This is a genomic window from Nocardia sp. bgisy118 (assembly GCF_057708605.1).
The window spans coordinates 1-55,779 of record NZ_JBYISM010000013.1; the positions used below are offsets into that span (position 1 = coordinate 1).

The window sequence follows — 55,779 nt, forward strand, 5'->3', positions numbered from 1 at the left end:
TTGCGGCGCGCTCACGACCGATACTCCGCCACGTACGGCGTGTCGACCCCGAGCTCCCCGATCTTCGCGGCGCTGCCGGGAGAGCCGAGCGCGGCGTCGTGGCCGGGCAGCGGCTGGTCGAAGAACCGGGCGTTCTCGGCCACGAAAGCCCGTTGCCCCTCCGGGATGTCGGCGTCGAGATAGATTGCCTCGACCGGGCAGACCGGCTCGCACGCACCACAATCCACGCATTCGGTGGGATGGATGTAGGCCATCCGCCCTCCGGTGTAGATGCAATCCACGGGGCATTCCTCCACGCACGCCCGGTCCATGACGTCGACACAGGCGGCGCCGATCACGAAGGTCATGACGCGCTCCTCACTTCGATCGCCGCGTCGGCGGTCTCGCCGAGCGCGGCCAGGATTTCGTAACGCCTGCGGGCGAATTCGGGTTCGAACCGGGCGCCGGGCGCCCTCGGGTGTTCGATCTCGATGACGCGCTGGATGCGGGCGGGCCGCGGCGTCAGCAAGACGACGCGGTCGGCGAGCAGCAGCGCCTCGTCCACATCGTGGGTGACGAACAGGACGGTGGTCTTGTGCCGCTGCCACACCGAGATCAGCAACCGCTGCATGTCCGCGCGCGTCTGGGCGTCCAGTGCGCCGAACGGCTCGTCCATCAGCAGCACCCGCGGCTGCGCGGCCAATGTGCGGGCCAGCTGCACCCGCTGACGCATGCCGCCGGACAGCGCGCCGGGCAGGTGGTCGCCGTAACCCGCGAGACCGACCTGGTCCAACAGGTCGAGCGCTTCGGCACGGCGTCGCCCGCGCGGCACGCCCCGCAATTTCAGCGCGAATTCGACGTTCTTGCGTGCCGAGCGCCAGGGCAGCAACGCATCCTCCTGGAACACCATGGCGCACTGGTCGGCCGCCGCACCGACGGTGGCGCCGTCCACCGAGACGGTGCCGCCGATCGGCGGGAGCAGTCCCGCCATGGCTCGCAGGATGGTGGACTTGCCGCAGCCCGACGGCCCGAGCAACACCACGATCTCTCCCGGATCGACCGCGAGATCGACTTCCGCGGCGAGGCTTTCGCCGTAGGCGATGCGCAGACCGGTCAGGCGCACGGCCGCTCCGGCGCTCATCGGACGGCCCTCGGCAGCCAGCGGTTGACCCGGCGGCCGACCAGTTCGACAAGGAAGGCGGTGGCCCAGCCGAGCACGCCGATGGAGAGCATGCCGACCACCACGCTCGGATAGTCGAGCAGACCGCAGGACTGCCAGGTGAAGTAACCGATGCCGAACTGGCCGGAGATCATCTCGGCGCTGATGACGCAGATCCACGCGACGCCCATGGCGACCGAGAGCCCGGAGAAGATGCCGGGCAACGCACCGGGCAGCGCGATCTGGAACAGGATGGTCCCGCGGCGTGCTCCGAGCGTGCGGGCCGCTTCCTCCCACACCTTGGGCAGGGCGTGCATGGCGTGGATGGTGCTGACCGTCACCGGGAAGAACGCGGCGAAGAACGTGATGAACACGATGCCCTGCTCGCCGGTGGGGAACAGCAGGATGGCGAGCGGTACCAGCGCGATCGCGGGAATCGGGCGGAACACCTCGACGACCGGTCGTACCAGCGCGCTGACCAGCGCCGACCGGCCGATGGCCATGCCGATCAGCACGCCCGCGACGGTGGCGAGGCCGAAGCCGACCAGGATGCGCCGGGTGCTGGCGAGGATGTTGCTGTAGTACGACCCGGTGCCCAGCTGCGCGCGGAAGGACTCGAACACCGCGCCGGGTGTCGGGACCTTGTCGAAGCGCAGCCAGAACACCACCTGGTTGGTGGTCAGCAGGTACCAGAGCAGCACGAGCGCGGCCAGCGGCACCGCGGTGAGCAGTGCGGCACGAAGCTTGGGCGGCACGGGGTTTCGGAGGGATTGCCCGCTGCGCGGGCGGGTCGTGGTCACGGTTTCGGTGGACGCGGCGGGTGCGGCGGAAATCGGCTCCGCGGATACCGTCATGGTTGACCTCCTCGATCTCGAAAAGTGGTGCGGATCAGCGCGCCTGGAGTGCGGCGCGGTAGTCCAGGACCGTGCTGCCCGGATGGGCGCCCGCGTAGCGCTCGGCATCGGCCGCGACGGCGAACGGCCGGAGCCGCTGCTCGGGCGCGCCCGCCGGATCGCTGACCCAGGTGGCGGTGGCGGCGAAGATCCGGATGCCGGTCGCGGCGTCGGGCACATAGGCGGCGCGGACCTCGCCGCCGCGCTCGGCGATCTGGCGCAGCAGACAGCTCGGCGTCCTCGCGACCGAGGTGCTGTCCTGTCCGGCGAACCACACCTCCGAGGCGGTGGCCGGATCGTCCAACGTCCCTCCGCAGACCGGGTCGACGCCGGTCAACGGGCTGGGCGGGGCGATGTCGGCGCGCTCGGCGTCGTAGTCGGCGCCGTAGAGCGCGCGCAGATACTTGTCCTCGACGAACTCGTCCAAGTTCAGATCGGCCAGCGCGCCAAGGCTTTTCAGGAACGGCAGGAGCCTGCCCAGCCCGTCGACGAGCGGCTGCTTGATGGTCGGGTCGAAGCTGACCAGACCGTGCGGCCCGTTGTACAGGTAGACGACCTCGGCCGGTATGCCTGTGATCTCGGCGACGCGCTGCGCCGCGGCCAGCGGGTTGCGATTGAGATAGTCGGTCGTTTCACGCTGCGCGGCCAGGAACGCCTCGACGACCTCCGGGTGCTCGACGCCGAATCGCTTGGTGGACACCACGGCGTGGAACGTCGGGATGTTCGCGCTGCCGCCGTCGTAGAGCAGCCGGGCCTTGCCGTCGAACACCAGCTTCTGTGGCCACGGCACGAACTGCGCCAGCGCGGCGACCTGATCGCCTTGCAGCGCCGAGGCGCCGACGGGCGGATCCTGGCCGAGCAGTTTCACGTCGTCGAGGCTCATCCCCGCGGCGGACAGGCCGGTGGCGAGCATGCCGTGCGCGGCCGAGCCGACGCTGGTCGAGACCACTTTGCCGCGCAGGTCGGCGAGCGTGGCGGCTGGCGAATTCACCGGAACCACCACCTGATTCAGCGAACCGCGCAGATTGTAGCCGGTGACCGCGATCAGCTCCGAGGCGACGTCGGGATGGTCGCGGGTCTTGGAGCCGTTCACCAGGATCGGGGCATCGCCCATCGAGCCGATGTCCACCTGACCGGCGAGCATCTGCGCGGTCAGCGGCGGGCCGGAGGCGAAGTCCTTCCACTCCACGCGGTAGCGCACGCCCTTGGCCTTGCCGAGTTCGGCCAGCTTGGCCTCGAAGGCGCCGCGGTCGCGCAGCAACGTGCCCGCCGTGACGGTGTTGATGGTCTTGGATTGGTAGCCGATGTCGACGGTGATCGTGTTGTCGTCGCCGCCGGAGCCGCAGCCCGTGAGCAGTGTGGTCGCGGTGACGGCGCCGAGCAGCAGGGCCGTGAGCCGGGTGGATGGTGTCCTCATCGTGTGTTCCTCCGCCCGGATTCAGCGCAGCAGATAGGGGATGTTCACGGTGACCGCCCCGACCGGGCAGCGCGCGGCGCACGGTCCGCAGTACCAGCACTCGTCGACGTGCATGTACGCCTTGCCGGTGTCGGGGTGGATCGCGAGCGAGTCGAGCGGGCACATGTCGACGCAGAGTGTGCAGCCGTCGATGCACTTGGCCTCGTCGACGGTGACTGGGACGTCGATACGGGTGTTGACCTGGGCCATCAGAGTTCCTTTCCGGAGTTGGCTATGCCGATGCGTGCGAAGGCGCGGACATCGGCGTCCGGGTCCTCGAGTGCGGTGCGGAGGGCGGCGGTGACCTCCGGTCGTTCGGCGATCCGCTCGGCCAGACCGCGCACGGCGGCTTTGCGGACGTCGAGATTGCCGTCGGTGACGGCCGAGATCAGCCGCGGCGCGGCGAGATCGGGGTCGGCGACGGCCAGTGCGATCGCCGCGCCTTGGCGCACCTGCCAGGCGGGATCGTCCAGGGCGGCCGCCGCGACGGCCGCGGCGTCGTCGCCGCAGCCGGTCCGGGCGAGCGCGGTCAGCGCGGCGGCCCGAACCAACGGGTCCTGGTCGCCCGCCAGCCGGATCAGGGTCGCCGCGCCGCGCGGATCGCCCACCGCAGCAACGCCTTTCGCGACCGCGATGCGGACGTTCGGCGCCGGGTCGGCGGCCGCGGCATCGAGTTCGACGAGCGCGTCCACCGAGGTGAAACCGGCCACCACGGTGCGGCGCACCTCGGCGTTGGCGTCGGCGAACCAGCTGGACAGTTCCGCGGCGTCGGTGCGGCGGTGCCGCCACAGCGCCTCGATCGCGGCGGCGCGCACCGCGGGTTCCTGCGCCGTCACCGCGACATGCAGGGCCGCGTCGAATTCCGTTCCCGCGACTAGGACTTCGAGCAACTCGGTGAGCAGACCGATGGCGGCGTGGCGCACGGACACATCCGGATCGGACAGGCCCGCCGCGACCAGCGGCGAGGATTCCGCCCACTCTTCGGTGGTCTCGCTGAGCACCGAGAGCGCGGTGCGGCGCACCTCCGGATCGGCGTCGGTCAGGAACGGCCTCAGCTCGGACAGCTGCGGACACTCGTCGGCGAGGTCCATCAGCTCGAGCAGCCGGGCGCTCATCGGGCGCTCCACGCGCCGACCAGCTCCGGCGCCGCGACGTCGGGAACGCCGTCGGGCCGCGTGAAGCCGGGCACCGGAACGATGTAGGGCGCCACCGGACGGGTCAGGAACCGCATGTCGCCGGACTCGCCGCGATAGAGGTTGAGGTGGCAGAACCATTCCGCGTCGTCGCGCGCGGGCCAGTCGGAGCGCTGATGGTAGAGCCCCCATCGACTTTCGGTGCGCCGCAACGACGCCCGCGCCGCCATCTCCGCGCAGTCACGGATGAATGTCACCTCGGCGCACCGCATCAGCTCGTGCGGGGTGTGCCCGCTCATCTGGGAGATGTCGGCGTGCATCCGCTCGAACGCCGCCAGGCCGAGGGTGAGGTAGCTCTGTGTCTTCGGGGGTTGCAGGTAGTCGTTGACGAAGCGGCGCAGTTTGTATTCGACCTGCTGCTGCGGCGGACCGTCCGGATTGCCCAGCGGACGGTAGATCAGCGCGTGCGCCGCCTCGATCTGATCCTCCGGCAGCCCGGGTCGCGCCGCGCCGCGAGCGTATTCGCTCGCGCTCTCCCCCGCGATGTCACCGTAGACGAAGGCGCCGATCATGTAGTTGTGCGGCACCAAGGCCATGTCCCCCGCCGCGTACAGACCCGGCACGGTGGTGGCCGCGTGCTCGTCGACCCACACGCCGGACGCGGAATGTCCGCTGCACAAACCGATCTCGGAGATGTGCATCTCGATGTCGCTGGTGCGGTAGTCGGTGCCGCGACCCGCGTGGAAGGTCCCGCGGGTCGGGCGCTCGGTGGTGTGCAGAATGCCCTCGATCTCTTGGATCGTCGCGTCGGGCAAGTGGCTCAGCTTGAGGTAGATCGGGCCGCGCGCGCTGTCGAGTTCCCGCTTGACCTCGGCCATCATCTGCCCGGACCAGTAGTCGCAGTCGACGAACCGGTTGCCCTCGGCGTTGACCTGGTAGCCGCCGAACGGATTCGCGACGTAGGCGCAGGCGGGACCGTTGTAATCCTTGATGAGCGGGTTGATCTGGAAGCACTCGATGCCGGAGAGCTCCGCGCCCGCATGATAGGCCATCGCGTAGCCGTCGCCCGCGTTGGTCGGGTTCTCGTAGGTGCCGTACAGATAGCCGCTGGCGGGCAGTCCGAGGCGACCGCACGCGCCGGTCGCCAGGATCACCGCGCCCGCCGAAATGGTGACGAATTCGCCTGTCCGCGTATCGAATCCGACGGCGCCGACGGCCCGGCCGTCCACCGTGAGCACCCGTACCGGCATCACCCGGTTGCTGATGGTCACCTTGGCGCGGACGTCGCGGGCGCGCAGGGTGCGATACAGCACCTTCTTCACGTCGCGGCCCTCCGGCATCGGCAGCACGTAGCTGCCGGATCGGTGCACCTTGCGCACCGCGTACTCGCCGTGCTCGTCCTTCTCGAACTTGACGCCGTAGCCCTCCAGCCGCTGCACCATCTCGAAGCCGCGGGTGGCGGTCTGATAGACGGTGCGCTGGTTGACGATGCCGTCGTTGGCGACGGTGATGTCGGCGACGTAGTCCTCCGGGCTCGCCTTGCCGGGCACGACGGCGTTGTTGACGCCGTCCATGCCCATCGCCAGCGCCCCGGAGTGGCGCACGTGCGCCTTCTCCAGCAGCAGCACGTCGGCGCCGTGCCTGGCCGCGGTCAGCGCGGCCATGGTGCCCGCGGTGCCGCCGCCGACGACGAGCACGTCGCAGCTCAGTTCTCGGCGTCCCGCGACAGGTGGAATGTCCATCGACATCCGGATCAGCCCCTTTCCTTCGGTTCGGCCGCACCGCGATTCGGTGTGACCGGGATGCGGTGCAGCCGGCCGGACAGCGAGAACCGGTCGCCGCGATAGCGCACGTACTCGAGGTCGATGGGCCGGCCGGAATCGGTGTAGGTGAGTCGTTCCAGGAACAGCAGCGGCGAGCCGGGCCGCACCGCGAGCAGACCGGCCACCGTCGGGTCGGCCGCGACGGCCTCGATGGACACCGCCGCCGAGCCGAGCGGCAGACCGAGTTCCGCCTCCAGCAGGCCGAAGACGTCGCAGCCGGTGAGATCGCACTCCAGCAGTGGCGCGCCGACGTCGGCGGTGAGGTAGCTGGCATCCAACGACAGCGGCGCGCCGTCGAGATGGCGGACACGTTCGAGCGCCACCACCGGCGTGCCGGGTTCCAGCTCGAGTCGCTCGGCGACGATCGGGGTGGCGGGTACGAGCTCGGCCAGCAGGACCGTGTTGACCACGCGGTCGCTGCCCGTCTCGAAGGTCTCGGCCAAGCCGCGCAGGCGGTCCAGGCCCTGCACGGCCTTGTCGGCCACCACGAACGTGCCCGCGCCGGGAACCCGGTCGACGAGTCCCTCGTCGCGCAGCAGGGCCAGCGCGTCGCGCACGATATTGCGGCTGGTGTCGAAGTCGGCCGCGAGTTGGCTCTCCGAAGGCAACGGCCGGTTGCCGTAGACACCGCTGCGAATGCGCGCCCGCAGAATGTCCCTCACCCGCCGAGCGGGCGCCGAGCGACGTCCGGTGCCGGGATACGTTCTGGCTGTCATGCGGCAAATGCTGGAAACGGATCGTTACGCGCGACGTTTCCGGCGATTACCGGATGGTTACGCCAGTTCCGGATCCCGGCGCAGGTCTTCCACCTGCGAAAACACCCGAGCCCTCCCGAGTATCACCAGTTGACTCAGCTGTCCGATTCGTTGCGCGCGGCGATCTCGGCCAGCAACTTCGCCGGACCGGCGGGCGGGAAACGCGACCGCCAGACCGCGCGGAACTGCCGGGTCAGCGCGGTGGCATCGGTCAGCGGCACCTGGACGAGCGTCCCGCGCTCGAGTTCGGGCGCGGCGATCAGTCTGCTGACCACCGCGGGCGCCACCGCCGCGCGGGCGGCGGCGAGGATCGTGGCCGCCGAGCCCAGTTCCGAGGCAGGTCTTGCGGGCTCGCCGTGGACGCCGAGCACCTCCCAGACCGCATCGCGGGTCCCCGATCCCGGCTCTCGCCAGAGCAGTGGCGTGGCGGTCAGTTCCCGCAGCGACAATGGCCTGCGGCGGCGCGCCCACGGATGGGCGGGCGCGACCACGACGACGAGTTCGTCGGTGCCGAGCACCCGGCTGCCGAGATCCGCGGGCGGATGCGGTCCCTCGACGAACCCGATATCGGCGGCCTCGCTACGGACCAGGTCCATGACCTGGCTGCTGTTGGCCACCTCCAGCGCGACCGTCACCTCCGGGTGGATGCCGCGCAGTGCCTGCAACCACTGCGGAATCCGATGGTCGGCAATGGTTTTGGAGGCCGCCACGCGCAATCGCGGGACGCTGCCCGCGCGCAGGGCGGCAACCGCCACGCCGAAGGAGCGGGCGGCCTCGAGCACCGGGCGCGCGTGATCGACCACCGCGCGGCCCGCCTCGGTCAGCGCCGAACCGGTCGGCCCACGGTCCAGCAGCCGCAGGTGCAACCTGCGTTCCAGCGCGCTGATGCGCATGCTGGCGGCGGGCTGGCTGATGCCATGGCGGCGCGCGGCCGCGCCGAGGCTGCCGAGTTCGGCGACGGAGACGAGCAGATCGAGAACATCCAGATCGGGCGTTCCCGGCGGCAGCGTCATGGGCACCGATTATGGGCCCGGCGGCGGCCCGGAGCGTGGTGGACGGACATAAGCAGATCTTATGAGGTCCTCCGAAAGCGCTCTCTACCTGGGTGACATGCGCGGCGCGAGGGTGAAAGCGTGTGCTGCTTTCCTCGCCTTCTGCCCGGGCTGGCGCTGGTCGCCGGGCTCGCCACCGCCGCGACGCTGATCGGCCGGGCCGCGCCCGTGATCGGAGCGCCGGTGTTCGCGCTCGCTGCCGGGGCGCTGGTCGGGCTCGCGCGTAGGCGGTCGGTGGACGAGGACGGCGTGTTCGGGCCGGGGCTCGCGGTGACCAGGCAGCGAGTGCTCGGGCTCGCCATCGTGCTGCTCGGCCTGGGGCTGCCGTTCGGCGCGGTGCTGAGCGTGGGGCGGCAGACGGCGGTGGTGCTGGTCGGGACCGTCGTGGCGGGCGCGGTCGCCGCGGTCGTGGTCGGCAGGATGCTGGCGCTGGATCGGGAGTCGGCGACGCTGGTCGCGGTGGGGACGACGATCTGCGGCGCGTCGGCGATCGCGGCGGCGACCGCGGTGATCAAGCCGGACCGGGAGCGGGTCGCCTACGCGCTCGGCACCATCTTCGTCTTCAACGTCCTTGCGGTGCTGGCCTTTCCGCCGCTCGGCCGACTGCTCGGCATGTCCGAGGAGGCGTTCGGGCTGTGGGCGGGCACCGCGATCAACGACACCTCGTCGGTGCTGGCGGCGGGCGCGATCTTCGGGCCCGCGGCGGCGCAGTTCGCGGTGATCGTGAAACTGGTGCGCAGTCTGCTGATCGTGCCGATGTGCGTGGGGTTGCACCTGGGGCAGCGCGACACCGGGAATTCCGGCGGTGGGCGACGCGGCGCCAGGCAACACGACGCCGGCCAACCTGACGCTGGGCGACGCAGCGCCGGGCAAGCCGAGGCCGAGACCGACCACCGCCGCGCGGCATGGCAAGTGGTGCCGCTGTTCGTGGTGCTCTTCGTGGCGGCCTCGGTGATCGCCGGGTTCGGGTTGGTGCCCGAAGCGTGGTCGGGGCCGCTGGGCGCGGTGAGCGCGTGGTTGATCGCGGCGGTGCTGGCGGCGATCGGGACGTCGCTCTCGTGGCAACGGGTGCGCACGGCGGGCGTGCGGCCGCTGATATTCGGCGGGGCGCTCGGGCTGGTGCTCGCCGTGTCGTGCTTGGGTTTGCAGCAGCTCACCGGGTGGCTCTGAAGTATTCGGGTGACGAGAGCCACTCTCAGCGCCCGCCGTCGTCGGGCAGGCGCCCGTCGGAACGAGGGACAATGGCAGGGTGACGTGCCTCGTGTGGTACGCCGCCTACGGCTCGAACATGCATCACCGCCGCCTGCACTGCTATCTCGAAGGCGGCAGGCCCGAAGGCGGCGCGATCGAACTGCCCGGATGCCGCGACCGTTCCGGCCCGCGGCGGTCCCGCCCGCTCGTGCTGCCCGGCCTGCTCTACTTCGCCACCGAATCGCTCACCTGGACCGGCGGCCGGGCCTTCTACGCGCCGGACGCCGCGGGCGAGACGGCCGTCCGCGCCTACCTGCTGACGGCCGCGCAGTTCTCCGACATCGTCGCCCAAGAGATGTATCGCCCGCCGGGCGAGGATCTCGACCTGACCGAGGTGCTCGCCGACGGTCGCACCGCCCTCGGCCCCGGACGCTACGAAACCCTGGTCCGCGCGGGCACTCTCGACGGCCACCCGATCCTCACCTGCACCGCCCCCTGGCGCCACACCGACCTTCCCGGCAACCCACCCGCCCCCGCCTACCTGCGCCACCTCGCCGCGGGCATCACCGAATCACACGGCTGGCCGCTCCCCCGCACCGCCGCCTACCTCGCCACCCGTCCCGGCGCCGACCTGCACTGGACTCCCACCTCCGTCGCCAACCTCCTCCGCACCACGGATCCCCCGCCCGTTCCCGCCGGATAACGCTCGCCCCGGAAAGCGTCCGGCGGCGCCCTCGAAGACCAGGCTTCCCGCCTTGTCCACGATTTCACCGATGGCCTCGTCCGCGTTCAGCACTCGGCCGTGTTCGTTCAGCCGGCGGTTTCGCAGTCCCGCAGAGTTTCGGGATCGACCACCGCTACTAGGTGCGGTGTTTCTCCACCAGCTCCGCGTAGGCGGGATCGTCCACGACCAGGAACCGATCGTGTTCCAGCCCCACATCCAGATCGCGCAAGCGACGCATCCCCGCCGTATCGGTGACGACGATCTGGCAGTCCACGGGTCGGATGTCGTCTTCGAGCTGAGCGGTGCCGCGGGTCGGATTGATGCCTGCCACGGTGGCGCCCGCCAGCGCGGCAGCGCCCAGCCAGAAGCTGAAGTCGGGGACGTTGTCCAGCAGCACGCCGATATGAAAAGGCCCCTCGCGCCGCAACTCCCGAGCCAGTGCCGCGCGTGCGGCCGATTCCCGCACCACCGCGTCCCATGTCCAGTCGCGGGCGCGCGTGCGCAGCCCGAGCCGATCGTCATCGAGCCGGTCCAGCAACATCGACGCGATGTCCCCGTGCCGTGCCGTGCGCCCGTCCTTCACGCCGAACACGTCCGCCCCGGAAACGGGTCCGGCCGCACGGTATTCCGTGCGGCCGGAGGCGAAAGGCAGAGATCAGGCCAAGTTCAGGGAGCGGCCGATGATCTCCTTCATGATTTCGGTGGTGCCGCCGTAGATGGTCTGGATGCGGGCATCCATGTAGGCCTTGGCGATCGGGTATTCCTTCATGTAGCCGTAGCCGCCGTGCAACTGCAGGCAGCGGTTGATGAGGTCGAGCTGTTCCTCGGTGCTCCACCACTTGGCCATGGCGGCATCCTCGGCGGAGAGCTTGCCCGCGTTGAGGTCGTCGATGAAGCGGTCGACCATGATGCGCACGGCCGTGGTCTTGGTGGCCAGTTCGGCGAGCACGAAGCGGGTGTTCTGCAGCGCGCCGATCGGCTTGCCGAACGCCTTCCGGTCGCGCACGTACTGGCAGGTCATCTCCAGCGAGGCCTCCATGGCGGAGGCGGCCATGACGGCGATGGACAGTCGCTCCTGGGGCAGGTTGTGCATCAGGTGGATGAAGCCCATGCCCTCGGTGCCGAGCAGGTTCTTGCCGGGCACCCGCACGTCGGTGAAGCTGAGCTCGGCGGTGTCCTGGGCCTTGAGGCCGATCTTGTCCAGGTTGCGGCCGCGCTCGAAGCCCGCCATGCCGCGCTCGACCACCAGCAGGCTGAAGCCCATGGCACCCTTCTCGGGGTCGGTCTGGGCGACGACGATGACGATGTCGGCGTTGATGCCGTTGGTGATGAAGGTCTTGGCGCCGTTGAGGATCCAGTCGTCGCCGTCGCGCACCGCGCGGGTCTTGATGCCCTGCAGGTCCGAGCCGGTGCCGGGCTCGGTCATCGCGATGGCGGTGATGATCTCGCCGGAACAGAACCCGGGCAGCCACCGCTGCTTCTGCTCGTCGTTGGCCAGCTCCAGCAGGTACGGCGCGACGACGTCGTTGTGCAGCGAGAAGCCGAGGCCGGAGTACTGGCCCTTCACGCACTCCTCGGTGATGACCGAGTTGTAGCGGAAGTCCTTCACCCCGCCGCCGCCGTACTCTTCCGGGACGGCCATACCGAGGAAGCCCTGCTTGCCCGCCTCCAGCCAGACCGCGCGATCGACGATGCCCTGCTCTTCCCACTTCGCGTGGTTCGGCGCGACGTGCTGATCGAGAAACTTGCGGAACGACTCCCGGAACAGATCGTGTTCGGGCTCGAACAGTGTGCGCTCCACACCAACCTCCTAGTGACCACACCGGGCGGTCCACACCGACCCGTCGTTACCGCATACGTTACCCGGAGCACGAATGACAGTTCACTTCACGTCTGAAATTCGCGCGCTCACCTGGCATGGGTAGCGCCATCGTCGACATATTCGCGCCGATTCCCGACAAACCTGAGCACCTAGGTTTCAATAGCTTCTCGCTATTGAAACGAGGTCAGGCGGGAAGGTCGAGGCCCTTGGCAAGCACCGGCCACGACGCGACGAGCGCGTCCTCCCAGGGCATGTTCGCCGTGTCACCGCCGCCGGTGGCCACGACCGTTCTGACGAAGTTGTAGCCGACCGGGTCGCTGATCTGAGCGCAGCCGCTGTAGGCCGCGACCGCGCGGTAGCGTCCCGGCGCGGCGATCGGCAGTTGCAGCACCGAGGTTCCCGACATCGAGAGTCCCGCGATGGCATTCGTACCGTTCGCGCCCAGCGCGCGATCGATCAACGGCGGCAGCTCGTCGGTCAGGAAGGTTTGCCACTTGTTGACTCCGAGCACGGGATCGGGCGCTCGCCAGTCGGTGTAGTAGGTCCACGCCCCACCGACCGGCTGGACGACGTTGACGTTCTTGTCGGCGAGGAACTCCAGCGCGGTGGTCCGCTGCTGCCAGGTGGCCGTATCCTGACCGCCGCCCGCGCCGTCGAGCAGGTACAGCGTCGGGCGTGGCGCCGAGGTGTCGGCCGCACGCTGGACGTCGATCTCGATCGTCCGGTCCATGGCGGCCGAGTACACCTCGAGCCGCAGGCTGCGGCCGTCGAGCACGGTGCTGCCGGTGATGCGGGAGGCGTTGGCGCGCAGTGACATTCCGGATGCGGCGAGCGAGTCGTTCGTCGTCGCCGCCGCGTTTCCGGCGACCGTCGCGGTGACGCCGCAGACGAGCACGGCCGCGCCGGCCGTGACGGCCGATCTGATTCTTCTCCTGCTCATCTCCCCACGCTACGTACCTGTAGCTGAGAGATTGCCAAGCTGATTCTTGATATTGGCTCAGAAAGGCAGCAACCCGCGCACCCGGCCGACCAGGGTGCGGCCCGCGTCGCGCTCGCGCTCGGCGAACAGGAACTTCATCTCCTCCTCGAGCCCCTTGCGCACCACATCACGCAGATCGGTGGCGGCGGCGTCGAGATCGTCGGCGTCGCGCCAGGGCGCCGGATCGATCGGCGCGCCCGCGGAGAAGTAGAACCGTTCGGGACGGGGGATCGGCGTCGGACCCAGACCGCGCAGCAGCGGCGGGGTGAGCTCGCGCTTGAGACCGAGCGCCTCGACCGTCCAGCGCAGCGGGCGCATCACCGGGTGGTCGCCGTCGAAGACGATGTCGTAGGCGTCGTCCACGCCGATCATCGCGACCGGCACGATCGGGGCGCCCGCCTCGATCGCCATCCGCGCGAAGCCGCTGCGCCCCTCCCACTTGAGCAGGTACTTCTCGTTCTTGCGGCGCACCGCCTCGCGCCCGCCGCCGGGGAAGACGATGACCGCCTCGCCCCGCGCGAGCAGCGCCATGCAGTTGTGCCGGTTGCCCCGGACCGCGCCGTAGTAGTGCAGGAAGTGGCGTAGGCCCGGCACCGCGATCAGCACGTTCTCGGCGAGGCCGCGGATCAGCCTGCCGCGGCGGCGCAGCACCTCGGGCATGAGCAGCGGAGCGTCGATGCCGCCCATCAGATTGTGGTTGCCGACCAGCAGCACCGGGCCGTCGGCGGGAATGTTGTCCAGGCCGTAGAAGCGTGGACTCGTCCAGGCTCGCAGCGGTGCGAGCAAGGCTTCGATCAGCCGGATGTCGGTCTCGTCGAGACGCACCTCGAGTGGCGCCCCGTCGGTCAACACCACCGCGGTAGGCGAGGATTCAGGCATAGGTGGCTACCCCATCGCATGTCGGATCCCAGCACATCGTCGTACGGAATTTCACGTCCCCTGCGCCGCAATCGAATACGGCTTCGGGCCCACCCTACCCGATGGCTTTGGAACACGTTGCAACACGGGCGATCGATTTGTGTGGCCGGTCACAACACCGGCTTGCGCCGAATCGGCGGCCCCGCAGCAATTCGACGTCGAATCCCCTTGTGGCCGAACGTAGTCCGAGCGCAGATCGAACACCGCCGTACAGAGATCCGACACGTCACGTCCGGCATCCGCCGGAGACCGAACGTGACGGTCGGTTCTATTTTCCGTCCCTCGGCGGAGCGCACCGCGGGCTACCCTTCGATGGGCGCCGCGCCGTCGCCGCCCGCGTGGGCGTATTCCGAGAGCGCCGCGGCCAACGCGTGCGGTACCCGCGCCCTGACCCTGGTGCCCGACTCCTCGTGGGTGGAGGACAGGATCCGGCCGTCGGCGTGAATGCGCGCCAGCAGATCGCCGCGGGTGTACGGCAGCAGCACGCCGACCTCGACGTCCAGCCCGCCGAGCACCTCGGCCAGCCGGTCGAGCAGGCTGTCGATGCCCTCGCCGGACTGGGCCGAGACGAACTCGGCGTCCGGAAGCAGGGCGCGCAGCTTGGTCAGCTCCATCGGATCGACGGCATCGATCTTGTTCAGCACCAGCAGTTCCGGCGGGGCGGCCGAACCCTGCTCCTTGATCACGTCGGTGATCACCTCGCGCACGGCCTTGATCTGCTCCGCGGGCAGCGAGTCGGAGCCGTCCACCACGTGCAGCAGCAGATCGGCGCCGGTGACCTCCTCCAGGGTCGAGCGGAACGCCTCGACCAACTGGGTCGGCAGGTGCCGCACGAACCCGACGGTGTCGGTGAACACGACCTCGCGGCCGTCGTCGAGGTCGGCGCGCCGGGTGGTCGGGTCCAGGGTCGCGAACAGCGCGTCCTGGACCAGAAGACCCGCGCCGGTGAGCGCGTTCATCAGGCTGGACTTGCCCGCGTTGGTGTAGCCGACGATGGCGACCTGCGGGATGCCCGAGGACGAGCGCCGCGCCCGCTTGGTCTCGCGGGCGGTCTTCATCTCCCGGATCTCGCGCCGGAGCTTGGCCATGCGCTCGCGAATGCGGCGACGGTCGGTTTCGATCTTGGTCTCACCGGGACCGCGCAGACCCACGCCGCCGTTGCTGCCCGCACGACCACCGGCCTGCCGGGACATCGACTCACCCCAGCCGCGCAGCCTGGGCAGCATGTACTCCATCTGGGCCAGGGCGACCTGCGCCTTGCCCTCGCTGGAGGTGGCGTGCTGGGCGAAGATGTCCAGGATCAGGGCGGTCCGGTCGATCACCTTCACCTTGACCACCTTCTCCAGCGCGGTCAGCTGGGCCGGGGTCAGTTCACCGTCGCAGATGACGGTGTCGGCGCCGGTCTCCAGCACCACGGAGCGCAGCTCGTCGGCCTTGCCGGAACCGATGTAGGTGGCCGGGTCCGGACGGTCGCGACGCTGGATCAGCGCCTCGAGCACCTCCGAACCGGCGGTCTCGGCGAGCGCGGCCAGCTCGGCCATGCTCGCCTCGGCCTGGGCCACCGAGCCCGAGGTCCACACGCCGACCAGCACGACCCGTTCCAGGCGCAGCTGCCGGTACTCGACCTCGGTGATGTCGGTGAGCTCGGTGGACAGACCGGCGACGCGGCGCAGCGAGCTGCGTTCGTCCAGCTGCAGCTCGCCGACCGTCGGCTCTTCGGTCCAGCCGTTGCGCTTCATCCGGGCGGCACGTTCGGCCACCACGTCACCGGAGCGCTCGGTGTCGTCGGCCGAGTCGACGAAATCGTCGTCGGCCGGATTGATGTCATACGTCTCTGAATTCCTCATACACCATCCATGCTGCCACGGTACGACCACCGGGCGCATTCCGTTATTCGCCGGGCGCGCTCAGCGTCCGTTCCACCAATCTTCGGCGAGCGTGCCGGTGGCGACCAGCACAGAGGGCCCGCGCAGCCATGCCGACCCGCCTTCGAGGCGCACCGTGACCGCGCCGCCGGGCACCCGGACCGTCACCTGGCCGGTGTCCTCGGCGATGCGGAAGCCATCGGCGGCCAGCGCCGCCGCGGCCGCCGCCACGGTTCCCGTTCCGCACGAACGGGTTTCGCCCACACCGCGCTCGTAGACGCGCATGTCGACCGCGCGGTCCGCGTCCAGCGGGGTCAGGATCTCGACGTTCACCCCGTGCGGGAAGAGGTCGGGGTCGTAGCCGGGCGAGACGGTCAGATCGAGCTTGCCGAGCGCCTCCGCCGACAGCCCGGCGTCCACGCAGGCCAGATGCGGATTGCCGACATCGATGCCGATCCCCGGATACGGCCAACCCGCGATGGTCGCCGTGGATTCCCCGAGTTCCTTCACCCGGCCCATCGTGACGGTCACCTCGCCCTCGACCGGGCCGCCCGCGTGCACGGTGACCGGCCGGGCGCCCGCCCTGCTGCCCACTACGTACTCCGCGCGCGGCTCGCGACCGGTCGCGGCCAGGTAGTGCGCGAAGACCCGCACGCCGTTGCCGCACATCTCGGCCAGGGAGCCGTCGGCGTTGCGGTAGTCCATGAACCAGTCGTCCGCGCCGACGCCCTCGGGCAGGTCGGCGAGCACGCCCGCGTCCCGCAGCGCACCGGCCCGCGCGACCCGCAGCACGCCGTCGGCCCCGAGACCGCGCTGCCGGTCGCAGAGCGCGGCGACACGGTCCGGGGTCAGGTCGAGCCGGACATCCTCGTCGGGCAGCACCACGAAGTCGTTCTGGGTGCCGTGCCCCTTCGTGAATTCGATGTCCGTCACGCGTGTGCTCTCCTCATGGTCGTCATCTGGCAAACGTCCGGCGCTGCCGGGAAATTTCGTACAGTGCCACCGCGGCGGCCGAGGGCGCGCCGAGCGAGCTCGCGGTGCCGCCCATCGGGATGGACACCAGGTCGTCGCACGCATCCTGCCAGGCGGCGCTCATCCCGCTGGTCTCGTTGCCGATGACCAGGATGGTGGCCTCGGTGAAATCGTGGTCGAACACCGCGTGCGTCCCGTGCTCGTCGGTGCCGACGATCCGGGTCGGAATGCCGCGCGCGATCTGGCGATCGCGCAGTTCGAGCACCTGGGCGGGCCCGGCGGCACGGTAGACGGGGACCGCGAACAGCGAGCCCGTGGAGGCACGCACCGAGTGCGGGTCGTACTGGTCGGCGCCGTGGCCGGTGACGATGACCGCGCACGCGCCGAAAGCGTCCGCCGACCGGATCAAGGTGCCGAGATTGCCCGGCGAGTTGGGCCGGTCGAACACCACGACGACCGGCGGGTCCTCGCCGGGTTCGCCGGGCTCGAAGGTCTCCAGCTCGGGCTGACGCGACATCGCGACGGCCACCAATTCCGGTACCCCGCCTGCCTTTTCGCCCAGCTCCGCCATCAACTCCGGGACCAAGCCAACCTGCGGCACGTCGGTGGTGTCGAGCACCTCCCTCGCCCAGCCGGACAGGTCCGGCGCGCCGAGCCGGTAGAGCAGCGTCTCCAGCGGCCACCCGTTGGCGAGCGCCTGGGTGATCGGGCGCACGCCCTGCACCAGGAACCGGCTGTCGCGGTGGCGCTTGGTGCGATTGTTCAGGTATGCCTGCCACACCTGCACGGAAGCGTTGCGGGTGCTGACGCGTCTGGTCACTGAGGGGTCCGTTCTGTGCTGTCGATCGCGCCCGGCGTTTCGATCGCGCGCGGCGTTCCGATCGCATGCGGTGTGTCGATTGCACTCGGTGTTTCGATCGCACTCGGCGTTTCGATCGCACGCAGCGCCGCGCCGAGCAGGTCAGGATCCGCGCCGTCCACCCAGCGCACCCGGGGATCGCGGCGGAACCAGGAGCGCTGCCTGCGCACGTAGCGGCGGGTGCCGATGAAAGTGTGTTCCTCGGCGTGGTTCAGGTCGTATTCGTTGTCCAGATAGGCGAGGACTTGCGCGTAGCCGATGGCCCTGCGCGCGGTGACGCCCTCGCGCAGGCCCTGATCGATCAGTCCGCGCACCTCGTCGACCAGTCCCGTCTCGAACATCAGCGCGGTGCGTCGCTCGATGCGCGCGTCCAGTTCGGCGGTGTCGCGGTCGACGCCCAGGATGACGGTGTTCCAGCGCGGTGCGCCGATGGTCGGCGCCGAGGCCGCGAACGGCTGCCCGGTGAGCTCGACGACCTCCAGCGCTCGCACCATGCGGCGGCCGTCGGTGGGCAGGATGGTGGCGGCCGCGACCGGATCCGCCGAGCGCAGCGCCGCGTGCACGGCGGCAACGCCGTCGTCGGCCAAGACCCGCTCCCACCGGGCGCGCACCGCCGGATCAGTGGCCGGGAACTCCCACTCGTCCAGCAGCGCCTGCACGTACATCATCGAGCCGCCCACGATGACCGGCGTGCGGCCGCGGGTCATGATGTCCTCGACGTCGGCGGTCGCCGCGCGCTGATAGGTGGCCACGCTCGCGGTCTCGGTCACCGCGAGCACGTCGAGCTGGTGGTGCGGGATGCCGCGCCGTTCCGCGACGGGCAGCTTGGCGGTGCCGATGTCCATGCCGCGGTAGAGCTGCATGGCGTCGATGTTCACGATCTCCCCGTCGAGGCGGGCCGCGAGATCGAGTCCGAGATCGGACTTGCCGGTGGCGGTGGGGCCGACCACCGCGATCGGCACGCTCATCGCACCTCCCTCTCCGGTCGCCAGACGCTCACGTGATAGCCAACTCCGAACGGCGCGTCCCGGTAGTGGGTTTCGACGGATGGGTCCGACGGATCCGCGGCGAACAGACCGCCCAGGACTTGGTAGGCGGCCCGCCCCGATACGGCCAGCTCGGCGCACAGCCCGGGATCGAGCGCGCGCAGGGCCGACCGGTCGCCCGCGCTCAGCGCGCAGTCGAGCTCGGCTTGCAGCGGAACGGCGCGCTCGTCGAGATAGCCGGGCGATTTGACGGTCAGGGTGGCGGCGCCGTCGGCGACGACGAGGACGCCGCGCGGCTCGTCGTCGGCGTCCAGCTCCGCACGTAGCTCCGCGCCGAGCTCCAGGCACCGCGCGGGGGCGGTGTCGGGCGCGATCAGACGCGCGGTGGCGCGGGCAGCCGGCGCGACGCGCCCCCGCAACCATCCGGCGATCAAGGCGGGCAACGGAAGCTGCGGATCCGGAGCGAACCCGGGCGCGTCGGCCAGCGCGACCCGCACGTCCGCGCCGAAACCGCGGAAAGTTCCCGCCGATTCCGGACCGAGCACACCGTCTGCGGTCCCGATGCCGAGCACCGTCCACCGCTGCGTCACCGCCGCCAGCTCCCCGGCGGCGTTCAACGCGGCCGCGCGCAACACGGCGGGCGGGTCGGCCGGATCCGCCCCGGCTCCGAGCGCCGCATCGCCGCCGAGTTCGGGCACCAGGATCGGCGGCGACGGGACCAGGGCCGCAATACTGAACACGCGATAAACCGTATCTGTTCGGCCCGCGGGCCCGGCGCACGGCGGTACCGAGACGCCCGCCGGTCGGCTTCGAGTGTCTGTAGCGTCAATTCGCCCCGAGATTGATAGTGTCGACATGCGACAACCCAGGTCACCAGGGGTTGTCCGCCCGGGGTTTCATCTCGGAGAGAGCGTGGATCAATGGTCTCGAGGGCTCGGACCGGGTTCAATGGGATGAGCTAGGGCGTAACCAGGCAGCCGTGACGCGCGGCAGGGACGGAGAATGATGACCGACAGCAACGGAACCGCGAAGGCCACTCCCGGCACGACACCGCGCCCCTCCGGTGCCCCGAAGCCCGGTGGCCAGAAAACTCATCCCAAGCCCCACGCGGTCAAGCCCGCACCGGGCCCAGCCGATCAGCAGCACCCGCACGCGGTGGTCGTGCCCACCGTCACCGACCCCAGCCGCTGGGGCCGGGTCGACGAGGACGGCACCGCCTGGGTGAAGACGGCCGAGGGCGAACGGATTGTCGGCTCCTGGCAGGCCGGCGACGCCGCCGAGGGCCTCGAGCACTTCGGCCGCCGCTTCGACGACCTCGCCACCGAGGTCGCGCTGCTGGAGGCGCGGCTCGCCGCGGGCGCCGACGCCCGCAAGACCAAGGCCGCCGCGCTGGCGCTGGCCGAATCGCTGCCCACCGCCGCCGTCATCGGCGACATCGACGGGCTGGCCAAGCGGCTGCAAGCTATCACCGAGCACTCCGAGGAAGCGGCCGCGCACGCCAAGGAGGAGAAGGAGCGCGCCCGCCACGAGCACACCGAGCGCAAGGAAGCGCTCTGCGCCGAGGCCGAGCAGATCGCCGCCGAATCCACCCAGTGGAAGGCCGCGGGCGACCGGCTGCGCGAGATCCTCGACGAATGGAAGTCCATCCGCGGCGTGGATCGCAAGGTCGACGACGCGCTGTGGAAGCGCTACTCCAAGGCCCGCGAATCCTTCAACCGCCGCCGCGGCGCGCACTTCGCCGAACTCGACCGCGAGCGGGCCGCCGCCAAGGGCCGCAAGGAAGAGCTGTGCGTGCAGGCCGAGGAACTGTCCGGCTCCACCGACTGGGTCGGGACCGCCGCCGTCTTCCGCGACCTGCTCGCCGAGTGGAAGGCCGCGGGCCGCGCGCCCCGCGAGGCCGACGAGGCGTTGTGGCGGCGCTTCAAGAGCGCCCAGGACGTGTTCTTCGCGGCGCGCAACGCCGCGGTCTCCGAGCGCGACGCCGAGTTCGAGTCGAACGCGTCCGCCAAGGAGGAGCTGCTGCACGCCTACGAGCACATCGACCCGGCGACCGGACTCGATGCCGCCAGGGCGCAGCTGCGCGAGCTACAGGACAAGTGGGACGCCATCGGCAAGGTGCCACGGGAACGCATCCAGGAGCTCGAGGGCAAGTTGCGGTCCATCGAGAAGCGGGTCCGCGACGCGGTGGACGCCCAGTGGCGGCGCACCGACCCCGAGGCCGTGGCGCGCGCCGCTCAGTTCCGCGAGAAGGTCGCCCAGTTCGAGGAGCAGGCGGCCAAGGCGCAGGCGGCGGGCAAGCAGCGCGACGCCGAAAAGGCGCTCGAACAGGCCAAGCAGTGGCGCGAGTGGGCCGAGGCCGCGGAGGGCGCCGTCAGCAACCGCTGACCCGCGCGCGATTCCGGTTGGCGGCCAACGTCTTTCGGCCGGGCCGGTAGCGTCGACCCGGTGCGACAGGTATGGGACGCGTGGGGCCACGTGCTGATCGTGTGGGCGTGCGCGGTACCCGCGCTGGTCGCGGCGATCGTCTCGATGACGCGATGGCGGACGCGCCGCGGGCTGACGCCGGAGCTCGCGCTGCGGTACACAGCGGCTGAGGTGGGCCTGGTCGCGGGCACCTTGCCCTGGGTGTGGATGATCCTGACACCGGTGGCGGGCGAAGGCGCGGTCAGCCTGGTGCCGCTGCGGGATCTCGTCGCGACGCTGAGCGATTCGCCGTCGAGCGCGGTCGTCCAAATCGGCGCGAACACACTGCTGTTCGTGCCGCTCGGCTTCTTCCTTCCGCTGCGCCTGCCCTGGTTCACGGGCGTCGCGCGGATGACCTCGCTCGGTGCGGCGGTGTCCGCGACGCTGGAAATCGCGCAGTACGTGTTCGATCTCGGCCGCGTGTCCTCCGTGGACGACGTGCTGATGAACGCCGCGGGCGCGGGCTTGGGCGCGCTGCTGGCCCGGATCCATGTCGCGCGACGCGAGGCCGGTCGCTCACGCAGCGCTCGCGTGCTCGCTCAGCTGGGCTGGGCTGCTTGACGCAGCCCGCTCGAGGTGACGGCTCGCCCGTGTGACAGGCGAGGCCCGGCAGTGCTCAGGAGTCGCCGAGCAGCCTGCGGCGGTCGCGTTCCTCGGCGGCCGCCGCGGCATTGCGGCGCTGTTCCTCGGCGGCCAGGTGCACGGACGTGCGGCTCCACACCACGCGGATCCAGTGGAAGGTCAGCACCATGATGGCCAGCGTGCCGACGATCAGGCCGATGCCGGGGCCCGCGCCGACGTAGTTGCCGAGGCCCGGGGTCTGGCGGTGCCAGATCGAGAAGACGCCGAACACGCTGCCGATGGCCGAACCCGCGACCGCGATCCAGGCCAGCACCCAGCGCCGGGTCATCAACGCCAGCAACGAGAAGCCGATGCCGAACACCACGACGAACCAGACGAAAATGCGCGAGGGCAGCCCGATGTGCTCGATCCCGGTGACGTCGGTGTCGAGCAGCACGTCGAAGCCGCGCGCGCTGCCCGCGTGCGACAGCACCAGCGAGAACAGCAGCACGAACACCGCGCCCGCCACCACCATGGCGCGCACGCCGGGATCGATCTCCCCGGCCAGGCGTCGCTCGACAGCGTCGAGCTCGGCACGGAACTGCTCGAAATCCTTGCTCTCGACCGAGCTCACGGCGCTGTCGTCTCCTTCTGCATGGTCGGCGTGTGGCTTGTCCGCGTCCACTGTGCCAGCACCGTCGGCCGCCGCGTCATCCGACCCACTACGCGCGGTAGTACCGGGCTCGGCTTCGGGCGTCGCGCCGCTCCCAGCGGCGTCGGCCGCGCCCCGCACGGAATCGTCGGGGCCCTGGCGTGGGGTCTCGTCGTCTCCCGCGGCGGGGCGCGCGCTCATGCCTGCGCCTCGCCGGCGCTCGGCTCCGGCATGCGCAGAGCGCGCTGGCACATGATTCGCTCGCTACGCTCGCTCATGCGTCGCAGCCCGTCGCGCAGCCGGAGGCGACCGGCTCCTTGGCAGGCGCGCCGATCTGCGGCAACCCGAGGCCGACGCCGATGGGCGCGGTCTTCGGCGTGACGCCGCGCTCGTGCGCGTCGCCCGCCCGGGTCCTGCGGTGGGTCTTGATCGGGGCGTCCGCGATCAGGTGGTGCGGCGCGGCCTCGGTGATGTCGACGGTGATCACGTCGCCGGGGCGCACCGGCTCGGCGGTGCCGCCGGGCCGGAAGTGCACCAGCCTGCCGTCGCGGGCCCGCCCGCTCATCCGCGCGGTCGCGGCGTTCTTCTTGCCCGCGCCGTCCGCGACGAGCAGCTCCACCTCGGTGCCGATCAGCGCGCGGTTGGCCTCCAGCGAGACCTCCTCCTGCAGCGCGATCAGCCGGTCGTAGCGTTCCTGGACCACCTGCTTGGGCAGCTGGTCGGGCATGTCGGCGGCGGGCGTGCCGGGCCGCTTCGAGTACTGGAAGGTGAACGCGCTGGTGAAGCGGGCCTGGCGCACCACGTCCAGCGTCTCCTGGAAGTCCTCCTCGGTCTCGCCGGGGAAGCCGACGATGATGTCGGTGGTGATGGCCGCGTGCGGCATGGCCGCGCGGACCTTCTCGATGATGCCCAGGTAGCGCGCCTTGCGGTAGGAGCGTCGCATGGCCTTGAGCACCCGGTCCGACCCGGACTGCAACGGCATGTGCAGCTGCGGGCAGATGTTCGGCGTCTCGGCCATCGCCTCGATGACGTCGTCGGTGAACTCGGCCGGGTGCGGCGAGGTGAACCGGACGCGCTCGAGACCGGCGATGCCGCCGCAGGCGCGCAGCAGCCTCGCGAACGCGCTGCGGTCGCGCGGCTCGTCCGGGTCGACGAAGTTGACGCCGTAGGAGTTCACGTTCTGACCCAGCAGCGTCACCTCGAGCACGCCCTGATCGACCAGCGCCTGCACCTCGGCGAGCACGTCGCCGGGACGGCGGTCCACCTCCTTGCCGCGCAGCGACGGCACGATGCAGAACGTGCAGGTGTTGTTGCAGCCCACCGAGATCGACACCCAGCCCGCGTACGCGGACTCACGCTTGGCGGGCAGCGTCGACGGGAAAGCCTCCAGCGATTCCAGGATCTCGACCTGGGCCTCTTCGTTGTGCCGCGCCCGTTCCAGCAGCACCGGCAGCGAGCCGATGTTGTGCGTGCCGAACACCACGTCCACCCACGGCGCCTTGCGCACGACGGTGTCACGGTCCTTCTGCGCCAGGCAGCCGCCGACCGCGATCTGCATGCCCGGCCTGTCCGCCTTGATCGGGGCGAGGTGGCCGAGGGTGCCATAGAGCTTGTTGTCGGCGTTCTCGCGCACCGCGCACGTGTTGAAGACCACGAGGTCCGCCGTCGCCCCCGGCGCGGCCTTCACATAGCCCGCGTCCTCCAACAGGCCGGACAAGCGTTCGGAATCGTGCACGTTCATCTGGCACCCGAAGGTGCGGACCTCGTAACTGCGCACTCCCGCCACAACCTGTCCGATCGAATCCACCCATCCAGGGTACGGGGGCCCGTCGAGCGGGTTTCGAGCGCATCGCCGCAGGCTCCGGGCCTCGTCGCGGTCCGGTGCCGGAGACGGCCGAGACATTACAGAGCTGTGACGTTTCGGCGTGGCGGACCGGTGTGTCGCCGAAACCGGGGCAAATTCGGTTTTTCCCCTTAAGGTCAAGGACCATGACCGACGCCGCCGCCGCGCCCGACACGACCGGGGACGCCACGAGCTTGGACAAGGGCCCCGCCACCAGCGCGCCGCCGATGATCTCGATGCGCAAAGTGGACAAGCACTTCGGTGATCTGCACGTCTTGCGCGATATCAATCTCGAGGTCCCCAAGGGACAGGTCGTCATCGTTCTCGGCCCCTCGGGTTCCGGGAAATCGACCCTGTGCCGCACCATCAACCGGCTCGAGCCGATCGACTCCGGCGACATCGCCGTCGACGGCGTGCCGCTGCCCGCGGAGGGCAAGGCGCTGGCCGCGCTGCGCGCCGACGTCGGCATGGTGTTCCAGTCGTTCAACCTGTTCGCGCACAAGACCATCGTCGAGAACGTGATGCTCGCGCCGATCAAGGTGCGCAAGGTCAAGAAGGACGCGGCGCGAACCCGCGCCATGGAACTGCTCGAGCGGGTCGGCATCGCCAACCAGGCCGAGAAGTACCCGGCTCAGCTGTCCGGCGGCCAGCAGCAGCGCGTGGCCATCGCCCGCGCGCTGGCGATGAACCCGAAGGTGATGCTGTTCGACGAGCCGACCTCGGCGCTGGACCCCGAGATGGTCAACGAGGTGCTCGAGGTGATGGTCTCGCTGGCCAAGGACGGCATGACGATGCTGGTGGTCACCCACGAGATGGGCTTCGCGCGCCGCGCGGGCAACCGGGTGCTGTTCATGGCCGACGGTCAGGTGGTCGAGGACACCGAGCCCGAAACCTTCTTCACCGCACCGAAATCCGAGCGCGCCAAGGACTTCCTGGGCAAGATTCTCAGTCACTGACCCACCCGGCACAGACGACGGCATCGACAGTCACACAAGGAGTTAGGAACTCGATGAGGATCAATCGTGCACTTCGACTCGGGGTCGGGGCGATCGCCCTGGCTTTGGCCGCCACCGCCTGCGGCGGCGGTGACGAGGGCAGCGCCCTCGACCACGCCAAGGAAGGCAAACTGACCATCGGTATCAAGTTCGACCAGCCGGGTCTGGGTCTGCGCACCAAGGACGGCTCCTACACCGGCTTCGACGTCGAGGTCGCCAAGTACGTGGCAGGAAAGCTCGGCGTGCAGCCGGATTCCATCACCTTCAAGGAATCGCCGACGCCGCAGCGCGAGACGCTGATCGAGAACGGTCAGGTCGATTTCATCGTCGCCACCTACTCGATCAACGACAAGCGCAAGGAGAAGGTCGATTTCGCGGGCCCGTACTACGTGGCGGGCCAGTCACTGCTGGTGAAGGCCGACAACACCGACATCACCGGCGTCGAATCCCTCACCGGCAACAAGAAACTCTGCTCGGTGAAGGGCTCCACGCCCGCGCAGAACGTCAAGGAGAAGTACGCCAAGGACGTTCAGCTGCAGGAGTTCGACACCTACTCGCTGTGCGTCGAGGCGCTGCGCAACGGCTCGGTCGACGCGGTGACCACCGACGACATCATCCTGGCCGGTTTCGCCGCGCAGTCGCCCGGCCAGCTGAAGGTGGTCGGCAAGCCCTTCACCACCGAGAACTACGGCATCGGCCTGAAGAAGGGTGATCAGGAGACCCGGGACAAGATCAACGACGCGATCGAGGCGATGATCGCCGACGGCTCGTGGGCCAAGGCGATCGAGCAGACCGTCGGCGGCGCCGGCTTCACCCCCTCGCCCGCTCCGCAGGTGAACCGCTACTGAGATTCGTGACGCGGGTGGTCCGGGGTGATCCTCCGGGCCACCCGCTCGGCTCACCCCCGATGAACCACGCCACACCGATGGGAGGGACGCGCCCGCCGTGTTCGATCTGATCTCGGAATACGACACCAAGATCCTGGAAGCCTTCTGGGTCACGATCAAATTGACCGCGTTCTCCGCGGTCGGGGCGCTGATACTCGGCACGATCGTCGCCGCGATGCGCGTGTCCCCCGTACCGGTCGCCCGCTGGCTGGGCACCGCCTATGTCACGATCTTTCGCAACACCCCGCTCACGCTGATCATTATCTTCTGCTCGCTGGGCCTGTACTCGACGCTGGGCTGGAAGATCGCGGGCGATTCGATCACCGACAACAACTACCGCTGGGCCATCATCGGCCTGAGCGTGTACACCGCCTCGTTCGTCTGCGAGTCGCTGCGCGCGGGCATCAACACGGTGCCGCTCGGCCAGTCCGAGGCGGGCCGCTCGCTCGGCTTCGGCTTCACCCAGAACCTGCGGCTCATAGTGCTTCCGCAGGCCTTCCGGTCCGTGATCGCGCCGCTGGGCAGCGTGCTCATCGCGTTGACCAAGAACTCCACCATCGCCGCGGCGATCGGTGTCGCCGAGGCCGCCAACCTGATGGCGGAGATGATCGAGACCGAGGCCGCGCTGCTCGCCATCGGCGCGATCTTCGCGCTCGGGTTCGTCATCATCACCCTGCCAACGGGCCTGCTGTTCGGCTGGCTCGCCAAGCGATACGAGGTCGCCCGATGAGCGAACGGAGTGAGCGAATCATGTGCCAGCGTGCCGTGCACATGCCGGAGCCGAGCGTCAGCGAGGTGCAGGCATGAGTGCCAGCGCTTCCGTCCTCTTCGACGCGCCGGGACCGAAGGCACGGCTGCGTAACATCATCTATTCGTTGGTGGTGCTCGTCCTCGTCCTGGTGGCCGGGTTCCTGCTCTTCCTCGCGTTCTACCGACAGGGTCAGTTCGCTGCGGAAAAGTGGGAGCCGTTCCTGGACAGCGACGTCTGGTCGACCTACCTGTTGCCCGGTCTGCGTGGCACCGTCGTCGCGGCGGTCATCTCGATCGTCTTCGCGATGGCGATCGGCATGATCTTCGGCATCCTGCGACTGTCCGACCATCGTCCGGTGCGGCTGGTCGCCGGCGCGATCGTCGAATTCGCCAGGGCCATCCCGGTGTTGATCCTGATGATCTTCCTGTTCGCCCTCTACAGCGAATACGACCTGTTCAAGTCCGACGACCTCGCGCTGGCCGCGGTGGTGACGGCGCTGACGATCTACAACGGCTCGGTGATCGCGGAGATCGTGCGCGCGGGCATTCGTTCGCTGCCCAAGGGCCAGACCGAGGCCGCCGTCGCGCTCGGGATGCGCAAGAACCAGCTGATGCGACTGATCCTGCTGCCACAGGCCATCACCGCGATGCTGCCCGCGCTGGTCTCGCAAATGGTTGTCGCGCTGAAGGATACGGCGCTGGGCTACCAGATCACCTACGTCGAGATCGTTCGCTCGGGCCAGCAGCTCGGCGCGTCGGAGCAGAACACGCTGCCCTCGCTGATCGTCGTGGCGATCATCATGATCGCGCTGAACAGCACGCTGACGATGGTGGCGACCAGGCTGGAGCGGAGGTTGCGGGCGCGCAAGCGCACCAAGGGCGGGACCGTCCTCGCCGCGGATTCGATCATCACGGATGCCGCTCCCGGCGTCGACGTGGTGAAGAAGCCGTAGACCTGCACGCGTAAGGCGTTAGCGGACAAGCAAATTCGGGAGAGAAGCGGGAGCGCACCGGCCTCGGTGGGCCACCGTTTCTCTCCCGTTCGTTTTCCGGGATCGACGCTCGGCTCCCGAAGTGGCCCTATGCGGAGTACCGGTAGAAACCCTCGCCGGTCGCGATGCCGAGTTTGCCCTTGTCGATGTAGTTGTCCTTGAGCCAGGCCGCCAGGCGCTGGGCGTCCGCGTCGCCGTGCGCCAGGATGTTGTAGGGGGTCGTGAGGCCGATGACGTCGAGGATCTGGAACGGGCCCATCGGCGCGCCGGTGGCGATCCGCCACGTCTTGTCGACGGCCTCCGGGTCGGCGTAGCCGCCCGCGCCGAGCGCCATGGCCGAGTTCAGGAACGGCACGAGCAGCGAGTTGAGCACGTAACCCGCCTTCTCCTTGTGCACTTCGATCGGGACCATGCCGATCGCCTCGGCGAAATCGACGAGGGCGCGGAACACCGCGGGGTCGGTGTCGGTCGTGCCCATGATCTCGGCGGTGTTGAACTTCCACACCTGGTTCGCGAAGTGCAGCGCCAGGAACTTGTCCGGGCGGCCGGTGGAGTCCTTGATGTCGCTCGGCAGCAGGGTCGAGGAGTTCGTCGCGAAGATGGTCCGCTCGGGGGCGACCTCGCCGAGGTGGCCGTAGATCTCCTGCTTGAGGGTCAGCACCTCGGGCACCGCCTCGATCACCAGATCGGCGTCCTTCACCGCTTCGGCGAGCTCGGTGGTGAGCGCGATGCCCGACGCGGTCTGCTCCGCCTTGCCGCCCGCGGCGCCCGGCACCTCGGCCACATAGACCGCGGCGAGTTTGGCGAACCGCTCCCGCGCGGCCTCGAGCGCGGGTTCGTTGATGTCGTAGGCCGTGACGTCGAAGCCGCGGAACGCGGTCTGGTAAGCGATCTGCGAACCGAGCACCCCGGTCCCCAGGACTGTCACCTTACGAATATCGATGGCCATACTCGTTCTCCTCCCTCGTCACGGGGCACGGTCCGCCCCGGAATGTGCACGGCAGCGAGACGAAACCCCTGAGCGCCGGCCCCTTCGGCGTCGGAGCCACGGCGCGCGGTTCGCCGCGCGGTACGACCCCACTCTCCGTGGACTCCATACCCCCATCATGGCCCCGCGTGCGCCGGCGCGCCGACGAACGACCGACCGGTATCGGATAAATCGACCGGACCCGAGTAACGATTCGGCAAACCTCGGGGGACGGCCCTGGGCGGTACCGCGGCGGGGCCGTGATGGCCCCGCCAGCCTGCCACACCGGCGCTCACGCGCGGACGCCGGATCAGTCCGGCGGATCGCCCGCCTCGTCGAGCGGCTCCGCGCTCCAGTCGGCATGGGCGAGTTCGGCTTTCACCACGGTGAAGGCCGTGGATTGGCGGTAGCCACGGCGGGCGAGCATGCCGACGAGGCGGCGAATGGCCTTGTCGCGGTCCAGATCCCGAGGCAGGGTGCGAAGTTTGCGGCGCACCAATTCAGCGGCGCGGGACTCTTCGTCGTCGGAGCTGATCGCCTCCAGGGCGGGCGCGGCGTCGGAAGGCGCGACGCCCTTGCGGCGCAGCTCCTGGGCGAGTGCCTGTTTGCCCTTGCCGGAGAAGGCGTGCCGGGAGTGGACCCACTGTTCGGCGAAGGCCGCGTCGTCGACGAGACCGACCTCGGCGAGGCGGTCGAGCGCGCGCTCGGCGATCTCGGCGGTGAAACCCTTGGCGGCCAATCGTTGCGCCAGTTCGGCGCGGCTGCGGGCGCGGACGGCGAGCAGACGAAGACACGCCTCCTTCGCCTGCTCGACCGTCCCGCCTTCGGGGGTGCGTTCCGACGTCGACCGGCTCGCGCCCGCCTCCGCCTCCAGCGCATCCCCTGCGGATCCGGCCGCCACCGGATCCACCCGTCGGCCGGTGTTTCGACCGGTCTCGACCGTCCGGGAGTCGTTACGGCGGGAATCGTTCCGCCGTCCGCGCCGGGACGAGTGGGAGGACCCGGTCGAGCCCGCCCGCTGCGGATCGGGCGCGCTCGACCGGGTTCCCAGGATGTCCGCGTCGGCCGAACCACCATCGGCCGACCGGACCGGTCCCGGCTCCCGTACGCCGGGGCGAGGTCCGTGGCGTTCCACGGATCGCCCGTCGGCGGACAGGAGTTCGTGCAGCCGGCGCCGCATGTCGTGCACCGGATCGGGCCGATCGGCGGCTCGATCGGTACGGCGCCGAATCGACGCGCTCATGCCTTCGCCCGGCCGACCGGAGGTGGACTCAGAAATCGGCGGGCACCTCGCCCGCGGCATCCGCGGTGACGTCGGCGCCGATACCGAGCTTCTCCTTGATCTTCTTCTCGATCTCGTCGCGCACGTCGGTGTTCTCCAGCAGGAACTTGCGGGCGTTCTCCTTGCCCTGGCCCAGCTGGTCGCCCTCGTAGGTGTACCAGGAGCCCGACTTGCGGATGAAGCCGTGCTCGACACCCATGTCGATGAGCGAGCCCTCCTTGGAGATACCGTGCCCGTACAGGATGTCGAACTCGGCCTGCTTGAACGGCGGCGAGACCTTGTTCTTGACGACCTTCACCCGGGTGCGGTTGCCGACCGCGTCGCTGCCGTCCTTGAGGGTCTCGATGCGGCGCACATCCAGGCGCACCGAGGCGTAGAACTTCAGCGCCTTACCACCGGTGGTGGTCTCGGGGGAGCCGAACATGACGCCGATCTTCTCGCGCAGCTGGTTGATGAAGATGGCGGTGGTGCCGGAATTGTTCAGCGCGCTGGTCATCTTGCGCAGCGCCTGGCTCATCAGGCGAGCCTGCAGACCGACGTGGCTGTCGCCCATCTCGCCCTCGATCTCGGCGCGCGGCACCAGCGCGGCGACGGAGTCGATGACGATGATGTCGATGGCGCCGGAGCGCACCAGCATGTCGGCGATCTCCAGCGCCTGCTCACCGGTGTCGGGCTGGGAGACGAGCAGCGCGTCGGTGTCGACGCCGAGCTTGCGAGCGTAGTCCGGGTCGAGGGCGTGCTCGGCGTCGATGAACGCGGCGACGCCGCCCGCCGCCTGCGCGTTGGCTACCGCGTGCAGCGCGACGGTGGTCTTACCCGAGGACTCCGGGCCGTAGATCTCGACGACGCGGCCCCGCGGCAGACCGCCGATGCCGAGGGCGACGTCCAGCGCGATGGATCCGGTCGGAATCACCGAGATGGGCTGACGCGCCTCCTCGCCGAGCCGCATCACCGCGCCCTTGCCGAAGCTCTTCTCCACCTGGGCGAGGGCGAGCTCGAGCGCCTTGTCGCGGTCGTACGCCTGTGGTGCCATGTCCTTGGTCCCCTTTTCGACGGGTGAGTCTCTCGATCTGTGGTTGGCGCCCACAGTAGAGGGCGGCACCGACAAGTTCTGACGACAAGACTAGACGAACAAGTGTTCGAGTCAAGCGACGCGCCCCGCGACACGCGCCGCTTCTTCCGCGACCGGCAATTTCCGCGCTATCCGCCGGCGAGCACCGGCCGCCCGCGATTCGCGCTAGCGCTGCGGCAGTACCGCGTCGTCCTCCTCCGGGCCGCGCGGACCGAAGATGCGGCGTTCCGATTCGGCGATGGGGACGTCGTTGATGCTGGCCTCGCGCCGCGACATTCGCCCGTCCGGCGCGAACTCCCACTGTTCGTTGCCGTAGCTGCGCCACCACCGGCCGGATTCGTCGTGCCATTCGTACTGGAACCGCACGGCGATGCGGTTGCCGTCGAACGCCCACAGGTCCTTGCGCAGCGCGTACCCGTTCTCCTTGGCCCACTTCCTGGTCAGGAAGTCGACGATGGCCGCACGCCCGGTGAAGAACTCGTCGCGGTTACGCCACACGGAATCCTCGGTGTAGGCGGCCGCGACGCGTTCGGGGTCACGGGTGTTCCAGGCGTGCTCGGCGGCACGCACTTTGGCCTCGGCGGAGGCGCGGTCGAACGGCGGAAGTGGAGGTCGCATGGGTTCATCCTTTCGAGCGGAGACAGTTCCGGCGGGCTTCGGCGGTTCCCCTGGAATCCACAACCACTGTCAACCGTTTCAGCAGTTAGAACGTAGTCGGCGCGATCCGATGACGTCAACCCAATGATCTTGAATTGATTGGTTAGAAAGGTGGTGATCCTCATGACACCCCGAGACGGCTCGATACCCTCAGGCATGCTCGATCCACGCCCTCACGTCGGCGAACCGCTGGCGCTCGACCTGCTGAACACGCGGTGGATCCAGAACGGACCGCAGGATCTGCTCACCGACGTGGCGGGCCTGCGCGTCTGGCTGACCGCCGCGAACCTGGCCGATCGAGCACCCGCCGACGAGCGGACACTGGCCGCGGTGCTGACCGCGCGCAGCGCGATCCACGACGCCATCCAGCACGGTGCGCACGGGGCGCTCAACGACGTGCTCGAGCACGGCAGGATCAAGCGCCGCCTCACCGACGACGGCCCGGACGACCTGCCCGACGTGACCGACCCGGCCTGGCTGCCCGGCTGGCTGGCGGCGGAGAACCTGCTGCAACTGATCGCCAAGGCGCCGGACCGGATTCGCCAGTGCGCGCACCCGCAGTGCGTGCTGTTCTTCTACGACACGTCCAAGAACGGCACCCGCCGCTGGCATTCCATGGCCACCTGCGGCAACCGCACCAAGGCGGCCAGGCACTACGGCAAGAAGACCTGAGCGGTCCGAGACCCGTGCGCCGAAGGACCCCGGCTCAGAAGAGTTCGTCGAGCAGCCGGTAGTAGTCCAGCCGCCGCTTGTCCGGCGCGTCGAGCCCGTAGGCGGCGAAGAAGGCGCGCACCTCGCCGTCGCCGAAATCCTCGCGCAGGTCGCGTTCGGCCAGGGCGAGGTCGCGGTAGCGATCCGCGACGCCGAGGCCGCCGACGTCCAGCAGGGTGCCGTTCTCCAGCACGTTCGGCGGCGTGAAATCGCCGTGCGCCACCACCAGGTCCTCGGTCTCCGGACGCTCGGCGACCAACCGATCCAGGACCTGTCCGGGATCGAGGTGGGCGTTGTCGTCGTCGAAATCGTCCGGATCGACCAGCCCTTCGAGCACGTGCCTGCGCGCCAGCGCCAGCGCGGTGTCGAGCCTGCCGTCGAACGGGCATTCCGCGACGGGCAGCGCGTGCAGCCGCCGCAGCAGTTCGCCCATGACCGTGCCGATCGACGGCGACGCCGCGGCGCGGTCGGAGCGGTCGCGCGCGGCCAGGCTCGGCGCGCCCGCGTCGCCGAGCACGAGGACGTCCTCGGCGAAGGCGGCCACCTCCGGCACCTGGATTCCCCTGGCGCGCAACCAGTTCAGGCGATCGTGCTCGGCGGTCGCGCGCGGGCCCCGCTTGACCCAGTAGGCGCCGTTCACCAGGGCGACGCCGCCGCTGAGACCCTCGTGCTCGTCCGAGAACTCCGGGTTCGCGCCGACCACCGCCAGCACGGCGGGCGGCAGCGGGATCGGCAGCTCCGCGAGGCCGTCCAGCGCGGTGCGGGTCGATTCGATCAGCTCGATGTCGCCCTCGGCGACCCGTAGTCGCAGCGCCTCGGTCAGCAGTTCGCGGGCCTCGTCGAGGCGGCCTTGTTCGGCCAGTGCCTTGCCCAAGTGCTGGGCGGCGAACGACAGTGCCTCGGCGTCGGTGCCGCGGGCGTCCTCGACGGCTCGCCGGTAGAGGATTTCGGCGGTCGGCGCGTCACCGCGATACCGGTACACGTCGGCCAGGTTGATCCAGACCGAGAGTTGCTGACGCGGGGCGCGGGCCAGCTCGAGTGCCCGATCCAGGTGGTCGAGCGCCTCGTCGTGGCGGCCGAGCAGCATCAGTTCGAGACCGGTCTGCCGGAAGCTCGCGAAATCGTCCGGATGCGCCTGCGCCACGCGGGCGGCGAGTCCTTCCGGGTCGACGGGGACCATGCGCAGTCGCTCGTCGAATCGGTACGGCCGCCGCTCGGCCACCGGGTCGGGGGCGGTCACCACCGCACCTTCGGTATGTCGAAGTCGGCGCACAGCGCGCGCCACACATCCCGTGGATCGATCCCGGCCTCGATGGCGGCGGCGCCGGTCCGGCCGCCCAGGGAGGGGATCACGTGGTCGGTCAGCAGCGCGTCACCGCGCGCCACGCCGAATTCGGTATGCAACAGCTCCTGGAACTCAGTCAACCGCACCGTATTCAAGATACTCCGGTCCCCGCCGGCGCGGATCCAGTGGGCGCAGCGGAGGCGGAGAGGCGCCTCAAGGGGCGAGCACGCCCTCGCGCACCCGATGACACAGCTCCACCGGGTCGGTGACCTCCGCGATGCTCATGGCCGCTTCCTCGGCGGCGGCCGTGTAGCGCGGGTGATCGAGCACGGCGAGCACCGCGGCGCGCACGGATTCGACGGTCAGCGGACGCACCACGATCGAACTGCCTTGGCGTGCCGCGCGATTGGCCAGTTCCCACTGGTCGCCACCGCCCGGCACGGTGACGACGGGGACACCGGCGAGCAGCGACTTGGCGAGCAAGCCGTGGCCGCCGCCGCCGACCACGACGGCCGCGTGGCCGAGCAGCTCGTCCTGGCGGCCGAGTCCCGCGGTGGCCCAGGACGGCAGCCCGGCCGGCGGGGTGTCGATCATGGAGACGGCGATCCGGACACCGGCGCCGTCGAGCGCCTCGAGCACGGTCTCGACCATGCCCGTCACGCCCGTGTGCGCGGTGGACGGCGCGACCATGACCAGCGGACCGTCGCCCGGCGGCGGCGCGAGGATGTCGTCCGTGGGCTCCCACAGCAACGGGCCGACGACGTGGGCGTTGTCCGGCCAGTCGGGGCGCGGCACCTCCAGTGCGGGCAGGGTGGCCAGCAGGCGGGCGGCGGGGCCGGGATCGGCGGCGGGCAGTCCCACGCTCGCGCGGGCCTTCTCCCGCTGGCGCAGGCCGTTGCGGATCGCCCGCGACGTCATCGCGCGCAGCATCCGGTCGCGCAGCTCGCCGCGCAGGCCCTCCCCCACCGCGAGCCCACTGCCGATCGGCGGCAAACCTTTCGACGGCAGATACAGCGGATGCGGCGAGAGCTCGACCCACGGCACGCCGAGCCGTTCGGCGGCCATGCCGCCGCCCGCGGTGAGCACGTCGGAGACCACCAGCTCCGGCAGCATCGCGCTCAGGTCGGGCAGGATCTCGGTCGAGATGTGTGCGGCGCGCTCGTGGATGCGCCGGCCCGCGTCTCCGTCGTCGTCGACGGCGCGCGGCGCGAGACCCTTGAGCCTGCGCACCGGGATGCCCGCGTTCTTCGCGGAGTCGAACCAGCGGGGCCCGGTGAACAGCACCGGCTCGTCGCCCGCGGCCAGGAACCGGTCGCACAGCGCCAACGCCGGAAAGGCATGTCCCGGATCGGGACCGGCAACGACGGCAACACGCATCAGCCCAGCCTGCCACACTGGCCTTCCGAACCGACGGCGCCCGCCCCGAGTTGGCGAGCAGGGCGAGGGCGTTCACCGCGCCGCCATCGGCGCGCCATCCGCCCGACCGATGCCGAAGTCATTCTGGTCCAGACCATTTCGACGGTTCGTGCCGGGACCGGACGTACGCGACCACGGATGCGGTAGCCGGATTCGCTCAGCCGAAGTAGTACAGCTCGAATCCCACCGCGCGCTCGGCGGGGAACCCTTCCTTGGGACCGGTGGCCATGTCGACGATGGCTTTCACCTGGTGGGCGAGCGGCTCGGGGCTGAGCACCTCCAGGTAGCGGCGGTGTTCGGACAGGGAGGCGGCCGCCTGCTCGACGGTGGCGGTGACATCGACGGCGTGCGTCGCGACCGGCCCGACGACCGCGGCCCAGCGCGGCGACCACGGCGGCAGATCGGCCAGTTCCGGGAAGATCCATTCGTTGCCCGCGTCGGAGACGGCATCCAGCCCCGCCCGGCCGACGGCGCGGTGATCGGCGCTGTTGGCGTAGCCGGGCGCCCAGGTGTCGCCGAAGTTGAACAGCACCAGCATCTCCGGGCGGTGCCTGCGGATCGCGGCGGCGAGATCGCGGCGCAGCTCGAGGCTCTCCTGCACCCGGCCGTCCGGATAACCGAGGAATTCCACCTGGTCGACGCCGACCACCTTCGCCGAGGCGATCTCCTCGGCCTGGCGCAGCGGTCCGGCTTCGGCAGGCGGCATTCCGGCGATACCCGCTTCGCCGCTGGTGACGAGCACGTAGCGAATGTCCTTGCCCTGTCCCGTCCACCGCGCGACGGCCGCCGCGGCGCCGTATTCGATGTCGTCGGGGTGCGCCACGATCACCAAGCCGCGCTGCCAGTCCTCGGGAACCTGCTCCATGGCACCCATTGAAACACCCGAGATCCGCACGGGCGCAAACGCGCAGCCGAGCCCGAAAACGGCCGGGAACCGGGTCCGGGTAGCCAGCCCGATCGGTGCTGCGGTAGACAGTGTGGCCATGACGAAGCTCACACGCGCCGCCGCCGTCCTCGGTCTTGCGCTCATCGCACTCTTCAGCCCCGGCCCGCTGACCGCGGCCCCCGCCAAAGCCGACCCGCTACCCAGGGTGTTCTTCGACGTGTCCGTGGAGGGCATCCCCACCGGCCGCATCGTCATCGAGCTGCGCTCCGACGTGGTGCCCGAGACCGCCGAGAACTTCCGGGCACTGGCCACCGGCGAGCAGGGCTTCGGCTACAAGGGGTCGACGTTCCACCGCGTGATCCCCGGATTCATGGCACAGGGCGGCGATTTCACCAACGGCGACGGCACCGGCGGCAAGAGCATCTACGGTCCGACGTTCGCCGACGAGAACTTCCAGCTGACCCACGCCGCTCCCGGCACGGTCAGCATGGCCAACCGCGGGCCGGGCACCAACGGCTCGCAGTTCTTCATCACCATGAAGGACACCCCGTGGCTGGACGGTAAGCACGTGGTGTTCGGCTCCGTGGTCGAGGGCCTGGACGTGGTGCACGCGATCGAGCAGGTCGGCTCGCCCTCCGGCACTCCCGGCCGCAAGGTCGTGATCGACAACAGCGGGCAGCTCTGACCCCAGAACCGGCAACGGGCCGTGCGCCATCCTCCCGGATGACGCACGGCCCGTTGGCTTTTCGCACTACAGCTTGCTGACCGTCGAGTTGTCCGAGCCCGACACCGCCTTGTACAGCAGGTACAGGCCGAACACCACCGCGCTGATCACCAGAATCGGGAACAGCCCCTTGATCAGCGCACCGATGATGGCGAGCGCGATCCAGACGACCGCGACGACACCGATGATCTTCCACAGCATTTCCAGCCTCCCGGAGGTCTCTCCCGAACCGCCGTCCGGCGATCCGATACCTCCATGCTGACAGCCCCGGGGCGATAAATCACCAGGTCAGCAGCGATATCCGGGTGCAAATCAGGGTTCACCCCGATCGGTTCGGGGGGTGCGCCCGGAGGTTACCGCGGCAGACCGGGCGGTGGCGGGGAGACCGCGATGGCGGGACGGTCTGCGACCTCGGTCAGCGCCTGCGCCCAGCCGTCCAGGCGATCCGCCGCGTGCCGCAATTCCGCGACGATGCCGTCGAATCGATGTGCCACGACAGTGGTTTCGGGCACCGCGAGGACGCGGCTCGCGGCCGCGACGACCAGCTCGTATTCGGCGATACCAGATTCCAGCCTGGTCAACGCGAATCGCACGTCGCCGGTGAGAGAGGCAGTGGCCTCCGGATTGGTCCGGCCGACCACGGCGGCGGCGCTCTCCATCTGAACGATGTCGGCGGCGAGAGCGTGCAGCGCGGCGGCTCCGGAGGCGGCCGTCTCGACCATTTCGGTGAATTCCTCGTCGGGCAGCCGGCGCGAGGCGGCGATCTGCGCGGCGAGCCCGTGCATCGCCCGTTCGGCCTGTACCAGGCGGGCGATCGGGGCGCGGGCGGCCGAGCGCGCGGGCGGCTGTTTGCGCGGCAGGAAAGCGGCCTGCGGCAACGGGGATCGGCGCAGCCGCAGATAGCGCCGCGCGCTGAGCGCGGTCCCGGTGACGAACGCGATCGCGCCGCCGCCGAGCACGACCACCGCCCAGGCGGGCGCCGAGACGACGACCAGACCGACCGCGCCCGCGGTGGTCAGCCCGGAGACGGTGCCGAGCTGATAGCTGCGCCGCCGGGCGCGGCGACGCTTACGGAGTTCCCGCTCGCGCGGGTCGGCCCAGCGGCGCACCGAGACCAGCGCGTGTTCGCTCATGTCGCGCAGCGTGTCCGGCAGTCGTTCGCTCATGCCTGCACCTCGCTGACGCTCGGCTCCGGCATGCGCGAAGCGCGCTGGCACACGATTCGCTCACTCCGTTCGCTCATGCGCTTTCCTCACACCGTTCGAGCCGGATCGCAGTCGGGACCCGGGCGGGACGGCGCTGTGCGCGTGTCGCGGCCGCGGGGCGTGACGAGGACACCCCTCGGCGTTGCACGGTCTCGCGCGTGCCCGCGTCCTTCACCGCACCGGTCCTTGCCTGCATCGAGCCGCTACTGCTGGGCGGCCTGGCCCTTGTTCATCTGCGGCTGCGCCGGATTCGCCTGCGTCTGAGCGGGATTGATGGCGGACTGGCCGCCGCCCGCGGGCAGCGCCTCGCCGCGCATCGAGGCGCGGATCTGCTCGAGCTTGCTGTGGCCCGCCATCTGGATGCTGGCCTGCTGCACCTCGAGCATGCGGCCCTGCACCGAGTTCTGCGCGAGCTCCGCGGCGCCGAGCGCGTTGGCGTAGCGGCGCTCGATCTTCTCGCGCACCGCGTCGAGGCTCGGGGTGGTGCCCGGCGCCGACAGCGTCGAGTCCATCTGCTGCAGCGACGCGGAGACCTGCTCCTGCATCTTGGCCTGCTCCAGCTGGCTGAGCAGCTTGGTGCGCTCGGCGACCTTCTGCTGCAACAGCATCGCGTTCTGCTCGACCGCCTTCTTGGCCTGCGCGGCGGCCTGCAGCGACTGGTCGTGCAGCACCTTCAGGTCCTCGACGGACTGCTCGGCGGTGACCAGCTGGGCGGCGAACGCCTCGGCGGCGTTGGTGTACTGGATCGCCTTCTCGGTGTCGCCCGCGGCGGTGGCCTGGTCGGCGAGCAGAACGGCCTGGCGCGCGTTGGCGTTGAGCTTCTCGACCTCGTCGAGCTGGCGGTTCAGCTTCATCTCCAGCTGACGCTGGTTGCCGATGACCGAAGCGGCCTGCTGCGACAGAGCCTGGTGCTGGCGCTGAGCTTCCTCGATAGCCTGCTGAATCTGCACCTTCGGATCCGCGTGCTCCTCGATCTTGGAATCGAAGAGGGCCATCATGTATTTCCAGGCCTTGACGAACGGATTAGCCATCGATTGATCCCGCCTCCATCTGATGTACCGCTTGACGCGGCCCGGGTACACGACCCTCGCGCACCCGCTTGTGCCTATCCTCCACCATGCGGCACCTGGACCGGGGCATCCCGGCCCAACCGACGCCTACTACAGAATCTATCCGTTTTCGGCGTCGGCCCGCAGCGTTGCCCGCGGCTGGGCGTCCAGTGTTCTGTTGTCAGTTGCTCTTCACCAGGACGAGCATGTCGGCCTTCGGCGCCCGAATGACGATTCGGGTGTCCTCGGCGATGTGCGGACGGGCAGCCGACATGGACGCGGACGCCGGAGCCATGGCGGGCTCCTGCGCCGGGGCGACCTCGGCGGATTCCGCAACGGCGGCCGTCTGCTCGGCCTCGTCGGCGGATGCCGCGGCGGGCTGGGCGGCCTCGCCTGCCGGAACACCGTCGACGCCCGCCATGATCGTGCTCACATCCCATAACACCCGCGACAACGGCACATCCAGTGCGGCGCATATCGCGGCGAGCAGCTCGCTCGACGCCTCCTTGCGGCCCCGCTCGACCTCCGAGAGATACCCCAGGCTCACGCGCGCCGAGGTGGACACTTCCCGCAGGGTCCGGTGCTGGGCGAGACGTGCACGCCGCAGACTGTCCCCGATCGCCTCTCGCAGCAGCGTCATCTCGATCTCCTTCGCTCCGAACACCGGGCGCAGCTTCGCGCAGTCGCCTGGCGCGCACCGTTCTTTCTGGCACAACGTCCCGGGGCGGCCCATTGGTTCCCGGCGGGCGAACTCGTCGAGCGATTCCTCGCGCGCCGCGCTCAGCCGCCCTGAACGCACCGAAGCAGCTCCCGCACCGCGTTCTCGGTTGCGGTGAGTCTGATGGTCCACCGGTCGCCGGACAGTTGCAACCGCATCACCTCGGTGTGCCACGGACTGGACAGCCCGAGGAAGACGGTGCCGACCGGGTGCCCGTCCTGGCTGTCGGGGCCGGCGACACCGGTCAGGCCGATACCCCAGTCGGCGACGCAGCGGGTGCGGGCGCCGACGGCGAGCTGCTCGGCGGTGCTCGCCGCCACCGGTCCCTCGGCGGCGAGCAGGTCCGCGCTGACCCCGGCCAGGCTGCTCTTGAGGTCGGTGGCGTACACCACCAGTCCGCCGCGCAGCACCACGCTCGCGCCAGGCACACCGGCGATGGTCGCGGCCACCAGCCCGGCGGTGAGCGATTCGGCCGTGGCCACGGTCTGGCGGGCGGCCACCAGGGCGCGCACCAGCTCGTCGGCGGGAACGGACGCGGTCAGCGGATCAGTCATGCCCGCGAGCCCGGCCGGAGCCGCCCGCGAACCACACCCGCGCGGCCTGCCCGACGTAGTCGAGACCGGTGACGACCGTCAGCACCACGGCCAGGTACATCAGCGCCATGCCCGCGACCTCGAAGCCGCCGGACAGCGGCAGCAGCAGCACCCCGATGGCCAGCGACTGCACCAGCGTCTTCAGCTTGCCGCCGCGCCCCGCGGGGATCACCCCGCGCCGCACCACCAGCAGCCGCAGCACCGTGACGCCCAGTTCACGCCCGCAGATCACCAGGGTGATCCACCAGGCCAGGTCGCCGAGCACGGACAGTCCGATGAGGGCCGCGCCGATCAGCGCCTTGTCGGCGATCGGGTCGGCCAGTTTGCCGAAATCGGTGACCAAGCCGTACTTGCGGGCCAGCTGCCCGTCGAAACGGTCGGTGATCGCGGCCAGCGCGAACAGCGCGGCGGCGGCGATCCGCCATCCGGTCTGGTGCCCGCCGCCCGCGAACAGCGCGACGACGAACAGCGGAACGATGGCGATGCGCGCCATGGTCAGCACGTTCGCGATGTTCATCAGCGGCACCGCGGTGGCGGCCGGGGCGGCCGCGAAACCGGCGCCGGAGGGTTCCGCTCCGGGACGCAGCACGGCCGCGTCGGGCCAGCGACGATCGATCTCTTCGGGCTGCACGCTCATGCCCTCGCCTCGAGGGTGCGCGATCCGAAGACGGCCACGTCTCCATCCGGTTGCGCTACCCCGGCGCGATGCGGTGAGCGGAACGACAGGATGTGCGGCACATGTTCAGACTATCGGTAAGCGCGCCGACTACTGTGCACCCCATGACCTCTCGGGGACCACTAGGTGGTTCGACCAGCGACGCGCATCCCAGCGCGGCCTCTGCCGCGCCCGGCTCCGGACCGGTTGTGCGACGCGCTCGAACCTCGGACGTCCCCGAGATCAAACGCCTCATCGATGTCTACGCCGGCCGCATTCTGCTGGAGAAGAACCTGGTCACCCTGTACGAGTCGGTGCAGGAGTTCTGGGTGGCCGAGGTCGGTGGCCGGGTGGTCGGCTGCGGCGCGCTGCACGTGCTGTGGGCCGATCTCGGCGAGGTGCGCACCGTCGCGGTGCACCCCGACGCCAAGGGCACCGGCGTCGGCAAGCTCATCGTGCAGCGGCTCATCGCGGTGGCCAGGGAACTGGAGCTGCGCAGGCTGTTCGTGCTGACCTTCGAGGTGGAGTTCTTCAGCGGGCACGGCTTCGTGGAGATCGACGGCACCCCGGTCACGGCCGAGGTGTACGCCGAGATGTGCCGGTCCTACGACACCGGCGTCGCCGAGTTCCTCGATCTGAGTTATGTGAAGCCGAACACACTCGGCAACACCCGCATGCTGCTGACCCTCTGAAGCGCCGACCAGAAAGCGATACACCGTGCCGATCTTCGCCGTCCACTACACATACTCCGAGGCCACCGTTCCCGGTCGCGACACGCACCGGCCCGAGCACCGTGGCTGGTTGTCCGGGCTGGTCGACGCGGGCACGCTGCTGTCGAGCGGACCGTACCCGGACGGGTCGGGCGCGTTGCTGATCTTCCGTGCCGAGGACACGGCGGCACTGAAGGACCTGCTTGCGCAGGATCCCTTCGCCAGGGAAGGTCTCATCGAGGCGGTGCGCGCGGTGGAGTGGCAGCCCGTCATGGGGGCTTTCTCCGCCTGATCGAACGAAGCGAGCCCCGCACCCTGTCCGGGGTGCGGGGCTCTTCGTCACATGTCCCGGCACGCGGGGCTCGGCGGTACGCCTATCGGGCGTCCTGGGGCGCCGTGCCTCGGGTCTTGATCAGGCTGGCGACGGTGGCAACGACCAGCACGCCGATGATGACGCCCAGCGAGACCGGGGTCGAGATCTCCGGCACGCTGACGTGCTCGCCGCCGTTGACGAACGGCAGCGTGTTCTCGTGCAGCGCGTGCAGCACCAGCTTGACGCCGATGAACGCCAGGATCGCGGCCAGGCCGTAGGACAGGTACACCAGCCGGTCCAGCAGGCCGCCGATCAGGAAGTACAGCTGGCGCAGGCCCATGAGCGCGAACGCGTTGGCGGTGAACACCAGGTACGGCTCCTCGGTGAGGCCGTAGATCGCGGGGATGGAATCCAGCGCGAACAGCAGGTCCGCGAAGCCGATGGCGAGCAACGCGAGCAGCAGCGGGGTCACCACCCAGCGGCCGCCGACCCGGGTGACGAGCTTGTCGCCGTCGTACTCGTCGGTGGTCGGCAGCACCCGCTTGGCCAGCGCGACGATGCGGCTGTCGCGCTTCTCCTCGGCCTCCACCTCGTGCCCGCTCTCGCGCAGCAGCTTGACGGCGGTGTAGATCAGGAAAGCGCCGAACAGGTAGAACACCCAGCTGAACGCACTGATCGCGGCGGCGCCGACCGCGATGAACGCACCACGCATGGCCAGCGCGAGCACGATGCCGATGAGCAGCACCTTCTGCTGGTAGATCCGTGGCACGGCGAAGGTGGTCATGATGATCAGGAAGACGAACAGGTTGTCCACCGAGAGCGCCTTCTCGGTGACGAAACCGGCGTAGTACTCCCCGCCGAAGGTCGAGCCCCACCGCCAGGCGACGAACCCGCCGAAGGCCAAGGCGATGCTGATGTAGACCGCCGACCAGAAGGCCGATTCGCGGAAGGTCGGTTCGTGCGGGGTGCGCACGTGGGCGAAGAAGTCGAAGACGAACAAGCCGAGGATCACCGCGATGGTGATCCCCCATTCGAGTGCGGTCACCTGCATGCTGCGGCCCGATCGGAGGCGGTAGTCATGACGGCCATCATGCCCGATTTGTCCGTTCTTGTCGGCTAGCGGGTTGGTTGCCGACCATCCTGTCACACTCCGGAGAGCCGCCTGTCGGGCACAAGAACACACGTCGGACGCATGAAAGGCCATGTCTAGGTGATTGCGAGCACATTGCGGCATGGCAGAAATCGGACATACCGACCGGGTACGGAAAACCGGTGTCCCCGGGCGGATTCGGGTGTTAGCTTCGAAGAAGACGAATACCGCTCTCGAAAGAGCACCGGGGGAACCACTTCCCCACCCACGAACCGAAAGGCCTCGGCGATGACCGCGCGGATCCGGCAGCAGCGACAGTGGTCGCTCGACGCCGCCGCGCGCCCGAACGCCCCGCGCTCCACTCACCTACTCGATCACCGCTGGACGCGCGTCCGGAGCGGTCCCTGAGTTCTCGACGTTCGAGAACCTCTCGCACGGGGTCATTCCGCGGCAACTGCCAGGAATGACCCCTTTCCGTCTGCGGACGTAGCTCAACTGGTAGAGCACCGGTCTCCAAAACCGAAGGTCGGGGGTTCGACTCCCTCCGTCCGCGCCGTACAACGAAACAGCGGTCCGGCAGCATGCCCGAGCGGACGAAGGGACCGGTCGTCACCCGGGCGCGCACACCACGGAGGCGCGAATCCTCCTGCTGTCGAGAACTTTCGGCCGCCAGACCGTAGTCCCTCGTAGCCCAACTGGCAGAGGCGCCGGCATTAGGAGCCGGGAGTTGCGAGTTCGAATCTCGCCGAGGGAACGAGTTCGCGCGCAAGCGCGGACGAGCGTTTGTAGCTCAGTGGGAAAGAGCGCCCGTCTACGAAGCGGGAGGTCGGAGGTTCGAGTCCTCCCAAGCGCGCCGATGACGTGCGACGTCGAGCATGGCGGATGCGCCGCAATCTCGCGGGCCGGTTCGGGGCCCGAATATTCGCGTGCGGCAGGTGCTCAGGCGTGTCACAGTCGATGACTGTGACCGAGGACTACCGCACCCTGAACAGGGCCAACTGGGACCAGCGTGCGCCCATGCATGCCGCGTCGCCGGGCTATCGGGTGGCGCGGTTCCTCGCCGAACCGGACTTCCTGAGCGCGACAGTGCGTTTCGATCTGCCGCTGCTCGGCGACCTGCGTGGTCTGCGCGGCGTGCACTTGCAGTGTCACATCGGCACCGACACGATCTCGCTGGCCCGCCTCGGCGCTCGCATGACCGGCCTCGACTTCAGTCCCGCGTCGCTGGCGCAGGCTCGATCGCTGGCACGTCAGGCGGACGCCGAGGTGGATTTCGTCGAAGCCGATGTGTACGACGCGGTCTCGGCGCTCGGCGCGGAACGGTTCGACCTGGTGTTCACCGGAATCGGCGCGCTGTGCTGGCTGCCGAGCGTCGACCGCTGGGCACGGACCGTGGCCGAGCTGCTGCGCCCCGGCGGGCGGCTGTTCCTGCGCGAAGCCCACCCGATGCTGTGGGCGCTCGACGAAGACGTCACCGACCGATTGACCCTCGGCTACTCGTATTTCGAAACGCCCGAGCCGATGGTGTTCTCCAACGAGTCCACCTACGTCGAGATCGACGGCCGTCTCGACCCGACCATCACCCACGAGTGGAACCACGGCCTCGGCGAGATCGTCTCGGCGCTGCTGGCCACCGGCCTCACCCTCACCGGGCTGACCGAACACCGCAGCGTCCCGTGGAATGCCCTGCCGGGCAGGATGACCTGCGACGAGCACGACGAGTGGCGGCTGATCGAGCATCCCGAGCGCGTCCCGCTCAGCTACACCCTGCAAGCCCGCAAGGAGTGACGGCCACCACTCGAGACTGTATCCGCAGCATGCTGGCCGACCGGGGCCGCACGGACCTCGCGTATGTTCGGTGTGGTCATGGTGACTCTGCTCTTGGCGCTGACCGGCTTCGCCTTTCTCGATTCGCTCGATCTGCTGCTCGTCGGCGTCACGGTGGCGATCGTGTACGACAGCAAGCTCGCGCGGCGGTCACCATTGCCCGGCGGTCTGAGTTTCGTCGCGGGCGTGTTCGCGATGACCACCACGTTCGGGATCTGCGCCGTGCTCGGCATCAACTGGCTCACCTCGCTGATCGGCTTCGAGCTGACGCCGACCATCCGCTACTGGGGCGAACTGGCGGTGGGCCTGGTGCTGCTGCTGTTCTCCGTGCTGCCTTCCGGCGCGCGCCGTGACCCGCCCGCGTGGGCGACCAAAGCTCGGCGACGGCCCTGGGTGCTGGCGCTGGTCGGCGTCGCGATCGGCTTCGCGCAGGCGCCGACGGCGGTGCCGTATCTCGCGGGTCTGGCCATGCTGTCGGCGCACGACCCGCTACCGACGCTGTGGCCGCTGATCATCATCGCCTACTGCGCGGTCGCGCTGCTGCCGCCGCTGCTGATTCTCGCCCTGTCCGTCCGCGGCACCGCGCGAGCCCGCCGCGTGTATCGAACGATCGTCCGCGTCCTGACCGAATACGGTCCACTCTCGGTGCGAATCATCTTCGGGCTCTTGGGCGCGGCCCTGATCGCCGACGCGATCGTCCACTACACACACCTGTGGTGACCGGTAGACGCGGCCGGCTTGGAGTCCGTCTCCGGATCGCGCACGACCGGGGCGGAGGTACGTCTACTCGTCGGCGTCGTCCGGCTCCGGTCCGCCGCCGCGGACAGACCACAGCAGCCCCTCCAGCTCGTCGGGCTTGACGAGCACGTCACGGGCCTTGGACCCTTCGCTGGGACCGACGACGCCGCGAGTCTCCATGAGGTCCATCAGGCGGCCCGCCTTGGCGAAACCGACGCGCAGCTTGCGTTGCAGCATGGAGGTGGAGCCGAACTGGGACGTGACGACCAGCTCGATGGCCTGGAGTAGCACGTCGAGGTCGTCGCCGATATCGGGGTCGACGTCTTTCTTCTCCCCGGCCTTGGCCGCGGTGATGCCCTCCTGGTACTCGGGTTCGGCCTGGTTCTTGGCGAAGTCGACGACGGCGTGGATTTCCTCGTCGCTGATGAACGCGCCCTGCAAGCGGGTGGGCTTGCCCGCGCCCATGGGCAGGAACAGGCCGTCGCCCATGCCTATCAGCTTCTCGGCGCCCGGCTGGTCGAGGATGACCCGGGAGTCGGTGAGCGAAGAGGTCGCGAACGCCAGGCGGGACGGCACGTTGGTCTTGATCAGACCGGTGACCACGTCCACCGACGGACGCTGTGTCGCCAGCACCAGGTGGATGCCCGCGGCGCGGGCCTTCTGGGTGATGCGGACGATCGCGTCCTCCACGTCGCGCGGCGCCGTCATCATCAGGTCGGCGAGCTCGTCGACGATGGCGAGGATGTAGGGGTAGGGCCGGTAGACCCGCTCGCTGCCCAGCGGCGCGGTGATCGCACCGGACTTCACCTTCTTGTTGAAGTCGTCGATGTGGCGCACCTTGTTGGCCTGCATGTCCTGGTAGCGCTGCTCCATCTCCTCCACCAGCCAGGCCAGCGCGGCGGCGGCCTTCTTCGGCTGGGTGATGATGGGCGTGATCAGGTGCGGAATGCCCTCGTACGGGGTGAGTTCGACCATCTTGGGGTCGATCAGGATCATCCTGACCTCCTCCGGCGTGGCGCGTTGCAGCAGCGAGACCAGCATCGAGTTGACGAAGCTGGACTTACCTGATCCGGTGGAACCCGCAACGAGCAGATGAGGCATCTTCGCCAAGTTCGCGGAGACGAATTCACCCTCGATGTTCTTGCCGAGACCGATCACCAACGGGTGGTGGTCGTTTCGGGTGGACGGAGCTTTCAGCACGTCGGCCAGCCGCACCAGTTCACGGTCGGCGTTGGGCACCTCGATGCCGACGGCGGACTTGCCCGGGATCGGGGCGAGCAGCCGGACGTTCTCGGTGGCGACGGCGTAGGCGATGTTGCGCGCCAGCGCGGTGATCTTCTCGACCTTCACGCCCGGACCGAGTTCCACCTCGTACCGGGTGACCGTCGGGCCGCGCACGAATCCGGTGACCGCCGCGTCGATCTTGAACTGCACGAGCACCTCGGTGATCGCCTCGATCATCGATTCGTTGGCGGCGCTGCGCTTCTTGGGCGGTTCACCGTCGGTGAGCAGCGTCAGTGGCGGCAGCGAGTAATCGCCCTCGATCACCCGGTCGGCGACGAACTCGGGTTCCTTCGGCGGCGGCGGGGTTTGATCCTGTGCCTTCGGCGCCGGGCGTTTCTTGGGCTTGGGCGGTTCCGGCGGCGGTTCCGCGGCGATGGGCTTGGCGTCGCGCAGCGGCGGCTCGCCCAGCGATTCGGTGACCGCGTCGGATCCGGCGAACTCGTCGGGCGGATAGTTCTCGGCCGGGGTGCGGCCGCGGCGCCGGGAGGCGGTGCGGTGCACGGGGAAACCGTCGGCGTCGTAGTTGGCGGGGTCGTAGTCGCGTTCCGGCTCGAGATCGCCGTACTCGTCGCCGCCCGCCGCGGTGCCGAAGTATTCGCGCAGCCGCTGCGGGACCTCCCTGACTGTGGTCCCGGTCAGCAGCAGCACGCCGAAGACGATGGCGAGCAAAAGGATCGGCACGGCCAGCCAGGCGGTGAGCCCGCTCGCCAGCGGCCCGCCGATCACGTAGCCGACGAAACCGGCGGCGCGCGAACGGCCGTGCGCGTCGGTGGGCGCGCCCGCGGCGAGATGCCAGATGCCCAGCAGCGGCAGACCGACCAGCAATCCGCCCAGCACCAATCGCGGCCGGATCTCGGGGTGCGGCTCGGTGCGCATGAGGGTGATCGCGATGCCGGTCGCGACGAAGGGCAGTGCGGCCGAGGCGGACCCGGACACCGCCCGGATCGCTTCTTCCACCCAGTGCCCGATCGGGCCGCCCGCCGAGAGCCACACTGCGGCCGCGATGACGCCGCTCAGCGCGATCAGCGCGAGCGCGACCCCGTCGCGGCGGTGACCGTGTTCGATCTCGCCCGCCCGGCTGAGCGTGCGGGTGGTGGCGCCGAGCCCACGGGCCAGCATGTTCCAGCCGCTGGTGATGCCGCGGCTGATGACGGCCAGCGGCGCGGTGTCGGACGTGCGGCGCACGGGTCTACGGGCCGGTGTAGCGCGCCCGCGCGGTGCGGAACCACCCCGGGGTGTGGTGGAACGAGATCGCGCCGTGGTGGTCCTCCCCCGGGCCGATCCCGCCCGCGCACGAGGTGTCGTGGTGCTGCGGGACTTACCTGCCATGGACCCAGGCTAGCCGCAAACGCCCCATCCAGACCATCCGCAACACCCGTATCGCCCGCCTCGAGCGCGGCGGATCACAGTCGAAGGCCCCGCTCGAGCGGTGGACAGGGGTCGGTTCAGAAGGAGCGGTCGAGTTCCAGCACCGCGCGCACGGCATCCTCGTCGCCCGCGGTCTCGATGCGGACCTTGTCGCGGCCGAAGGCGTGCAGCAGGAGTTCGGAAGGCTTACCGGTGAGCGTCACCGCGGCGCCCTGCGCCGACTTCGCCTCCGCCCGGCGGCCGTCGGGCGTCGCCAGCACCACCGGCACCGGCGAATCACGGTAGGCCATCTTGCCGACCCGTCGCACCTGGTTCCACAGCTGGGACTCGTCGGCGTCGGAGAGTTCGCGCGGCTGCCAGTCCAATCCGGCGCGGCGCACATCCTCGTGGTGCACGAACATCTCGCTCAGGTTGACCAGCGCGTCCACCGGCTTCAGCGGCGACCACCAGGGCGGGCCGGTCCGCACCAGGTCGAGCAGTTCGGGAAACGGCTTGCGCGCCACGCGGTCCTGCACCGATTCGAGGTAGCCGGCGAACGGTTTCAGCAGGATGCCCGGCGCGGCGTCGGGGCGGCGTTCCCGAACGATCAAGTGCGCCGCCAGATCTCGCACGGTCCACGCGCCGCAGAGGGTCGGCGCATCCGGACCGGCCGACGACATCGCGGCCACCAGCGCTTGACGTTCCCGTTGTGCCATGCTCACGTGCCAACCCTATCGAATACCGGGCGGTCGCCATGATGACCGGCCGGTGGTCCGGACCCGCGCAATTCCGAAAAGGAAAGCCCGGACTGGATTCCCGAATGGTTGCTCGGTAGCTTGTCACTGGTCCATAGGGTCGTGGACCTATCAGTTCGAAGGGATTCACCTTGAAGAAGTTCTTCACCGCTGCCGCGGTCATCGTGGCAACGGTCGGTTCGATGCTGGCCACCTCGGCACCGGCGCAGGCCGGATACGGCTACTACGGCGCGATCGCCGTGTCGAGCGACGGTAGCTACGGCATCGCCAACAACTACGGAAGCTACAGCGCCGCCGAGGACGCCGCGATCGACGTCTGCGGCTACGGCTGCTCCACCCTGGTCTCCTGGACCAACGGCTGCGGCGTGCTCGCCAGCTCCGACACGCGCTGGAGCGCGTCGGCGCGGCCCAGCTACTCCGAGGCCCGCGCCGCGGCGCTGAGCCGCCTCTCCGGCGGCTGGGTCGTCGACTGGCGCTGCACCTCGGGCTACTCGCTGTAAATCCGACACCGTCGCGTCGTCCGCTCCGAGACCGCGACACCACTTCACCAGGGGAAAATCGTGAAACACCGCTCCATTCGGGCCGCGGTCGCCGTGCTGCTGACCGCCTCGGCGTTCGCGCTCGGCGCGTGCAGCTCCACCAGTGACTCCTCGAGCACGGGCACCAGCACCTCGCCCGCAGGCAAGTTCGAGGAAGGCAAGAACGAGGACAAGGCCGTCGACGGCAAGGCGCCCGCCACCACCACGGCGCCGAACCTGCCCAAGCCGGCCGCTTCGCTGCTCAACGAGCGCATCAACCGCGCCTTCGATCCCTCGGTGAGCGCCGAGGAGAAGATCAGCTGGATCCAGGACGCCGAGCGCGATCCGCAGCTGGTCGACAAGCTGGTCGACGCGGCCAAGCGCAACAAGGTGACCGTCCAGATCACCAATGTGCAGGAGCCGAAGGACGGCAAGCTGAAGGCCGACGCGAAGGTCACCATCGACGGGCAGCCGGTGGAGAACGCGTTCGTCGAGTTCGTCGCCGAAGGCAGCGACTGGAAGGTCTCCCACCAGTTCACCTGCAACATCGTGCGCTCGGCGAAGCTGGACTCGGCGGCCTGCCAGGCTCAGTAGCAGAAAAGCGAAAAGCGCCGGAAGGCAATGCCTTCCGGCGCTTTTCGCGTTTCGGATCAGACGCCGATGACAGTCGGCACGATCATCGGACGGCGGCGGTAGGTCTCGGCGACCCAGCGTCCGACCACCCGGCGCACGCCCTGGGCGATGCGGTGGATGTCGGTGACGCCCTCGCCCGCCAACCGCAGCAGCTCGGCCTCGACGAGTTCGGCGGCGTCGGCCAGCGCGGTCGGGTCGTCGGAGAAGCCGCGCCCGCTCAGCTCCGGTGTGCTCACGGCCTTGCCGGTGGTCTCATCGATGGCGACGGTGATGGAGATGAACCCGCCCTCGCCGAGCACCAGGCGGTCCGACAGCGTGGACTCGCCGACATCGCCGACGGACAGGCCGTCCACGTAGACGTGGCCGACCGGCACCCGGCCGACGATGGACGCGATACCGTCCACCAGGTCGACCACCACGCCGTCCTCGGCGAGCACCACCCGGTCCTCGGGGACGCCGGTGGCCACCGCGAGCGCGGCGTTGGCCCGCAGGTGCCGCCATTCGCCGTGCACCGGCATGGCATTGGTGGGTCGCACCGCGTTGTACAGGTACAGCAGCTCGCCCGCGGAGGCGTGGCCGGAGACGTGCACCTTGGCGTTCTGCTGGGTGATGACCGTCGCGCCCAGCCTGGCCAGCCCGTTGACCACGGCGAACACCGAGTTCTCGTTGCCGGGGATCAGCGAGGAGGCCAGCACCACCAGATCGTCGGCGCGGATGTGGATCTGCCGGTGATCGCCGCGCGCCATCCGGGACAGCGCCGAGAGCGGCTCGCCCTGCGAACCGGTCGAGATCAGCACCAGGCGGTCGCCGGGCAGGGTCGCGGCGACATCGAGGTCGACAACGACGCCGTCGGGCACCGTCAGATAGCCCAGATCCTGGGCGATCTGCATGTTGCGGACCATCGAGCGACCGACGAAACAGATACGGCGGCCGTACTTCTGGGCCACGTCGACGACCTGCTGGATGCGGTGCACGTGGCTGGCGAAGGACGCCACGATGACCCGGTTGCGCGCCTTGCCGATCACGTTGTCCAGCACGCCGCCGATCTCGCGTTCCGGCGTGACGAACCCGGGAACCTCGGCGTTGGTGGAGTCCACCAGGAACAGATCGACGCCCTCGTCGCCGAGCCGGGAGAAACCGGCCAGGTCGGTGAGCCGTCCGTCCAGCGGCAGCTGGTCCAGCTTGATGTCGCCGGTGTGCAGCGCGACGCCCGCCGGGGTGCGGATGGCGACCGCGATCGCGTCCGGGATCGAGTGGTTGACCGCGAAGTACTCGCACTCGAACGGACCGTGGATGGTGGTCTCGCCCTCGACGACCTCCATGAGCTTGGGGTGCAGCCGGTGCTCGCGGCACTTCGCGGCGACCAGCGCGAGGGTGAACTTGGCGCCGATGACCGGGATGTCACCGCGCATGCGCAGCAGGAACGGCACCGCGCCGATGTGGTCCTCGTGACCGTGGGTGAGCACGATCGCGACGACGTCGTCCATCCGGTCCTCGATGGGCCGGAAGTCGGGCAGGATCAGGTCGACGCCGGGCTGCTGATCCTCGGGGAAGAGCACGCCGCAGTCGACGATGAGCAGCTTGCCGTCGTATTCGAAAACGGTCATGTTGCGGCCGATTTCGCCGATGCCGCCCAGCGCGAAGACGCGCAGACCGTTCTTGGGCAGCTTCGGCGGGGCGCCGAGCCGGTCCTGCGCCGCCACCACGGGCGGCTTGGCGGGCGGCTGTTCGCCGCGACCGCGACCTTGCCGACCGCGGCCGGAGCGGCGGCCCTGACCGTTCTGCCGCGCGGGTTCGGGCTGCTGAGCCTGAGCCTTCTTGGTGCGGTCCGACTTTCGTGCGGACTCCGCGCGGGGGGACTCGGCGACCTCGGGCTGCTGGACCTTTTCGGGCCGAGCCGCGACCTCGGGCTGCGCGGTGGTGACCTCGGGCTGCGCAGGGGCTTCCCGCTGCGCGGCGACCTCGGGCTGCGCCGCGACCGGTTCGGCGGCGGGCTTTTCGGTGCGTTCCCGTTCGACGGGAGCGGGTTCGGGAGCGCCCGCGGGACGGGACGCGGAGCGGCGGGGGCGGCGCGGAGTGGTCATTTCGACACCTCCTGTCGGATGACGGATGCGCCTACGGCTAGATCACTGCGGTCGCTCATCCCAGGACCCCCGCAGCCTGCAGGTCCTCGGCGAGCCGGTTCAGCGCGTCGGCGCTCGGCATCAGCTGCGGCAACCGCGGCTCGCCGACGTCGACGCCGAGCAGGCGCAGCCCACCCTTGGTCATCGCGACGCCGCCCAGGCGCGCCATCGCGTGGTTCAACGGGACGAGTCGAGCGTTGATGTCACGGGCTCGCGCCACGTCTCCCGCCTGATAGGCGTCGACCAGCTCGCGCAGGCGCTCGGGCACGAGATGGCCGATGACGCTGATGAATCCGACGGCGCCGATGGACAACCAGGGCAGGTTCAGGCTGTCGTCACCGGAGTACCAGGCCAGCCCGGTGCTGGCGATGAGGTCGGCGCCCGCGTTCAGGTCGCCTTTGGCGTCCTTGACCGCGACGATGCGCGGATGCTCGGCGAGCTTGCGAATCGTGTCGGGGCCGATCGGGATGATGGAGCGCGGCGGAATGTCGTAGAGGGTGACCGGCAGATCGGTGGCATCGGCGACCGCGGTGAAGTGCGCGATCAGGCCCTCCTGCGACGGGCGCGAGTAGTAGGGCGTCACCACGAGCAGACCGTGCGCGCCCGCCCGCTGCGCGTTGCGCGCGAGTTCGATGGAGTGGGCGGTGTCGTAGGTGCCCGCACCCGCGATCACGGTGGCGCGATCGCCCACGGCGTCGACGACGGCGTGCAGCAGGTCGAACTTCTCCGACTCGGTGGTGGTCGGCGACTCACCGGTGGTACCGGAGATCGCGAGCAGATCGACGCCGCGGTCGACGAGACGGGCCGCCAGCGCGACCCCGGCATCGACATCCAGCTTGCCGTCGGCACTGAAGGGGGTCACCATCGCGACACCTACCGTGCCGGACGCGCGCAGCTCCGTTGGCGTCGATTCACCGTTCGTCATGGTCAGAAAGGCTACCCGGTCCCCGGAGCACCCTCGACACCCTGACCGGCGATCCGGCTGCCCGGCCGGGTGATTCACCTCCCACCGACGCCGCGAAGACATCAATCTTTTCCTTGAATGACGCCAAAAACGACGTCATAATGGTGTCATGGATTTGAACAAGTACACCGCTCAGCTGCGCGAGAACCTCGTGGCGGCAGCAGCGCTCGGCGACGAGAAGACCCAGGCCACCGCCGCCGCCTTGGCCGCGGCGACCGAATCCTCGGCCCGGCTCGTGCTGCTCGCGGCCCTCTCCGAGCTGGCCGCCGAGGTCAGCGCGGAACTGGCCGACCGCACCGTGCGCGTCTCGGTGGACGGCACCGACGCCACGGTGGACGTGCGCAGGAACGCCGGCGAGGAGCACCCGACCATCGAGGACATGACCGGCGACATCAGCCGGGTCACGCTGCGCCTCGTCGAGCAGATGAAGGCGAAGGCCGAGGAGGCGGCCGCGGCCAACGGGGTCTCGCTGAACTCGTGGTTGTCCAACGCGGTGTCCGGTGCGCTGCGCGACCAGATGCGGGGCCACGGACCCAAGCGCGACATCTGACACCGGCCGCCGCACCCGATCCGGCCTGCTACATCCGGGCGACTACAGCAGCGCCGCCAGATCGCCGCGTTCACCGATCACGACATCGTCGAGTTCGAGCCAGTCCGCCATCTCACGCAGGGCCGTGCGCAGCGCCGCCGCGGTCTCCGCGTCGCAGCGGCCCGGTTCGGCGAACGCGCCGGGCACCAGCAGCCGCCCGTGCGCGCGTTCGGCGCGCAGGTCGACGCGGCCCACCAGCTCCCCGTCCTTCAGGAAGGGGAAGACGTAGTAGCCGTGCACCCGCTTGTGCTCGGGGGTGTAGATCTCGATGCGGTAGTGGAAGTCGAAGATCCGCTCGGTGCGCGGCCGGAAGAAGACCAGCGGATCGAACGGGCACAGCAGCGCGACGCCCTCGACGCGCCGCGGCGTGGCCGCCTCGGACCACAGGTAGGCGGGTTTGCCCCACCCGGCGACCTCGATCTCTTCGAGTTCGCCCGCGTCCACCAGCGCCGCGATCGCGGGCTCGGTCTGGGCACGGTGCAGCCGGTAGTAATCGCGCAGGTCGGTCTCGGTGCCGATGCCGAGCGCGGTGGCTGCGTGGCGGACCAGTTCCACCAAGGCGTCCGCTTCGGAGACGTTGCGCGCCAACACTTCCGGCGGGATCACCCGCTCGGCGAGGTCGTAGTGCCGGGTGAAGCCGACGCGCTTGTCGACGGAGAGCTCGCCCGCGGCGAAGAGCTGTTCGCAGATCATCTTGGTGTCGCTGAGGTTCCACCAGGAACCCTTGGGCCGCGGCTTGTCCAGCTCGAGATGCCGTTCCACCTCACCGGCGGTCGCGGCGCCCACGTCGCGGATCACGTCCAGGATGTCCTTGCCCAGCGTCGGATTCCGTTCCAGCACCTTACGCATCCCCGACCAGCGGCCGTGCTGGTACTGCACCATCCGCCAGCGCATCAGCGGCCAGTCCTCTACCGGGATGAGCGCGGCCTCGTGCGCCCAGTATTCGACCAGCCGCCGCGGACGCTTCGGGCTGTGACTCCAGGCGAACTCGTCGAGCAGCGCGCGATCGTAGCCGCCGATCCTGCTGAACACCGGGGCGTAGTGCGCGCGCACCACCGCCGACACCGAATCGAGTTGCAGCAGTTGTGTTCTGGCGAGCATGTCGGCCACCGTGCGCCGGGTGACGGTCGCCGGGCGCCGCCTGCCGAACCCCTGCGCGGCCAGGGCCGTCCGCCGCGCGGCCGCCGCACTCATCTTCCGCATACCCGAACAATGCCACGGGGGTCCGACACGAATCGGACGGCATGTTCCCGCGCCGGGCTCGTCCGCAGGTCCGGACCCCGCGACGCACTGTGTCGAGCGTCACACATCGTCCGGTCACAGCGGGGCCGAGCGGTGTGTCGAAACAGGTGTCAGCAGCGAAGGGAGTGGCGCACCGCGTCACACCCACGATTCCGAGGGAGCAACATCGTGCCCACCGTCGACGTTCTCGATTCGTTCATCTCCTACACCGACACCGGTACCGGCGCGGGTTCCGTGCCCGTGGTGTTCCTGCACGGCAACCCGACCTCGTCGTACCTGTGGCGCAACGTGATTCCGCACGTCGCCGATCAGGCCAGGGCGCTGGCCCCCGATCTCATCGGCATGGGAGCGTCGGGCAAGCCCGACATCGACTACCGCTTCGTCGACCACGCCCGCTACCTGGACGCCTGGTTCGACGCGCTCGGCCTGGACGAGGTGGTCCTGGTCGGCCACGACTGGGGCGGCGCGCTCGGCATGGACTGGGCCGCCCGGCACCCGGGCCGGGTGCGCGGCATCGCGCTGATCGAGACCTTCTTGCGGCCGCTCGAATGGGAGGAGATGCCGCCGCTCGGCGCCGAGCTGTTCCGCAAGTTCCGCAGCGCCGAGGGCGAACGAATGGTGTTGGAGGAGAACATGTTCATCGAGTTCAATCTGCCGAACGGCGTCGCGAACCTGTCGCAGCAGGACCACGACGTCTATCGCGCGCCCTACCCCACG

The 55,779-nt window shown here is 69.5% G+C and carries 54 protein-coding genes, 3 tRNA genes and 3 pseudogenes (1 of these 60 only partly in view); 21 read left to right on the forward strand and 39 right to left on the reverse strand.

From position 1 onward, the window contains the following. Positions 1–11: 11 nt before the first annotated feature. The 8 genes and pseudogenes from fdxA to AC3EO7_RS17590 all read right to left on the reverse strand — a co-directional run bounded on the left by fdxA (position 12) and on the right by AC3EO7_RS17590 (position 8,211). Positions 12–347 carry a ferredoxin gene (fdxA, locus tag AC3EO7_RS17555; RefSeq protein ID WP_431969116.1) on the reverse strand — a complete coding sequence of 112 codons (336 nt, stop codon included), beginning with the start codon at positions 345–347 and terminating at the stop codon, positions 12–14. After that, a complete protein-coding gene (locus AC3EO7_RS17560) occupies positions 344–1,120 on the reverse strand; it encodes an ABC transporter ATP-binding protein (protein WP_435591779.1) in 777 nt (258 codons plus the stop codon). Before AC3EO7_RS17560 ends, fdxA begins: the two co-directional genes overlap by 4 nt. Then, complete coding sequence (locus AC3EO7_RS17565) at positions 1,117–1,992, reverse strand: ABC transporter permease (RefSeq protein WP_435591780.1); 876 nt, start codon at positions 1,990–1,992, stop codon at positions 1,117–1,119. Before AC3EO7_RS17565 ends, AC3EO7_RS17560 begins: the two co-directional genes overlap by 4 nt. 34 nt (positions 1,993–2,026) lie before the next feature. Continuing rightward, positions 2,027–3,448, reverse strand: coding sequence for an ABC transporter substrate-binding protein (locus AC3EO7_RS17570; RefSeq protein ID WP_431969122.1), 1,422 nt, complete (start codon positions 3,446–3,448; stop codon positions 2,027–2,029). Positions 3,449–3,469: 21 nt separating this feature from the next. Continuing rightward, complete coding sequence (locus AC3EO7_RS17575; protein WP_435591781.1) at positions 3,470–3,697, reverse strand: 4Fe-4S dicluster domain-containing protein; 228 nt, start codon at positions 3,695–3,697, stop codon at positions 3,470–3,472. After that, positions 3,697–6,362 (reverse strand): annotated as a pseudogene (locus AC3EO7_RS17580) (fumarate reductase/succinate dehydrogenase flavoprotein subunit). Before AC3EO7_RS17580 ends, AC3EO7_RS17575 begins: the two are co-directional and overlap by 1 nt. Positions 6,363–6,373: 11 nt before the next feature. Further along, a complete protein-coding gene (locus AC3EO7_RS17585; RefSeq protein ID WP_431969126.1) occupies positions 6,374–7,159 on the reverse strand; it encodes a GntR family transcriptional regulator in 786 nt (261 codons plus the stop codon). Between the two features lie 134 nt (positions 7,160–7,293). Continuing rightward, positions 7,294–8,211 carry a LysR substrate-binding domain-containing protein gene (locus tag AC3EO7_RS17590; RefSeq protein WP_431969128.1) on the reverse strand — a complete coding sequence of 306 codons (918 nt, stop codon included), beginning with the start codon at positions 8,209–8,211 and terminating at the stop codon, positions 7,294–7,296. A 120-nt stretch (positions 8,212–8,331) separates the two neighbouring features. On the opposite strand from AC3EO7_RS17590, the gene AC3EO7_RS17595 reads away from it, so the two are divergent. After that, positions 8,332–9,420 (forward strand): YeiH family protein, encoded by a 1,089-nt coding sequence (locus tag AC3EO7_RS17595; RefSeq protein ID WP_435591782.1) that lies wholly within the window; start codon positions 8,332–8,334, stop codon positions 9,418–9,420. A gap of 79 nt (positions 9,421–9,499) precedes the next feature. After that, on the forward strand, positions 9,500–10,144 hold the full coding sequence (locus tag AC3EO7_RS17600) for a histone deacetylase (protein ID WP_435591783.1): 645 nt from the start codon (positions 9,500–9,502) through the stop codon (positions 10,142–10,144). A gap of 163 nt (positions 10,145–10,307) precedes the next feature. Here the strand turns inward: AC3EO7_RS17600 and AC3EO7_RS17605 are convergent. From AC3EO7_RS17605 to AC3EO7_RS17645, 9 genes and pseudogenes are all read right to left on the reverse strand, one after another. Next, positions 10,308–10,706, reverse strand: a pseudogene (locus tag AC3EO7_RS17605) (acyl-CoA synthetase); the annotation flags it as partial. Between the two features lie 114 nt (positions 10,707–10,820). After that, on the reverse strand, positions 10,821–11,966 hold the full coding sequence (locus tag AC3EO7_RS17610; RefSeq protein ID WP_431969134.1) for an acyl-CoA dehydrogenase family protein: 1,146 nt from the start codon (positions 11,964–11,966) through the stop codon (positions 10,821–10,823). A 241-nt stretch (positions 11,967–12,207) separates the two neighbouring features. Next, positions 12,208–12,804, reverse strand: a pseudogene (locus AC3EO7_RS17615) (alpha/beta hydrolase); the annotation flags it as partial. Between the two features lie 180 nt (positions 12,805–12,984). Continuing rightward, the gene (locus AC3EO7_RS17620; RefSeq protein ID WP_435591784.1) at positions 12,985–13,845 is read right to left on the reverse strand and encodes a lysophospholipid acyltransferase family protein; all 861 of its coding nucleotides are present in this window, start codon (positions 13,843–13,845) and stop codon (positions 12,985–12,987) included. A gap of 341 nt (positions 13,846–14,186) precedes the next feature. Beyond that, the gene (gene hflX, locus AC3EO7_RS17625; RefSeq protein ID WP_431969530.1) at positions 14,187–15,623 is read right to left on the reverse strand and encodes a GTPase HflX; all 1,437 of its coding nucleotides are present in this window, start codon (positions 15,621–15,623) and stop codon (positions 14,187–14,189) included. Between the two features lie 168 nt (positions 15,624–15,791). Next, positions 15,792–16,673, reverse strand: a complete 882-nt coding sequence (gene dapF, locus AC3EO7_RS17630) for a diaminopimelate epimerase (RefSeq protein WP_435591883.1) — start codon at positions 16,671–16,673, stop codon at positions 15,792–15,794. A 31-nt stretch (positions 16,674–16,704) separates the two neighbouring features. Beyond that, a complete protein-coding gene (locus AC3EO7_RS17635; protein ID WP_431969139.1) occupies positions 16,705–17,541 on the reverse strand; it encodes a TrmH family RNA methyltransferase in 837 nt (278 codons plus the stop codon). Further along, positions 17,538–18,548 (reverse strand): tRNA (adenosine(37)-N6)-dimethylallyltransferase MiaA, encoded by a 1,011-nt coding sequence (gene miaA / locus AC3EO7_RS17640; protein WP_435591785.1) that lies wholly within the window; start codon positions 18,546–18,548, stop codon positions 17,538–17,540. The genes AC3EO7_RS17635 and miaA overlap by 4 nt, the downstream gene beginning before the upstream one ends. Further along, positions 18,545–19,306 (reverse strand): class III extradiol ring-cleavage dioxygenase family protein, encoded by a 762-nt coding sequence (locus AC3EO7_RS17645; RefSeq protein WP_435591786.1) that lies wholly within the window; start codon positions 19,304–19,306, stop codon positions 18,545–18,547. Before AC3EO7_RS17645 ends, miaA begins: the two co-directional genes overlap by 4 nt. Before the next feature lie 265 nt (positions 19,307–19,571). Between AC3EO7_RS17645 and AC3EO7_RS17650 the strand changes: the two genes are divergently transcribed. Then, positions 19,572–20,951, forward strand: a complete 1,380-nt coding sequence (locus AC3EO7_RS17650) for a DUF349 domain-containing protein (RefSeq protein WP_431969145.1) — start codon at positions 19,572–19,574, stop codon at positions 20,949–20,951. 60 nt (positions 20,952–21,011) lie between these two features. After that, positions 21,012–21,590 carry a VanZ family protein gene (locus AC3EO7_RS17655; RefSeq protein ID WP_435591787.1) on the forward strand — a complete coding sequence of 193 codons (579 nt, stop codon included), beginning with the start codon at positions 21,012–21,014 and terminating at the stop codon, positions 21,588–21,590. Positions 21,591–21,645: 55 nt separating this feature from the next. Here AC3EO7_RS17655 and AC3EO7_RS17660 read toward each other — a convergent pair whose 3' ends face one another. Both AC3EO7_RS17660 and miaB read right to left on the reverse strand, forming a co-directional pair. Then, positions 21,646–22,224, reverse strand: coding sequence for an Rv2732c family membrane protein (locus AC3EO7_RS17660; RefSeq protein ID WP_431969532.1), 579 nt, complete (start codon positions 22,222–22,224; stop codon positions 21,646–21,648). A 292-nt stretch (positions 22,225–22,516) separates the two neighbouring features. Beyond that, entirely contained in the window at positions 22,517–24,049 is a 1,533-nt protein-coding gene (miaB, locus tag AC3EO7_RS17665; RefSeq protein ID WP_431969149.1) for a tRNA (N6-isopentenyl adenosine(37)-C2)-methylthiotransferase MiaB, read from the reverse strand. A gap of 263 nt (positions 24,050–24,312) precedes the next feature. Here miaB and AC3EO7_RS17670 point away from each other — a divergent pair, with 263 nt between their 5' ends. The 4 genes from AC3EO7_RS17670 (at position 24,313) to AC3EO7_RS17685 (ending at position 27,670) form a co-directional block, all read left to right on the forward strand. Further along, on the forward strand, positions 24,313–25,041 hold the full coding sequence (locus tag AC3EO7_RS17670; protein WP_431969533.1) for an amino acid ABC transporter ATP-binding protein: 729 nt from the start codon (positions 24,313–24,315) through the stop codon (positions 25,039–25,041). 53 nt (positions 25,042–25,094) lie between these two features. Then, entirely contained in the window at positions 25,095–25,928 is an 834-nt protein-coding gene (locus tag AC3EO7_RS17675; RefSeq protein ID WP_431969151.1) for a glutamate ABC transporter substrate-binding protein, read from the forward strand. Between the two features lie 97 nt (positions 25,929–26,025). Continuing rightward, complete coding sequence (locus AC3EO7_RS17680; protein ID WP_435591788.1) at positions 26,026–26,697, forward strand: amino acid ABC transporter permease; 672 nt, start codon at positions 26,026–26,028, stop codon at positions 26,695–26,697. Between the two features lie 73 nt (positions 26,698–26,770). Then, complete coding sequence (locus AC3EO7_RS17685; protein WP_431969155.1) at positions 26,771–27,670, forward strand: amino acid ABC transporter permease; 900 nt, start codon at positions 26,771–26,773, stop codon at positions 27,668–27,670. A gap of 127 nt (positions 27,671–27,797) precedes the next feature. Here AC3EO7_RS17685 and AC3EO7_RS17690 read toward each other — a convergent pair whose 3' ends face one another. The 4 genes from AC3EO7_RS17690 to AC3EO7_RS17705 form a co-directional block, all read right to left on the reverse strand. Then, a complete protein-coding gene (locus AC3EO7_RS17690) occupies positions 27,798–28,658 on the reverse strand; it encodes a 3-hydroxyacyl-CoA dehydrogenase (protein WP_431969157.1) in 861 nt (286 codons plus the stop codon). 328 nt (positions 28,659–28,986) lie between these two features. Further along, on the reverse strand, positions 28,987–29,550 hold the full coding sequence (gene recX / locus AC3EO7_RS17695; protein WP_431969534.1) for a recombination regulator RecX: 564 nt from the start codon (positions 29,548–29,550) through the stop codon (positions 28,987–28,989). Positions 29,551–29,947: 397 nt separating this feature from the next. Then, positions 29,948–30,991 (reverse strand): recombinase RecA, encoded by a 1,044-nt coding sequence (recA, locus tag AC3EO7_RS17700; protein WP_067841747.1) that lies wholly within the window; start codon positions 30,989–30,991, stop codon positions 29,948–29,950. A 204-nt stretch (positions 30,992–31,195) separates the two neighbouring features. Then, positions 31,196–31,648 carry a nuclear transport factor 2 family protein gene (locus AC3EO7_RS17705; protein ID WP_431969159.1) on the reverse strand — a complete coding sequence of 151 codons (453 nt, stop codon included), beginning with the start codon at positions 31,646–31,648 and terminating at the stop codon, positions 31,196–31,198. A 195-nt stretch (positions 31,649–31,843) separates the two neighbouring features. On the opposite strand from AC3EO7_RS17705, the gene AC3EO7_RS17710 reads away from it, so the two are divergent. Then, on the forward strand, positions 31,844–32,359 hold the full coding sequence (locus AC3EO7_RS17710; RefSeq protein WP_435591789.1) for a CGNR zinc finger domain-containing protein: 516 nt from the start codon (positions 31,844–31,846) through the stop codon (positions 32,357–32,359). 34 nt (positions 32,360–32,393) lie between these two features. Here AC3EO7_RS17710 and AC3EO7_RS17715 read toward each other — a convergent pair whose 3' ends face one another. The 4 genes from AC3EO7_RS17715 to AC3EO7_RS17730 all read right to left on the reverse strand — a co-directional run bounded on the left by AC3EO7_RS17715 (position 32,394) and on the right by AC3EO7_RS17730 (position 35,964). Further along, a complete protein-coding gene (locus AC3EO7_RS17715) occupies positions 32,394–33,638 on the reverse strand; it encodes a phosphotransferase (protein ID WP_435591790.1) in 1,245 nt (414 codons plus the stop codon). Then, positions 33,635–33,829, reverse strand: coding sequence for a DUF3046 domain-containing protein (locus AC3EO7_RS17720; protein ID WP_431969165.1), 195 nt, complete (start codon positions 33,827–33,829; stop codon positions 33,635–33,637). Before AC3EO7_RS17720 ends, AC3EO7_RS17715 begins: the two co-directional genes overlap by 4 nt. A 67-nt stretch (positions 33,830–33,896) precedes the next feature. After that, positions 33,897–35,060: a glycosyltransferase gene (locus AC3EO7_RS17725; protein WP_431969167.1), complete on the reverse strand. Its 1,164-nt coding sequence runs from the start codon at positions 35,058–35,060 to the stop codon at positions 33,897–33,899. 196 nt (positions 35,061–35,256) lie between these two features. Further along, a complete protein-coding gene (locus AC3EO7_RS17730; protein ID WP_431969169.1) occupies positions 35,257–35,964 on the reverse strand; it encodes a PIG-L deacetylase family protein in 708 nt (235 codons plus the stop codon). Between the two features lie 118 nt (positions 35,965–36,082). On the opposite strand from AC3EO7_RS17730, the gene AC3EO7_RS17735 reads away from it, so the two are divergent. Continuing rightward, a complete protein-coding gene (locus tag AC3EO7_RS17735; protein WP_435591791.1) occupies positions 36,083–36,670 on the forward strand; it encodes a peptidylprolyl isomerase in 588 nt (195 codons plus the stop codon). 66 nt (positions 36,671–36,736) lie between these two features. On the opposite strand, the gene AC3EO7_RS17740 is transcribed toward AC3EO7_RS17735, so the two are convergent. From AC3EO7_RS17740 to pgsA, 6 genes are all read right to left on the reverse strand, one after another. Further along, the gene (locus tag AC3EO7_RS17740; protein ID WP_169810825.1) at positions 36,737–36,910 is read right to left on the reverse strand and encodes a hypothetical protein; all 174 of its coding nucleotides are present in this window, start codon (positions 36,908–36,910) and stop codon (positions 36,737–36,739) included. Positions 36,911–37,062: 152 nt separating this feature from the next. Next, positions 37,063–37,875 carry a phage shock envelope stress response protein PspM gene (gene pspM, locus AC3EO7_RS17745; protein ID WP_435591792.1) on the reverse strand — a complete coding sequence of 271 codons (813 nt, stop codon included), beginning with the start codon at positions 37,873–37,875 and terminating at the stop codon, positions 37,063–37,065. 242 nt (positions 37,876–38,117) lie between these two features. Further along, complete coding sequence (locus AC3EO7_RS17750) at positions 38,118–38,945, reverse strand: PspA/IM30 family protein (RefSeq protein ID WP_431969175.1); 828 nt, start codon at positions 38,943–38,945, stop codon at positions 38,118–38,120. A gap of 199 nt (positions 38,946–39,144) precedes the next feature. Then, a complete protein-coding gene (locus tag AC3EO7_RS17755; RefSeq protein WP_431969177.1) occupies positions 39,145–39,603 on the reverse strand; it encodes a helix-turn-helix domain-containing protein in 459 nt (152 codons plus the stop codon). A gap of 140 nt (positions 39,604–39,743) precedes the next feature. Next, positions 39,744–40,235, reverse strand: a complete 492-nt coding sequence (locus AC3EO7_RS17760) for a CinA family protein (protein ID WP_431969179.1) — start codon at positions 40,233–40,235, stop codon at positions 39,744–39,746. Continuing rightward, positions 40,228–40,911 (reverse strand): CDP-diacylglycerol--glycerol-3-phosphate 3-phosphatidyltransferase, encoded by a 684-nt coding sequence (gene pgsA, locus AC3EO7_RS17765; RefSeq protein ID WP_435591793.1) that lies wholly within the window; start codon positions 40,909–40,911, stop codon positions 40,228–40,230. Before pgsA ends, AC3EO7_RS17760 begins: the two co-directional genes overlap by 8 nt. A gap of 143 nt (positions 40,912–41,054) precedes the next feature. On the opposite strand from pgsA, the gene AC3EO7_RS17770 reads away from it, so the two are divergent. Together AC3EO7_RS17770 and AC3EO7_RS17775 are read left to right on the forward strand one after the other, a co-directional pair. Next, positions 41,055–41,621 (forward strand): amino-acid N-acetyltransferase, encoded by a 567-nt coding sequence (locus tag AC3EO7_RS17770; protein WP_431969183.1) that lies wholly within the window; start codon positions 41,055–41,057, stop codon positions 41,619–41,621. Positions 41,622–41,646: 25 nt separating this feature from the next. Then, positions 41,647–41,931, forward strand: a complete 285-nt coding sequence (locus AC3EO7_RS17775) for a YciI family protein (RefSeq protein ID WP_435591794.1) — start codon at positions 41,647–41,649, stop codon at positions 41,929–41,931. A gap of 82 nt (positions 41,932–42,013) precedes the next feature. On the opposite strand, the gene AC3EO7_RS17780 is transcribed toward AC3EO7_RS17775, so the two are convergent. Further along, a complete protein-coding gene (locus AC3EO7_RS17780; protein WP_431969187.1) occupies positions 42,014–43,003 on the reverse strand; it encodes a TerC family protein in 990 nt (329 codons plus the stop codon). A gap of 519 nt (positions 43,004–43,522) precedes the next feature. Between AC3EO7_RS17780 and AC3EO7_RS17785 the strand changes: the two genes are divergently transcribed. From AC3EO7_RS17785 to AC3EO7_RS17805, 5 genes are all read left to right on the forward strand, one after another. After that, positions 43,523–43,595: transfer RNA gene (locus AC3EO7_RS17785), tRNA-Trp, on the forward strand. Between the two features lie 127 nt (positions 43,596–43,722). Further along, positions 43,723–43,796, forward strand: a tRNA-Leu gene (locus AC3EO7_RS17790). A 25-nt stretch (positions 43,797–43,821) separates the two neighbouring features. Continuing rightward, positions 43,822–43,895: transfer RNA gene (locus AC3EO7_RS17795), tRNA-Arg, on the forward strand. A 110-nt stretch (positions 43,896–44,005) separates the two neighbouring features. After that, complete coding sequence (locus AC3EO7_RS17800; RefSeq protein WP_435591884.1) at positions 44,006–44,830, forward strand: class I SAM-dependent methyltransferase; 825 nt, start codon at positions 44,006–44,008, stop codon at positions 44,828–44,830. Between the two features lie 78 nt (positions 44,831–44,908). Beyond that, positions 44,909–45,589, forward strand: a complete 681-nt coding sequence (locus tag AC3EO7_RS17805; RefSeq protein WP_431969189.1) for a GAP family protein — start codon at positions 44,909–44,911, stop codon at positions 45,587–45,589. A gap of 63 nt (positions 45,590–45,652) precedes the next feature. Here AC3EO7_RS17805 and AC3EO7_RS17810 read toward each other — a convergent pair whose 3' ends face one another. Continuing rightward, on the reverse strand, positions 45,653–48,220 hold the full coding sequence (locus AC3EO7_RS17810) for a DNA translocase FtsK (protein ID WP_431969191.1): 2,568 nt from the start codon (positions 48,218–48,220) through the stop codon (positions 45,653–45,655). A 116-nt stretch (positions 48,221–48,336) separates the two neighbouring features. Continuing rightward, entirely contained in the window at positions 48,337–48,960 is a 624-nt protein-coding gene (locus AC3EO7_RS17815) for a TIGR03085 family metal-binding protein (RefSeq protein WP_435591795.1), read from the reverse strand. Between the two features lie 164 nt (positions 48,961–49,124). On the opposite strand from AC3EO7_RS17815, the gene AC3EO7_RS17820 reads away from it, so the two are divergent. Together AC3EO7_RS17820 and AC3EO7_RS17825 are read left to right on the forward strand one after the other, a co-directional pair. After that, entirely contained in the window at positions 49,125–49,493 is a 369-nt protein-coding gene (locus AC3EO7_RS17820) for a DUF4189 domain-containing protein (RefSeq protein WP_084501663.1), read from the forward strand. A 60-nt stretch (positions 49,494–49,553) separates the two neighbouring features. Further along, positions 49,554–50,105 carry a WKL family lipoprotein gene (locus AC3EO7_RS17825; RefSeq protein ID WP_431969195.1) on the forward strand — a complete coding sequence of 184 codons (552 nt, stop codon included), beginning with the start codon at positions 49,554–49,556 and terminating at the stop codon, positions 50,103–50,105. A gap of 56 nt (positions 50,106–50,161) precedes the next feature. Here AC3EO7_RS17825 and AC3EO7_RS17830 read toward each other — a convergent pair whose 3' ends face one another. Beyond that, positions 50,162–52,228, reverse strand: a complete 2,067-nt coding sequence (locus AC3EO7_RS17830; RefSeq protein ID WP_435591796.1) for a ribonuclease J — start codon at positions 52,226–52,228, stop codon at positions 50,162–50,164. 55 nt (positions 52,229–52,283) lie between these two features. Further along, positions 52,284–53,192, reverse strand: coding sequence for a 4-hydroxy-tetrahydrodipicolinate synthase (gene dapA / locus AC3EO7_RS17835; protein WP_431969199.1), 909 nt, complete (start codon positions 53,190–53,192; stop codon positions 52,284–52,286). 148 nt (positions 53,193–53,340) lie between these two features. Here dapA and AC3EO7_RS17840 point away from each other — a divergent pair, with 148 nt between their 5' ends. Continuing rightward, entirely contained in the window at positions 53,341–53,781 is a 441-nt protein-coding gene (locus AC3EO7_RS17840; RefSeq protein WP_431969201.1) for a toxin-antitoxin system HicB family antitoxin, read from the forward strand. Between the two features lie 42 nt (positions 53,782–53,823). Here the strand turns inward: AC3EO7_RS17840 and AC3EO7_RS17845 are convergent, their stop codons facing one another. Beyond that, complete coding sequence (locus AC3EO7_RS17845; RefSeq protein ID WP_435591797.1) at positions 53,824–55,023, reverse strand: winged helix-turn-helix domain-containing protein; 1,200 nt, start codon at positions 55,021–55,023, stop codon at positions 53,824–53,826. Between the two features lie 207 nt (positions 55,024–55,230). Between AC3EO7_RS17845 and AC3EO7_RS17850 the strand changes: the two genes are divergently transcribed. Beyond that, positions 55,231–55,779 carry the 5' portion of a haloalkane dehalogenase gene (locus AC3EO7_RS17850; protein ID WP_435591798.1) on the forward strand. It continues 330 nt past the right edge of the window, so the window shows 549 of its 879 coding nt (coding positions 1–549); the start codon lies at positions 55,231–55,233; its stop codon lies off the right edge, out of view.

Excerpts from the sequence above, each read along its gene's own strand:
- fdxA (WP_431969116.1), bottom strand. The coding sequence starts at position 347 with ATGACCTTCGTGATCGGCGCCGCCTGTGTCGACGTCATGGACCGGGCG.
- AC3EO7_RS17560 (WP_435591779.1), bottom strand. The coding sequence starts at position 1,120 with ATGAGCGCCGGAGCGGCCGTGCGCCTGACCGGTCTGCGCATCGCCTAC.
- AC3EO7_RS17565 (WP_435591780.1), bottom strand. The coding sequence starts at position 1,992 with ATGACGGTATCCGCGGAGCCGATTTCCGCCGCACCCGCCGCGTCCACC.
- AC3EO7_RS17570 (WP_431969122.1), bottom strand. The coding sequence starts at position 3,448 with ATGAGGACACCATCCACCCGGCTCACGGCCCTGCTGCTCGGCGCCGTC.
- AC3EO7_RS17575 (WP_435591781.1), bottom strand. The coding sequence starts at position 3,697 with ATGGCCCAGGTCAACACCCGTATCGACGTCCCAGTCACCGTCGACGAG.
- AC3EO7_RS17585 (WP_431969126.1), bottom strand. The coding sequence starts at position 7,159 with ATGACAGCCAGAACGTATCCCGGCACCGGACGTCGCTCGGCGCCCGCT.
- AC3EO7_RS17590 (WP_431969128.1), bottom strand. The coding sequence starts at position 8,211 with ATGACGCTGCCGCCGGGAACGCCCGATCTGGATGTTCTCGATCTGCTC.
- AC3EO7_RS17620 (WP_435591784.1), bottom strand. The coding sequence starts at position 13,845 with ATGCCTGAATCCTCGCCTACCGCGGTGGTGTTGACCGACGGGGCGCCA.
- hflX (WP_431969530.1), bottom strand. The coding sequence starts at position 15,623 with ATGAAGCGCAACGGCTGGACCGAAGAGCCGACGGTCGGCGAGCTGCAG.
- miaA (WP_435591785.1), bottom strand. The coding sequence starts at position 18,548 with ATGAGCGTGCCGATCGCGGTGGTCGGCCCCACCGCCACCGGCAAGTCC.
- AC3EO7_RS17650 (WP_431969145.1), top strand. The coding sequence starts at position 19,572 with ATGACCGACAGCAACGGAACCGCGAAGGCCACTCCCGGCACGACACCG.
- AC3EO7_RS17670 (WP_431969533.1), top strand. The coding sequence starts at position 24,313 with ATGATCTCGATGCGCAAAGTGGACAAGCACTTCGGTGATCTGCACGTC.
- AC3EO7_RS17675 (WP_431969151.1), top strand. The coding sequence starts at position 25,095 with ATGAGGATCAATCGTGCACTTCGACTCGGGGTCGGGGCGATCGCCCTG.
- AC3EO7_RS17685 (WP_431969155.1), top strand. The coding sequence starts at position 26,771 with ATGAGTGCCAGCGCTTCCGTCCTCTTCGACGCGCCGGGACCGAAGGCA.
- AC3EO7_RS17690 (WP_431969157.1), bottom strand. The coding sequence starts at position 28,658 with ATGGCCATCGATATTCGTAAGGTGACAGTCCTGGGGACCGGGGTGCTC.
- recA (WP_067841747.1), bottom strand. The coding sequence starts at position 30,991 with ATGGCACCACAGGCGTACGACCGCGACAAGGCGCTCGAGCTCGCCCTC.
- AC3EO7_RS17705 (WP_431969159.1), bottom strand. The coding sequence starts at position 31,648 with ATGCGACCTCCACTTCCGCCGTTCGACCGCGCCTCCGCCGAGGCCAAA.
- AC3EO7_RS17710 (WP_435591789.1), top strand. The coding sequence starts at position 31,844 with ATGCTCGATCCACGCCCTCACGTCGGCGAACCGCTGGCGCTCGACCTG.
- AC3EO7_RS17725 (WP_431969167.1), bottom strand. The coding sequence starts at position 35,060 with ATGCGTGTTGCCGTCGTTGCCGGTCCCGATCCGGGACATGCCTTTCCG.
- AC3EO7_RS17730 (WP_431969169.1), bottom strand. The coding sequence starts at position 35,964 with ATGGAGCAGGTTCCCGAGGACTGGCAGCGCGGCTTGGTGATCGTGGCG.
- AC3EO7_RS17735 (WP_435591791.1), top strand. The coding sequence starts at position 36,083 with ATGACGAAGCTCACACGCGCCGCCGCCGTCCTCGGTCTTGCGCTCATC.
- AC3EO7_RS17740 (WP_169810825.1), bottom strand. The coding sequence starts at position 36,910 with ATGCTGTGGAAGATCATCGGTGTCGTCGCGGTCGTCTGGATCGCGCTC.
- pspM (WP_435591792.1), bottom strand. The coding sequence starts at position 37,875 with ATGAGCGAACGACTGCCGGACACGCTGCGCGACATGAGCGAACACGCG.
- AC3EO7_RS17750 (WP_431969175.1), bottom strand. The coding sequence starts at position 38,945 with ATGGCTAATCCGTTCGTCAAGGCCTGGAAATACATGATGGCCCTCTTC.
- AC3EO7_RS17755 (WP_431969177.1), bottom strand. The coding sequence starts at position 39,603 with ATGACGCTGCTGCGAGAGGCGATCGGGGACAGTCTGCGGCGTGCACGT.
- AC3EO7_RS17760 (WP_431969179.1), bottom strand. The coding sequence starts at position 40,235 with ATGACTGATCCGCTGACCGCGTCCGTTCCCGCCGACGAGCTGGTGCGC.
- pgsA (WP_435591793.1), bottom strand. The coding sequence starts at position 40,911 with ATGAGCGTGCAGCCCGAAGAGATCGATCGTCGCTGGCCCGACGCGGCC.
- AC3EO7_RS17770 (WP_431969183.1), top strand. The coding sequence starts at position 41,055 with ATGACCTCTCGGGGACCACTAGGTGGTTCGACCAGCGACGCGCATCCC.
- AC3EO7_RS17780 (WP_431969187.1), bottom strand. The coding sequence starts at position 43,003 with ATGCAGGTGACCGCACTCGAATGGGGGATCACCATCGCGGTGATCCTC.
- AC3EO7_RS17805 (WP_431969189.1), top strand. The coding sequence starts at position 44,909 with ATGGTGACTCTGCTCTTGGCGCTGACCGGCTTCGCCTTTCTCGATTCG.
- AC3EO7_RS17810 (WP_431969191.1), bottom strand. The coding sequence starts at position 48,220 with ATGGCAGGTAAGTCCCGCAGCACCACGACACCTCGTGCGCGGGCGGGA.
- AC3EO7_RS17830 (WP_435591796.1), bottom strand. The coding sequence starts at position 52,228 with ATGACCACTCCGCGCCGCCCCCGCCGCTCCGCGTCCCGTCCCGCGGGC.
- dapA (WP_431969199.1), bottom strand. The coding sequence starts at position 53,192 with ATGACGAACGGTGAATCGACGCCAACGGAGCTGCGCGCGTCCGGCACG.
- AC3EO7_RS17840 (WP_431969201.1), top strand. The coding sequence starts at position 53,341 with ATGGATTTGAACAAGTACACCGCTCAGCTGCGCGAGAACCTCGTGGCG.
- AC3EO7_RS17845 (WP_435591797.1), bottom strand. The coding sequence starts at position 55,023 with ATGCGGAAGATGAGTGCGGCGGCCGCGCGGCGGACGGCCCTGGCCGCG.